A 52,631-nucleotide genomic window follows, 5' to 3' on the forward strand; every position below is an offset into this window, starting at 1 on the left:
CTACCGGCTGCGGGCGCGGGGCTTCGGAAGGACGCTGCGGGGCAGCATCTTCTACGGCCCGCACCTGGGTCCTAGGTTCTGAGTTGTCCATTTCGGCCTCGCTCTGCTCGACAGCATCCGCCAAGCCAAGATAGACCATTGCCTTACGTAGTCCGTCAGCCACGATATTTCTCCTCAGTTGTCCCGTGCATGCACGCGCAGGTGCATGATTCCGCTACTCTGACGCTACCGCACGGCAATCGACAGGCATCGCTCATTCGAATTTTTTTGCGCGGTGTGTCGCGCAAGCCTAGGTTTTCGGCCATATCAGGCCAGCCAATCGACCCGCTTGAGGAGTTCTTCGATAGGAGAAGAATCTCTCATCCTCCAAGGTGCAAATTCTGCTTTGCTGCACCTGAACGCCTAGTGCCGAGAGCTCTTGCTCGGCCGAAACCGGTAGATCGAGCGCGGGGGTCCCCCAGCTGGTGCTGGTTCGTATGCCCGGTCGCGCTAGCTCGGATTCGGCTGCCATGGCTTCCGGGACTTCATAGCAGCGCCCGCAGATCGCCGGACCGATGACGGCCTCAACCGATTCTGCGCCCAATCCATGCAGTTCATCGACGGTATGCGCCAGAATCCCGCCCAGTAGCCCCCGACGACCGGCGTGGGCCGCGGCGGTGAAAGTCCGAGCATTGTGCGTGTCTCGTGCCACAAAAAGGACCGGCAGGCAATCGGCCACCAGGACGGCGAGGGCTTCGCGCCCGGTAGGGTCGATGAGCGCATCGCAGGTCGGCGCCTCGGGTTCATTCCATGAGGTGCGCTGCACTGGGGCAATATGCACCGCCACTGTGGAATGGATTTGGTTCATGAAGTGCAATGAAAAACGACGAACCCCGATCGAGTCTTCCAGCTTGGCCCGATGCTCCCCCACTAAGTGGGGGTCATCATTTACATGCAAGGCCAGGTTTCCCTCGGCTTGCGTGGTAAATGCCAGTTGGATACTCGAATCGAGGTTCGACGCGAAATGTAGCACTGCTCAGCTTGTCGCTGTTTTTACTTTAGGAAGTCCGGAACGTCCAGGTCATCGTTCGAACCGTTAAGGTCCGAGTCGACAACGTCTGGAAGATCCTGGAAGGAGTTGTCCTGCTCCGCTGCCGCTGGCTTTGCTTCTGGAGCAGCGGCCGCCGGAGCTGGTGTTGCTTCAGGGGCCACCGCAGCTGGAACAGGCTGCTGCTCTTGTGCTTGACGGCTGGCCGCTGGCTTCGAAGCCAGCGGAGCCATCGGCTTGCTGGTTACATCTGGCTCGTCAAAGCCGGCAGCAATCACCGTAACTCGAGCTTCGTCACCCAAAGCGTCGTCGATGACGGCACCGAAAATGATATTGGCTTCTGGGTGCGCGACTTCCTGAACCAGACGAGCTGCCTCGTTGATCTCAAACAAACCGAGATCCGAGCCACCCTGAATGGAGAGCAGGACGCCATGCGCACCGTCAATGGATGCTTCCAGCAACGGCGAAGCGATTGCTAGCTCTGCGGCCTTGACCGCACGATCCTCGCCACGTGCTGAACCGATACCCATAAGTGCCGAGCCGGCACCCTGCATAACGGACTTCACGTCGGCGAAGTCGAGGTTGATCAGACCCGAGGTGGTGATCAAGTCGGTGATGCCCTGAACACCGGAAAGCAGTACCTGGTCTGCTTGGCGGAATGCGTCCAGAACGGAAACGTTGCGGTCCGAGATGGACAGCAGTCGGTCGTTCGGGATGACGATCAGAGTATCGACTTCGTCGCGTAGTGCTTCGATGCCATTTTCGGCCGAGTTCGCGCGGCGGCGACCTTCGAAGGTGAATGGGCGGGTGACGACACCGATGGTCAGAGCGCCCAATCCGCGGGCGATTCGTGCCACGACGGGCGCGCCACCGGTACCGGTGCCACCGCCTTCACCGGCGGTCACGAAGACCATGTCGGCGCCGCGTAGGACGTCTTCGATCTCTTCAACGTGGTCTTCGGCTGCCTGGCGTCCCACATCAGGGTTCGCGCCAGCGCCGAGGCCGCGAGTAAGTTCGCGTCCTACGTCGAGCTTAACGTCGGCATCACTCATGAGTAGAGCCTGCGCATCGGTATTGATGGCGATGAATTCAACGCCCTTGAGACCGACTTCGATCATTCGATTGACTGCGTTTACACCGCCACCGCCGATTCCGACGACTTTAATGACCGCGAGGTAATTCTGTGGAGCTGCCACGTCCCGCTTCCCTTGTTAGATGTGCTACATATTTCACGATTCATGCGCGAAACCTTGACCTTTTGCCTTAAGGTTAAGTTTCTGTCAAGCTATCGCTATTAAGAACGCTATGAGCCATGCTGGCTTTCTGCAACGACCGCCGTGGCGTGTCGCCTATTGAAACCTATCTTTCCAGAATTTACCTTGAGAATGTTCATCCCTCGCCCGTGGCGAACGACTTAATACGTCACCGGGTTTTCTGGATTGGTCACGTCGATGACCTTGGCCATCTTCGGATTTTCATTTAGTTCGTCGAGGAAAATCTTCGCAACTTCATTTTTAAGTGCGGCCTTCCCTCCGTCTCCCCAGATCAGAGTTCGCTTCTTCGGCAAGGCGAGTTCCATGAAACCGGCCTGGGTCAGCGTAGCGGTGGAGACCTGCTTGAGCACGTTGGGCTCCACCGTGCTCAGGATCCCGGTCAGCAGCTGAAACTGCTCCGGGTCTTTGGTTTGATCCGAGGCCTTCACCCGAGGAAGTTTGGTTTTGTCCTTCTCTCCGACTTTTTTCAGCTTCTCTCCGGTAGACGAGACGATATAGGAATTTTTCCCCTCCTCCAGGATCGCCACAGGCACGGCCTCGACCACTTCGACGACTAGCGTGTCGGGCATTTTTGCACGCACCACAATCTCGTCCACGGCTGGCTGATCGCCGATAAGCTCTACGACACGCGATTCGGAGATCCGCGGCAGCGGCACTCCTTCCAGCGGCGCCAACGCTTCGAGCAGCTTCTGCTCGCTGACCAGTTTGCTTCCGGTCACCTCAATTTTCTTCGCGGCAAGCAGCGGCGAAAAACTGAGAATCAATACCGCCGCGATGCTCAGCGCCACAATGCTTGCGGCGATGATAATGAGCAGCTTGCGTCGTTTCTTCTCCGGGCTGGCTGGCAGCTCGACAACCTTGGTGTTTTCCCCCATAGTGGCTCCCAGCTTTATTCGCAGGACAGTGCCGCGACGATTTGCGAACCAAGTTCGGTCACATCTCCGGCACCAATGGTCATCACGACATCTCCGGGTTCGGCATACTCGACCACGTGGGCCACCGCCGCCACCGGGCTGAGCACCTCGCTTGGCACTTCGATCCGCTCGGCGATCAGCGCGCTGGTGACTCCGGGGATCGGCTCTTCACGTGCCGGGTAGATCTCCAGAACGCGCACGCTGTCGGCCAACGACAAGGCTTGGGCGAACTGGCGGTAGAACTCTTGGGTTCGGCTGAAAAGATGCGGTTGGAACACCACATGCAGCTTGCCGTCCCCGGCCACCGCGCGTCCTGCCTTCAAGGCGGCATTTACTTCGGTGGGATGGTGGGCGTAGTCATCATAGACACGCACGCCTTCGGCTTCGCCTTTGAACTCGAAACGGCGCGCTGCACCTGCAAAACTGGCCAAAGCCTCAAGCGCATCGGCGATTTCAAGCCCGGCATCCATGCCTACCGCCAGGGCTGCGGCAGCGTTAAGCAGATTGTGCTGGCCAGGCACCGCAAGGTTCAGCGTATGGCTCTCACCGCTGCCCCATTCGATGGTGCACACGAAACGCCCGTCGTCCAGCGCGCGCGCATCGCTGAGCCGACGGTCAGCGTGATCGGCGAAACCGTAGGTCTGGATCCGCAGTTCGGGACGTTCATGGCGCATCTTGCGAGCCAGGCCGTTGGCGCCTTCATCATCTGCACAGCAGATGAGCAGACCATCCGCGGGCAGCAACCGAGCGAAATCTACAAAGGCCTGGTGCACGGCTTCCGCCGTACCATAGTGATCGAGGTGATCGGCTTCGACGTTGGTGACCACAATGACATTTGGCCGATAATTCAAGAACGATGAATCGGACTCATCCGCCTCGGCGACGAAGATCCCTCCCGCGCCGAGTTCTGCGTTGGTGCCCAGACTTGGAATGTTCGCGCCCACGGCAAAAGACGGGGCTGCCGCTGCGGTCTTCAGCATATGGGCGGTCAACGACGTAGTGGTGGTCTTGCCGTGGGTTCCGGCGATGGTCACCACCTGCTGATGGCCGCGCATGGTCGCTTCGAGCCCCTCGGAGCGGTGCAAGATGCGCAGTCCCCGGCGGAGCGCTTCATCGTATTCGGCGTTCCCGGGCTTGATGATCGAGGAGATCACCACGGTGTCCGCGTCACCTAAGTTCTGTGGGTCATAGCCGACATGAATACGCGCGCCGCGCTCACGCAAGCCGTCGAGAACCGGCAGGTTCTTGGCGTCGGAGCCGGACACCGATACCCCATAGTCCAATAGCAGTCGGGCTACGGCAGATACGCCAACACCGCCAACACCCATCAGATGTACCTTGCCAAGTTCGGCGATGTGCTCGCCTGGCTGCTGTGCCATGTTTAGCCTTTCTGGCCCGACGCTGAACGGCGGGTTGAAACTTCATCGATAATCAGGGCCGCCATCTGTTCGGCGGCGTCTCGCTGCCCCTGGGCCGCGGCGGCCTGCGACATCTGTTCAAGTTTATGCTGATCGGTGACCAGCTTCAGCACCGTGTCGGTGACAAAGTCGGGAGTGAATTCGCCGTCGGAGACCAGCACCGCGCCCCCGGCTGCGACGAGTTCACGCGCATTGAGCTTCTGCTCACCATTGCCGATAGGCAAGGGCACCAGTACCGAAGGGGTGCCCGCCACGGCCAGCTCGCAGACGGTCCCGGCACCCGAACGGCAGATCATCAGATCGGCCGCCGCATAGGCGTAGTCCATGCGTTCCACATATTCGCGCTGCGTATAGCCCTCCTGCGCCAAGAGATTTCCCTGGGCATCGGTGGCCTGCTTTTCCCGGCCGGTAATATGCACCACATGAATCCCGGCGGCCGTCAGCTCATCGAGCGCGGCAATAATCGTGGTGTTCAAGCTCTGCGCTCCGGAGGAACCTCCGGTGACCAGGAGAACCGGAGCTTCATCGGTGAGGCCGAAATACGCGCGTGCTTCCTCGCGCAACGCGTTGCGATCCATCAGCGCAATATTCGAGCGCATCGGCATGCCCACCTGGCGTTCCTTAGGCAACCCGGTATTGGCGAAGGTGGTTCCGACCGCTACCGCGTGTTTGGCACCCAATTTATTGGCCATGCCGGCTACCGAGTTCGCCTCATGGACAAAGGTCGGTATCCCCAGCTGCTTTGCCGCGAGATAGGCTGGTGTGCATACGTAACCTCCCACGCCGAGCAGTGCTTCGGCACCGGTTTCGCGCAGGGTCCGCTTCGCTTGGCTTAGCGCCTTCAGGAATCGGAAAGGGAACTTGAGCAGATCCAGCGAAATACTGCGAGGCATCGGCGCCTTGGGAATCAGCTCCAGCCGGTATCCGGCTTCCGGCACCAGCTTCGTTTCGAGTCCGCCCGGGGATCCCAGCGCGAGGATCTCTGCTTGAAGGTCCCGCTTGCGGACCGCATCAGCGATCGCCAGCATCGGCGAGATATGGCCGGCGGTTCCGCCTCCGGCAACTACCAGACGGATCGGATCACTCATGGCTTTTCTACTCCTTGGGTCCAAGACCGGCTATTAGGCAATAACGTAAGCGAATACTACTTTTTAGGCTTCTTGGCATCCTCGACAAGGGTAGCCAATGCGGCGACCTTTTGGGCGCGAGCAGAACACAGGACAAAACCCATGGCGAGCATTACCGCAAGCATGGCCGAGCCGCCGGAAGAAATGAACGGCAAGGGCACGCCGATGACCGGCAGCAATCCGCTGACGGTGCCGAGGTTGATGAACGTCTGGCCAATGATCCACGAAGATATGCAACCCATGAGCACCTTCGTGTACAGGTCATTTGCGCGCATCGAAATGCGGTACATGGCCAAGGCCAACAGCGCGAACATGCACAGCACGAAGAGCACTCCGACAAAGCCGAACTCTTCACCAAGGATTGAGAAGATAAAGTCGTTCTGAGCTTCCGGAACATACGACCACTTCAACCGTGATTGCCCGGCGCCTACACCGAACCAGCCACCCGATGCGAAGGCATGCAGTCCCATGCTCGACTGGTAGCAGATCCGGTCATCGGGACCGCAGTCGATGTTCAGCCATGCCAGCATGCGGGCACGTCGGTTGCTAGAGGCAAAAACCAAGACCGAGAGCACGATGAAACCCGCGGCGCCGGTCAGGGCCAGCCACTTGATCTTGAGCCCGCCGAGGAATAATGCGGTGGCGATGATCAGGATTAGGATCAGCGCGGTACCCACATCCTTGCCCCACAGCACCAGCAAGAGGATGGCGCCGCCGACGGGAGCGACTACTGGAATGAACAGGTGCTTGTAGTCGTGCAGCATGCCCTGTTTCTTTTCCAGCATGAACGCGGCAAAAACCGCCAACGCCAGCTTGGCGAATTCACTGGGCTGCAGCCCTACGGTAGCGGTGATGCGGATCCAGTTTCGGTTGCCCAAGACCTCATGGCCCAGCGGGGTGAAGGCCACCAGGAAGAGCAGCCCGAACGCGATGATTGCCGCGGGCCAGGCGAGCCGCTTCAAGGACTCTGGTTTGAAAAATTGCATGACGATCATGCACACGATCCCCAACGCGGCGAACATCGCCTGGGAGATCGCCACCTCAAAGCCGTCGTTTCCGCGCGCGATCGCCTCGACCGATGCCGAAGACTGCACCATCAGCACACCGAAAACGGCTAAGGCAATGGAGGTGACGAACACCAGCATGTAGTCAATGGAGGCGGTCCGGGCACTACCGGATTCGATATTGCCGATGAGCCGGGAAATCGGGGAGATTTTAGGCTTTCCGTTCCTGGCTTTTTTGCCACGTGGTGACGCCATATCTGCCTCCCGTCCCGTCCGCTGCTTACTTGGTTTCTTCGGTGCCCGCATCCATCAGATCACTGACCGCGCTGATAAATGCGTTGCCACGCTGGGCGTAGGAGCTGAATTGATCCATGGATGCCGCAGCCGGCGCCATTAGCACGGTGTCACCGGCTTGAGCTAGTTCCGCCGCCTTGCGCACCGCTTGGGTCATCACCTGAGTCCCGGTAGGGGCAACGCCGTCGGCGGCTAGCCCCTGAGCGGTGATGTCTATCAGCGGTACCTGCGGCGCCTGTTCGGCCAGCGCCGCACGCAGCGAATCGTTATCCGTGCCGATCAGCAGCACGGCGCTGAGCCGTTGGGCATGTTCCTTGATCAAGTCGGTGTAGTCCACGCCCTTGGACAAGCCGCCGGCGATCCACAGCACCGAGCTGAACGCCGCAAGGGAAGCATTTGCCGCATGCGGGTTGGTTGCCTTGGAGTCGTTGATCCACAAGATCTCATCGCGACGCGCCACCGCTTGGATGCGGTGCGCTCCGGAATCAAACCCGCTGAGCCCCTTGGCGACTGCTTCGGCTTCCACCCCGTAGGCGCGGGCCAAGGCGGCCGCCGCCGCGGCGTTGGCCGCGGTATGCCGCGGAACGATCTCGCCGATATCTGTCAGCGCCACCAGTTCAAGCGCGTTGCTTCGCCGCTCTTCGATGAATGCGCGGTCCACCAGCAGTCCTTCGACGATGCCTACGGTGGAAACCGCCGGGCTGTCCGTAGAGAAGCCAATGGCCCGGCAGCCCTCGACGACATCAGCGTTCTCCACCATTTTCAGCGTCGACGCATCGGCGGTATTGAAGATCGCGGCGACTTCGGTGCGTTCGTAGATCTTGGCCTTGTCGGCCTTGTAGCCTTCGAATCCGCCATGCCAATCGACATGGTCCTCCGCGATGTTCAGCACCACCGAGGCAAGCGGAGAAATGCTGTGCGTGTAGTGCAGCTGGAAGCTGGAGAGCTCAACAACGAACACGTCGTATTCCACCGGCTCGCGCACCGCATCGAGAATCGGGGTGCCGACATTGCCCACGGCGATCGCCCGCAGGCCAGCGGCCTGCAGGATCGCTTCGGTCATTCCTACCGTGGTGGTCTTGCCGTTGGTGCCGGTGATCGCCAGCCATTTCGGAGCGCTACGCCCGGCGCGGTTCTGGACCCGCCAGGCCAGTTCGATATCGCCCCAGATCTCGATGCCGGCTTCCGCGGCTTGAAGCAATACCGGGTGACGTGGATTCCAGCCTGGCGAAACGATTACCAGCTCTGGCGCAGCGCCATCGATCTGCGGCAGCGAAGCGACGTGCTGCTCGCCGAGCAGCACCTCGTGGGCTCCGACCAGCATGAGCGTTTCAGCACGCTGGGCGTTGATCTTATCGTCGCGGCCGTCGATGACGCTGACCATCGCGCCCAGCTCGATCAGGGTATCGGCGGCAGAGAATCCCGAAAGCCCTAGACCTGCAACGAGGACGCGCAAGCCTTTCCAATTAGCATCCCAGCTTCTCAGATCGGCCAGTTTTTCACTCACAGCGCGACAACCCATTCGGAGTAGAACAGACCCAGCCCGGCTGCCACGAACAGCCCGGCAAGAATCCAGAATCGAATAACAACATTTTCTTCGGACCAGCCCGAAAGCTCGAAGTGGTGCTGCAGCGGCGCCATCTTGAACACGCGCTTGCCGCCCGAGAGCTTGAAGTAGCCCACCTGGATGATCACCGACAGGGTGATGATCACGAACAGGCCGGCGATAACCACCAGCAGCAGCTGGGTGCGCGAGAGGATCGCGAAGGCAGCCACGGCACCGCCGATAGCAAGCGAACCGGTGTCCCCCATGAAGATCTTCGCCGGCTTGGCGTTGAACCAGAGGAAGGCGATCAGCGCGCCGGAGAGGGTGGCGCCAAGCAGGGCCAGGTCCTGAGGGTCACGCACCGAGTAGCAGACGTCCAGCGAATCCATGTTGCTGCAGGCCTGGTTCTGCTGCCAGATTCCCATCAGGGTGTAGGCGCCGAAGACCATGATCGAGGCACCGGTAGCCAGCCCGTCCAAGCCGTCGGTCAGGTTCACCCCGTTGGTAGCACCGGTAACGATGAAGTTCGCCCAGAGCACGAACAGGATCATGCCCAGCATTGGGCCAGCGAAGGCCAGATCAATGTTGGTGTCGCGCAGGAAGGAAATTGCGGTAGAGCCCGGTGTCAAGCCCTGGTCGTTGGGGAATTGCAAGGCGAGCACGGCGAAGCTGATGCCGAAGAAGGCCTGCAAGACAATCTTCTGCCAGGCGCGCAAGCCCAATGAACGCTTCTTGAAGATCTTGATGAAGTCATCGAGGAAGCCGACCAGGCCCATTCCGCCAAAGAGCAGCAGCACCAGCAAACCGCTGGCAGTGATTCCCGAGGAGGTGCGTCCCATTAAACCGAGGATCAGGTGCGTGGCAAAGTAAGCGACGAACACGGCCAAGACGAAGACCACACCGCCCATGGTCGGGGTGCCGGACTTGATGGCGTGCGAGTTCGGCCCGTCATCGCGCACGACCTGGCCATACTGTTTCTTGGTGAGCAGGCGGATGTACAGCGGCATGGCCACCATGGTCAGCACGAGGGCAATGCCGGCCCCCAAAATCAATGCGATCATGCGTTGTCGCCTTCCTTCGCGAATGCTGCAATGTCGTCGCCGAGGAAGCGTAGACCGGCCCCGTTAGAGGATTTAAACAGGACAATATCTCCGGGTAGTAGCTGCTCTTGAAGCAAGGTACGTGCTTCGTCTAGATCTTCCACGAAATAAGCTTCGTCTCCCCAGCTGCCTTCAAGCACCGCCGAGTTATAGGCAAGTTTCGCGCCCCACCCGATGACCAGCAATTTCTTGATGTTCATGCGAACCGCGATCCGTCCCAGCACGTCATGTTCGTGCCGGGAGTCGTCCCCGAGTTCGAGCATTTCACCCAATACCGCCCAGGTGCGCCGGGCGTGGCCCTGCTCATCGGGCAGGCCGAGCTCGGCCAGGGTGCGCAGTGCGGCGCGCATGGATTCCGGGTTTGCGTTGTAGGCGTCGTTGATGATGGTGACGCCGTCGGCCCGCTCGATGCGCTCCATCCGCCAGCGGCTTCCGGCGGCCAACCCATCGAGGGTCTCGGCGATCAGCGCTGCCGCGATGCCGAGTTCAAAGGCTGCGCTTGCGGCGGCGAGAATGTTGCTCACGTGGTGGCGGCCCAGCAGGCCGGAGGTGATCCGCTGGCTGTAGCCGTCGGCGAATTCGAGGGTGAGCTCGGGCTGGCCATGCGCATTGACCACCACATCATTGGCCCAGACGCTGGCTTCCTGTGGCTTGCCCGCGATGCTGCCGAAGTACCGGACCGCTCCCCCGGAGCGTTCCGCCATGCGCGCTACCCTGGCATCTTCGAAGTTCAGCAAGGCGGTCCCGGAGGCGTCCAAGGCCTCAACGAGTTCGCCCTTGGCCTTTTCGATGTTCTCGACTCCGCCGAATTCACCGGCATGAGCGGTCCCGACGCAGAGCACCACACCGAGCTTCGGGCGGACCATGTCGGTCAGGTAGGTCAGATGCCCCACTCCGGTGGCGCCCATTTCGATCACCAGGTATTTGGTGTCCTTGGTGGCGGTGAACACGGTCAGCGGTACGCCGACTTCGCCGTTGTAGGAGCCGATCGGGGAAACGGTCGGGGCGGCCTTGGCCAAGATCGTCGCCAGCAGGTCCTTGGTGGTGGTCTTGCCGGCCGAACCGGTAATCCCGATCACCACGGCGTCGTTCTCGGCCTTCAGGTATTCCACGAGGTGCGCGGCGATCCGGCCCATGGCTTCCACCGCGTCTTCCACGATGATTGCCGGATGCTCGACCCGCCGGTCATCTAAGGTGATGCGTTCGGCCAAGGCCAGCACGGCGCCGCCGGCGAGGGCCTTGTCGATAAAGGCGTGCCCGTCGGAGAACTCGCCGGGCTTGGCGACAAAGAGGGATCCGGGAAGCACGTCACGCGAATCGGTGGTGACCGATGAGATGACGGTGGATGGGTCGACAGAAGCTGTCGCGCGACCCCCGGTGATCGCGAGCAGGTCGGAGAAGGACAAATCAATCATGGCAATTAGGACTTTACACTTGAGCGGCCGTGGTCGAGGACTTCTGTGAGCTAGTAAATGGTCACAAACCCATGAAGTTTTAGGGCGTTGGCCAATTCGACGCGGTCATCGAGCGCAACGTCAATTCCCGCTACGTCTTGGCTGATTTCGTGTCCGCGACCGGCGATGAGGATCGCATCTTGGACCCCCGCCAAACTCACAGCGAACTCTACGGCTTTAGCGCGTGGCGCGATGTTGTACAGCTGCACCTGCGGACGCTCGGAATCGAGAACCTGCTGTGCTCCGGCGGCAACCTGTTCGCGGATCGGAGCTGGATCTTCGCCGTGCGGGTCGTCGTCGGTGACAATGACGATGTCGGCGTGGCGTGCAGCGACCGCACCCATATCCGGCCGCTTGGTCTTGTCGCGTTCGCCGGTGGCGCCGAAGACGATGATCCGCCGGCCTTGGGCTCCGGTGCGGACCGAGTCCAGCGCCTTAGCCAGTGCGTCGGAATTGTGCGCGAAGTCCACCACGGCAATCGGGGCTTCGCCGATGACCTGCATGCGTCCGGGAACCGACACCGAGAGCGGATCGTGCTCCTCCAGCACCTGCTGCAGCGTGTCGAGGGCCACTCCGCTGGAAAGCACCATGAGCGTGGCGAGCGCCGCATTGGCGACATTGAACAGGCCCGGCAGCCCGGTACGGGCACGCAGGGTTCGCCCGTCCCGGTGCACGATGACGAATTTATGTCCAAGCGCACTATGTGCAAGCTCGGTGACTCTCCAGTCGGGGCTTTGGTTGGCAGCATCGAGGCTCAGCGATTCGGTGGGGATCAAGGCCTGCTCTGCCAAGCGCTGGCCGTACGGATCGTCGACCATCACCACAGCGCGTTCACTGTGCCGCGCGGTGAACAGCTCCGCTTTGGTCTGGAAGTACTCTTCCATCGAACCATGCAGGTCCAAGTGGTCTTGGGTGAGGTTGGTATATCCGGAGACCGCAAAACGAAGTCCGTCCACCCGGCCATAGCTCAGTGAATGGCTGGAGACTTCCATGGCCACGGTGGCGACATCTTGTTCCTGCATCCGCGCCAAGACGCCGTGCAGCTGGGTGGCCTCCGGAGTGGTCAGCACGCTGGGGATGATCTGGCCGCGAGCAGACATTTCGATGGTGCCCACCAGACCGGAGTGCCGGCCCAGGGCTTCGGTGATCGCGCGGATCATGTAGCTGGTCGTGGTTTTGCCATTGGTACCGGTCACCGCGAGCAGCTGCGGGCAGTGAGTGTCCGTGCCGTAGACGCTGCTAGCGGCTCGGGCGGCGATCTGCCGAACGCTCGGCACTACCGCTACCGGAATGGAAAGGTCGGCAGGCAAGAATCCCAGACCGGCCTGATCGGTGATCAGGGCAACTGCACCGTGTTCGAGCGCTGCCGCAAGGAATTCGGCTCCGTGCCGCTTGGCGCCCGAAATGGCCAGGAACACGTCTCCCGGCTGGACGATCTGCGGGTTCAGGCTCACGCCGGTAATGCGCGGGTTGGCCGAGGCCCCTTGGTTCTTTGCAGCAGCGGCTAGCATCGCGCAGAGCCGGTCAAAGCTGATTCCCTTGACCGATTGGGGTCGTAAATAACGTTCCAGCTCGCGTGGCGTGCCTGATTCCTGAACTACCAAGGTTTCTTTTGTTCCTTACCAACGAAGACGTCGTACGACTCAGATTTAGTGGAGCTTGGCGGCACGTTGTAGGTGTTGAGCACGTGGCTCATCACCTCGGTGAACGTGTCGGCGACCGAAAAGTTCTTCCAGCTGCCCTGTGGACGGTACATGGTTGCCACCACAACGTATTGCGGGTCATCCAGCGGTGCTACGCCGGCAAACGAATAGCTGTATCCGTCGTAGCCTTTGTCGCTGGCGGCCTGGCCGGTACCGGTCTTTCCGCCTACCCGGTAGCCCGGTATCTTCATTTTAGTACCGGTGCCGGAGTCCACGACACCTTCCATGAGTTTGAGCATCTCTTTAGCTGTCGTCTTTTTCACAACCCGGGTCGTTTTCGGGGTTTCAGGTTTGGTGATGCTGCCGTCTTCGTTCTTGTACCCTTCGATGAGGCTTGGTGCAATCAGTTCGCCGCCGTTGGCCAAGGCCTGGAAGATCGATGCCGTGTGCAGCACGGTCTGCGAATAGCCCTGGCCGAACATGGTGGTGTACTGCTGGCGTCGGTCCCAATTCTCGGGTTTTGCCAGCTGACCGGCACTGGCACCATTCAGTCCAAGGTAGATGGGGCTGCCCAGCCCAAACTTTCGCATGTAGTCATAGCGTTCCTCGTTGCTGAGCTTGTTGCCCACCATCACCGTGCCGGTGTTGTAGGAGCGGGCGAAGATTCCGGCCACGGTCATGTCGTAGGTGGCGTGCGGCAGCGAGTCGTGGATCGTCTCCTTGGTGACCGTCACCTTGTTCGGGACGCGCATTTCGGTCTTCGCAGACACTGCGCCTTGGTCGATCGCTGCGGCGAAGATGGCGGCTTTGCCCGTAGAGCCTGGTTCGAAGGCGCGGGTGATGGCCACCGAACGCCGGAATTCAGGGTCGGTCGCTCCCGGATCGTTGGGATCCAGCTGCGCAGAGTCGCCGATGGCAAGAAGCTTGCCGGTTTTCACGTCCATCACGACGACCGAAACCCATTCAGCGTTGAATTCTTTCTGCTTCTTTTCGGCTTCACGCTGGGCCACATAGTTCACGTCGGAATCGATGGTGAGCATCACGTCCTGGCCGTTGACCGCAGGAGTTTCTTCGACTTCGGTGACCGGGATGCGCACGCCGTCGGCGCTCACCTCGATCTTGCGGCTGCCGTTGGTTCCCTTCAGATGCTCCTCCTGGCTCAGTTCGAGCCCTTCGGCACCGACCACCGTGGTCTGGTCTTCGGAATTTCGAACGAATCCAAGCAACGGTCCGGCAATGACACCTTGCGGATATTGCCTTTCGCTGCGCAGCAAGGGAGTCAGACGGGGGATGCCAACTTCCATGACCTCGTTTTTGACTTCTGGGGTGACTCCCTTGGCAAGAACCACGTAGCCCTTGGGCTTGGCCTCATCCTGCGGCTGAACCGACTTGGCAAGGTCCTCGGGGTTCTGCTCAAGAATTTCCGCAAGTTCCTGGACCGCCTGGTCCCAGCCGATGAACTCGCTGCCGTTAGTGCCATCACGCTTGGCGCGACGAATTTGATCTCGTTGATCACGCTGATCGATCACCAGGTCGTAGCGATCCACGCTGACCGACAATAGGGTTCCCTTGCGATCGACTATTGAACCGCGCGTCGGCGCGATGATTTCTTCGCGCTGGCGATCGGCTTGAGCGGCGTCGGCGACGGTGGATGCGTTGATGCCCTGCACCCAAAAGAGACGACCAGCAATCGCCAGGAGTGCTGCCAAAGATAAGATCAGCAAAAAGCGCATGCGCTTTTTTGCGGTTTCCAGTGCGGTCGAGTTCACGGTGATACTCAGTCCCCTCAACGTGGTTTCTTGACAGCGAGAATTACCGCCGTAGTCCTAGCTTAGAAAGCGAAAGTTAGTTCGTCGGGGATTTGATCATTGGTGCCGGGATCGTGCCGCCGTTGAGCTCGCTGTCGTTGAAGACCGGACGTCCGTCATCAGCAACCTTGCGAGTTGCCGCTTCTTCCTTCGCCTCAGACTTCGTGGGGTCCTTGGATTCCGACGCCTCATTAGAGGTTTTGGTTTCGTCCTTGGAATTCTGGCCCACGGTGGGAGCAGGAGCCTTCGACTCGCTCTTTTTCGCCTCAGCCTTCTCGCGGATGCTCTGTCCTGGCAATGGGAGCGTCGCATAATTTGCGGCGTTTCCTTCTGCCGTGACGGCCTTATCAGCTGATTTCTTGATGCTGTTGTCTGTCAGGTCGACGAGGCCCGGTGCTCCCGGAGCCACTAAGCCTATCGCTTTGGCTTCCTTGGCGAGCGCCTGTGGAGCGGACAACGACTGGGCTTCCTTCAACAACGCCTGGTTCTCCTGAGAGAGCGCGCGTTCCTGGTTTCGCAAGGAGACGATGTCGTACTGGCGCTGCGCGACCGAGGTATTCATGAGAACAAGCGTGACCACAACCGCGAAGGCCACCAGGACCAAAGCACTTACCATAACGAGCATTGAGCGTTTGTTCGTCTCGTTCATTCGCGGAACGAGCGAGAGCGTCACACGCTGCCGAGGGTCGTTGCCAGCCAGTTCGCTTGCTGCCACCGGCTCTGGACGAACATCGCGAGCGGCACTGCCTTCTATAACCGGCTGTGCGGTCATAGCGGCAGTCTTCAATACTCGACGTGGGGCTCGTTGGCTCATGGCTAGCTCCTTTTCAGAACTCTTTCGACCGCCCGTAAGCGGGCCGATGCAGCGCGTGGGTTTTCTGCAATTTCTGCTTCGTTCGGCTTTTCGGTGCCCTTGGTCAGAACCTTGAATTCAGCCTTGTGCTCTTCCAGCTCGACCGGGAATCCCGGTGGTGCGGAGGAAGTTGAGCCCTTCACGAAGTGACGTTTGGTGATCTTGTCTTCCAGCGAGTGATAGCTCATCACGACCACTCGACCACCAATATTCAATGAAGACATTGAGGCAGGAATAGCCCGCTCCAGTACATCGAGTTCTTCATTGACCGCAATACGTAACGCTTGGAAGGTCCGCTTGGCCGGGTGGCCGGAAGTACGAGCGGCAGCAGCTGGAACGACTGTTCGGATCACGTCCACCAATTGGGCGGTAGTCGTGATTCGTTCTTTATCCCTGGCTTCGACGATTGCGGTGGAAATTCGTCCCGCGAATTTCTCTTCACCCCACTGCCGAATGATGCGCAGCAGCTTCTCACGGTCCAAGTCGTTGACTAGATCTTCGGCAGTTGGTCCTACCGAGGTGTCCATTCGCATATCCAACGGTGCATCGTAGGAATAGGCGAATCCGCGTTCGCGTTCATCTAACTGAAGCGATGAGACACCCAGATCAAAGAGGACACCATCGATACCTGGGTAGCCGAGGTCTTCAACAACATCTGAGATTTCGTCGTACACCGCATGAACCAAATCTATGCGCGAGGCGTAGGGTTTGAGTCGTGCACCTGCAAGCTCGTGGGCTTGTTCATCGCGGTCGAGGCCGATCAAGTGGAGGTTGTCGAACCGCTGGAGAATGGCTTCGGAATGCCCGCCCATTCCTAAAGTGCAGTCCACGACGACTGCCTTGCGTCCGGCGGCGTTGGCGCTCTCGATGCCCGGTGCCAAGAGATTGACACATCGATCCAGTAATACCGGAACGTGTCGTTCCGATGCGGGTCGTTGAGAATCTTGATTCGGCACTGCGCCCCCTTTCGCTATCGTCGTGTTCGCTGGATTCAGATCCCCCTCCAACCTTCCAGCGGCGATCATCGATCTGGCTCCGGGGAAGTGGAGCCAGAGCAAGTCCCTCTGGAGGTGGCTGGAGATCTCAACCCAGCGCTCTTACCTGATGTGGATGTAAACCGGTTCCTGTTGGAGCCTTAGTCTTCATCCGTTTCGGAAAATACGTCTTCCTGCTCCTGCAAGTACTGCTGCCATGCAGTGGAGTCCCAGATTTCGATGCGTTTGCCCGCACCGATGACCGTCACTTCACGGTCTAGGCCTCCATAGTTTCGCAAAACTTGAGGAATCGTGACTCGTCCTTGCTTATCCGGCACTTCGTCGGAAGCGCCAGACAAGAAAACACGTGCATAGTCTCGCGCCTTACGCGAGGTAAGCGATGCCTGAGCTAATTGCTCATGCTGCTTCTCGAACTCCCGTTGGCTGAAAACATAAATGCAGCGCTCCTGCCCACGGGTCAACACGAGTCCGTAAGACAGATCGTCACGATATTTCGCGGGGAGAATCAGCCGGCCCTTTTCATCAAGTCGGGGCGTGTAAGTTCCAAGGAACATGCACACCGCCTTTCATATGAAGTGGCCGGAAACCCCAATTCCCTCTACTGCACTCCACTTTACTCCACAACCCTCCACTGTCAACGCAAACCAACCGTTTTCGCGAGGGGTTGGACATAAAAAATGCCTTGTTTTGGCGGGTTTTTCCCAGCTTGCGTTGTGGAGGGCTCCAGGAGCGAGAATGTGCGCATCTCGAAATTTGACCAAGAAAGTACCGAGATACCGCTATTTTCAGCCCTTTTGGGCGAGCGGGGAGGGCAGTGGAGGGAGACGGGGAGGAAAGTGGTGAGTCGTTAGGAAGCAGTGCAAATGTGTTTCCTAGGAATCTGCCGAGAATCGACGCAGCGCGTGTCGACCGTTAAAAGGACACCATTAAAAAGAAAATGTTTTGTATCGGGACATCGGTAACAGTTCTGCATCAACACATCGGTGACACTTCCACGTTTAAAGCGGTAACACTTCCACCCGAAAATTAACTCCTTGGGACAACAACAGCCCGCCAGCACAACCCTTACGGGTCAGCTGGCGGGCTGCTGAACTGGAAAGTGTGAAAAATAATGATCCAGTCGATTCGACGATACGCCTAGCCATCACCCAATGGCCAGATGACGCACCCAGAGGATCAGTGACCGCCTTCTGCACTGAGCACGGAATCAGCCGCAAAACGTTCTATCAAATCCTCAAACGAACCCGCACCGAAGGCCAAGCCGCGGCGTTGGAACCGCGTTCACGCCGTCCAAGGCGCTCTCCGAATAGCACCAACGAGGCGCTCAAAGACCAAGCCATCGCGGTCCGCAAAGCACTGGAAGAGGCCGGGTGGGACCACGGGCCCATCAGCGTGCACGACAAAATGCTCAGCCTCGGCATGAAGGCCCCATCCATCGCGGCGCTGGCTAGGATCTTCAGGGAACGCGGGGTCATCACCCCGTCACCACGCAAACGGCCCAGATCTTCTTACCGGTCCTTCCGCTACCCCATGCCCAACGCCTGCTGGCAGTTGGACGCCACCGAATACCTGCTCGAAGGCGGACGTAAATGCGTGATCTTCCAGCTGCTCGATGACCATTCCCGACTGGCAGTTGCCTCGCTGGTCGCAAGAACAGAGAACAGCAAAGCAGCGGTGGAAGTCTTCCGCCGAGGCGTTGCTGCACGTGGAGTTCCGCAACGGCTCTTGAGCGATAACGGGGACGCTTTGAACCCTATCCGCCGCGGCATGGTCAGCGAATTAGTCGCTTACGCCAATAGTCTGGGGGTCGCGACGATCACGGGCAAACCGTATAAGCCAACAACCCAGGGAAAGAATGAGCGGTTGCATTCGACGCTGTTCAAGTGGTTGAAGAAGCAGCCCTACGTCAAAGATTTGCCGGCGTTGCAACGGCAGGTCGATGTCTTTGACCATGCCTACAACAATGAACGGGGCCATCAGTCCTTGGAAGACCGGATGACACCTCAGCAGGCATGGGAGGCGACCCCGGTGGCTGCTTCTCCAGAGCCTGGATACGCGCTGAAATACAGCACCAAGGCACCAGGCAAAGCGATTTCTGAACCGGTTGCTGACTTTGCCGGACCTGTCGCTGAGCAGGTCGGTGCTCCTGCCAAGCTCATGGCAACGTTACGGTCCGAAGATATGGGCAGCATCGGTGAGCAGCTGATGCGTGCGAACAAGAACCGGTGCATCCGAATCGCTGGGGTGGAGATTTATCTGGGCAAGCTTCTACGCAGCACACCCCTGAAGGCTCACTGGGATCAGCAGGAATTGATGCTGGTGACGATGCACGGCGAACTCATTGCCAGATACGATTTCCCGTTTCCGGAAGGAACGAAATATCGGAGCCTGAAGCATGCGACAGCCCTGTTCCAAAATCCTCGGGAAGATCAGTGAGTGTTACCGATGTCTTGATGCAGCAAGTGTTACTGATGTCTTGATGCAGTTTTGTCACCGATCTCCTGATACATGACACCATTAAAAAGAAAAAGAGGTGCAACCCCAATAAAGGGTTACACCTCGTTAATAAGGGTTCTAGCCGTCGGATTGGTCCCGCTTGCGCTGGTTCCATTTTTCTTCCAGACCGCTCATGAACTGCGAGTTTCCCGGGCCTGACGGTTTTGAACCTGCTGGCGTCTTTGCACCACCAACCTTGCCTGCTGCGGACTTGGCTAGGCCCAGCAGTACCCCACCGAACATGACAGCGAAACCAACAACACCCACGATGATGAGTTGCTGCGAAATGCCATAAATGAGACCAGCAAGCCCAACTATGACCAGAAGCGCGCCGAGTGCAATGTTGCGAGTTGAAAGGCGACCACTGCTAGCTGGAGCTTTCATACTGGAGGCGAAGCGGCGGTCTTCGTGCAGCTGCTTTTCCAACTGCTCCAACAGACGTTGCTCGTGCTCTGATAGCGGCATCGTCTTCTCCTTCCAATCACTGCTGTAGCGGTCATCCACCGCCTACAGGTATAACGCACAACCACTTGGAAACGTTCCAATCGGTATTTGCTACCTACTTATTAGGATAGTCTCTTTTACCGCTACCCTGCTAGTTGATCTTCAGCTCTTTCAGGCAACTTCATAGCTACACCGATTAATGCTATTTTTCTTTGGGTCGAAGGAAGCGGGCCGGAGCTAATCCGGAGTCAGGGAATCGATGGCTTATTTCGTCCGCAACCCTCTCAGCTTCGCGGGTTTTGCCCTCCGCTGGATCCAAACTGAGCTGAATGCCCAAATCAGGGTCGCTTAGCCTTTCCACCTTCACTCCCACAAGCCGTACCGACTGAGGCAACGGGGTCATCCGACGCAATAGTTCGATGGCATTTTGACTTATTGCGGAAGATGAGTCGGTTGGCGCGGCAAAAGTACGAGATCTTGTTACGCCAGTAAAATCTTGGTACTTCAGTTTAAGACCTACTGCGGATGCGGCTTTATTTGAGGCACGAAGCCGCTGACCTATCCGGTGTCCGAGTCTGAGCAATTCTTCTTCCAGCGATTCGAGGTCAGCAATGTCGCCGGCAAAGGTATGTTCGGCAGAAATGCTCTTTTCTTCCCTGGTGGTCTGAACTGCTCGGTTATCGATGCCATGGGCCAGCAGGTGCAAGGAACGGCCGTGTTCACCGAATCGTTGGATCATACGTGTTTGAGGCTCGTTGGCTAATTGCTCGATAGTTTCGATCGCCAACGCGTGAAGTTGTTCGCCAGTTTTCTTCCCGACGCCCCACATCGCCGACACTGGCAACTGATGCAGAAACTCCGTGGTTCGTTCTGGTGCGACGACGATTAGCCCATTGGGCTTGGCATGCGTCGAGGCTAGTTTCGCGACAAACTTGTTTCGAGCAATGCCGATGCTGGAGGGAAGATTCAATTCCTCGGCCAGGTGGGCACGAATCTGGTGGGCGATAGCGATCGGGCCACCGAGCAACCTCATACTTCCGGTGACGTCAAGGAACGCTTCGTCGATACTTACTTGTTCAACTAAAGGTGTAATAGTTTCGAAGTAGTTCATGATCTGGGCAGAAACCGCAGAGTACACCCCATGCTGCGGCTCGATAATCGTTGCCTGCGGCATCAAGGCGATTGCTTGGCTCATCGGCATAGCCGACCGCACCCCACGTGCCCGGCAATCATAGGATGCGGAGAGGACTACGCTTCGGCCGTTTGGAAATCCGACGATCACCGGTTCATGCCTTAACTCGGGACGCTCGCGCAGCTCTACAGACACGAAAAAAGCGTCCATATCCACATGCAAGATCGCGCGGTTTTCCAAGGCTGACATATCTACAGTCTAGTGAGCTTCACCGACGGATGACTGGCAAGGGTTAGCAATCCAATATGGGGTCGCTCTGCGCTCTGCTAGCAACCTATAAAGATAGCGGTAGAGTTGAAGCTATCCACTAGCAGTTCACGCTTAGAAAATGGTTTTGCATGTCGCCGTCTGAATCTCTGTCAGCCCTCGTGTCAGAAGCCGGGGAGGTGAGCCGCACGTACACCGATGCGGTCGCTAATCGTCTGGAAGACTTCTTGTCATCAAAAAGCGAAGAAGTTGCTCAGATTACTGCAAGCGCCACGGAAATCGTCAACAGCATTCAAGATCTTACTCGTGGCGGAAAGCGGCTTCGTCCGCTGTTCGCCTATTGGGGTTTTCTTGGTGCTGGCGGTCGACCCGACGACGAGAATATTGTTCGCCTGGGCATAGCGCTAGAACTCTTCCAGGGTGCAGCGCTCATCCACGATGACATTATTGACAACTCAGATACGCGTCGAGGCAAACCGAGCGTACACAAGCGCTTTGAGGCCCAGCATTCTTCGCTCGGATTAACTGGTAACGCAGCACAGTACGGCATTGCGAGCGCAATCCTCACCGGGGACTTGTGCCTATCTCTGAGTGAAGAAGTGTTTGCTGGGATTGACAATCTAACGCCCGGCACCCGGGCGATCTTCAACAAGATGCGTCTGCAAGTCATGGCTGGACAATATCTGGACGTTCTTGAGGAGTCTGCTGGCTCTGTCTACGACCCTGCCGAAGCAGTTAAACGCGCTCGCACCATCGTTCGCTACAAGTCCGCAAAGTATTCAACGGAGAATCCCTTCTTGCTTGGTGGCGCATTGGCTAATGCGAGCGACGAACTTTTGGAAAGCTACAGTGCTTTCGCTTTGCCATTGGGGGAAGCATTCCAATTACGGGATGACGTTCTCGGCGTTTTTGGCGATCCATCGGTCACCGGAAAGCCTGCTGGCGATGACCTTCGCGAAGGTAAGCGCACCGAATTGATTGCGCATGCCTTGGCGCTAACCGTCCCGGAGGAACGCGAGTTTATCCAAACTCGGCTTGGTGCCCAAAGCTTAAGCGATGCGGAAGTTGCCAAGCTGAGCAAAATTTTGCAGGAGTCTGGCGCGCTGCGGGAAACCGAGTCCAGTATCAGCGAGCTGACTACGCAGTCACTGGCAGCTCTAGAACGCATCGATGTCGCTCCGCTTCCTTTAGCCGGAATGCATTTTCTCAGCGATGCAGTCACGAAGCGAAGCAAATGAGCTCTTTGCTCCCCCAAGAATCCGTTAGTTCAAAGATTGCTAGCTGAGCAATGCGCTGCCGAGCCCTCCTGGAGCACAAGTCGCTTTTGAACTAGGTACTAATCGTTGAGTCAGTGGAATGTGTGATCTAGGTAGGGTCTCAGTAAAGTAACAAAGGTCTCGGCCACGTCCAATGAGTTGACGTGGCCGAGACCTTTCTTTTATAAAATCTTTATATTCTTGTCGAATGGCTTACCAAGCGAGGGCTTGCGCACGACGACGGATCTCGGTTTTTCGTCCGGTGCGCAAGGCATTCATTGGGGTTCCTGGCAACGACTCATCTTCGGTAAATAGCCACTTAATGGCATCTTCATCCGAATAGGCGGCGTCTTGAAGCACCGATAGAGTTCCCTTGAGGCTCTCCACGACAGCGCCGTCAAGAACGAAGTCGGCTGGGATCGACCGCACATGACGCTCACCGATCCGTACGGAAATGATGGCGCGCTCATCGAGCATGCGGTGGACACGTCGAATATCGACGTCAAGAATTTCGGCTAGGTCCGGCAGGGTTAGCCACTGGCCAACGGTTTTTTGAAGTTCATTCACCTCTAAAGGTTCCCACAAATTAGTGAACGGTGCAGAAACTTTATTCCCGACGCGCCACAATGGTTTCCATGCGCCACACTAGTAGTGTAAATTTTCATGTATCACTTTGATAACAATTGCCACATGAACAACACTGGTGCCGTTACCTAGCATCGTTCGAGTGAGAGTTGTTACCTACACCCCTGATTTGAGGATTGACCCCATGCCCCACGAATCGAGCTATGCAGCTAAGCATGCGTTAGGCGTCGTAGCAGGCGCGGCTATACCTGCCGCAGTGATCGGCAGTCTGGCCCTCGCCCCCGCAGTTCAGGCGGCTCCTGTTCCATTGCCTCTGAGCCCAAACTCCTTATCGCCGAAAAGCGTCTCACCAGAGACCGTCAAGATCGCTGAAGACCAAATCAAAGCGCATCTGCTTGCTTCTCGTGTTTCGACGATGGGGCTTCCTGCTAAACGCAGCGTCAAGGAAATCAAAGTCGAGCCAGGCTCTTCGTTGTGGAGTATTGCCAAGGAATATGACACTTCCGTCTCCGAGTTGAAGAAGCTCAACAATCTCAAGAACGACGTTATTGTTGCCGGAAAGACTCTTAAGGTTCCGGGCAGCGCTTCCTCTTCACAGGAGAAGTCAAAGTCTCAGAGCACTCATAGCTCGTCATACACGGTCAAAAATGGCGATACGCTTGGGGCAATCGCCGCGAAGCACAACATGAGTTTGTCTTCGTTGCTGAGCAAGAATGACATCTCAGCTAGTTCGCTGATATTCCCAGGCGACAAGCTCACCGTTTCGGGCAGCTCCAAATCCTCTGAGCCAAAGAACGAAAGCAAGAACCAGAATTCAAGTTCAAGCTCTTCTGCTTACACGGTCAAGAGCGGCGACACCCTCGGCGGCATCGCCGCCAAACACAACATGAGCCTCTCGGCCCTGTTGAGCAAGAACAATGTTTCCGCGTCGAAGCCGATCTTCCCAGGTGACAAGCTCACCGTTTCGGGCAGCTCCAAATCCTCTGAGCCGGAGAACGAAAGCAAGAACCAGAATTCAGGTTCAAGCTCTTCTGCTTACACGGTCAAGAGCGGCGACACCCTCGGCGGCATCGCAGCCAAGCACAACATGAGCCTCTCGGCCCTGTTGAGCAAAAACAACATCAGCGCCGGCAAGCACATCTTCCCCGGCGATAAGCTAGTTGTTTCTGGTGGATCTTCGAGTTCCAATAATTCTGAGAAGAAGAGCGAACCGAAGAAGTCCGGCAACGCAACCTACACAGTCAAGAGCGGTGACACGCTTGGCGGTATCGCTGGCCAGCACAATATGAAGCTGTCGGCGCTGCTTAACTTGAACCCTCAGGTGAGCACCCAAGCTCCGCTGAAGATTGGTGAAAAGCTCAAGGTCTCAGGCTCCTCTGTACAGCCAAACGGCAATATCGAGAAGAAGGAAGACCGCAAGATCGGCAATACTTTTGAAGGTCGCACCTATCCGGATGCCACCGTCAATGATGCCAATCAGAACAAGAACTACTTAGATTCCGTCTCGGTCCCAAGCCGTGACGAAATGAAAGCCATGATCCGTTCGACCGCTAACAGCATGGGGGTTGACCCTGCACTTGCCATGGCACACGCCATGCAAGAATCCGGCTTCAACATGCGTGCAGTCTCCCCCGCCAACGCCCTGGGCGCCATGCAGGTTATTCCGAGCACCGGCGAATGGATGTCTTCCCGGCTCGGACGCGATCTGAACTTGCTGAAGCCACAGGACAATGTCACTGCTGGAGTGGCCACGATCCGTTTCAATCTAGATAACACCGATAGTTTGGACGATGCAATTGCTTCGTACTACCAAGGGCTCGGAGGAGTTCGAAAGTACGGGATGTTCGAAGACACCAAGCGCTACGTCGCGAGCGTCAAATCATTGATGAAGCAATACAGCTAAAACCAAAGAGTAGGGGGCAAGTTCTTTAGGAACTTGCCCCCTACTCTTTAACGCGTTACTTCTTGGTCTATGCTGAGTACTGCTCGCGCCGGTTGCGGTGTAGCGGCATTTCTATGACAACCTTTGTTCCTTGCGGTTCAGATTGCACCCACTGGATTTCGCCAGATAGTTCGCTTGTGACCAAGGTGCGCACGATCTGCAATCCCAAACCTTCACGCCGCGGACCGTCTGGCAGGCCATGCCCGTCGTCTTGAATCACCACACGCAACCAGTCTTTGCCGTCATGTCCGCGGTACCGGTTCGCGAGGAGTCCCACTTCGCCATCCCTGTTGGCCAATCCATGTTCCACAGCGTTCGTCACCAGTTCATTGATAACCAACGACAGTGGTGTGGCCAAATCGGCATCGAGCATTCCGAATTCGCCTTCGCGCCGCGTAGCAACGCGCTGACCCGGAGACGCAATTTCGACAATAAGCCGGAACTGGCGATCCATCAGGTCATCAAATTTGACGGTTTCGTTCAGGCCCTTGGACAAGAAATCGTGCACCGATGCGATAGTTGAAACGCGCCGCATCGCCTGTTCGAGTCCTTGTTGGCCCTCGACTGAGTTCATCCGCCGCGATTGCATGCGCAATAGAGCCGCCACGGTCTGCAGATTGTTTTTTACCCTGTGGTGAATTTCCCGAATCGTCGCGTCTTTGGTGACAAGTTCCTTCTCGCGACGTCTGAGCTCAGTGACATCACGGCAAAGCACTAGGGCACCCCAACGTTTCGCTTCATCTCGAAGCGGGATTGCACGAAGGGACAGGGTGACCCCGGAAAATTCGACTTCGGTACGCCATGGCATTTTGCCTTGCAGCACCAGTGGTAGCGTTTCATCGACAACGCGACGGTCACTGACCAGGGCCATGGTCAGATCCGCGAGCGGTTGACCTTGGAGAACTTCGGCCGCCCCTAGCCGGCGGAAAGCCGACACTGCGTTCGGGCTGGCGTATTCGACCACCCCGTTGACGTTGAGCCTGATGAATCCATCACCGACACGGGGCGCGCCGCGGCGTGAGCCGGTAGGGCTTGCGAAGTCCGGCCACAGCCCCCGGGTTCCCATGGTCAGAAGGTCCTCGGCGCTCTGCCGGTACACGAGTTCCAAGTTCGAGGGCGTACGTGCCTGATTTGGATCGAAGTGTGAGGTGATCACGGCAACCGGACGGTGCTGGCGGACCAAGGGAATTGCTTGGACCGAAGTTAATCCGGAAATCAGATCGGCGCTTGGTTGCTCTGCAGATTTTTGCACGCGTTGGCTACCCCAAGCCTGATCAACCATGAGTCGCAAATCTCTACGGATCCGCTCTCCCACAAAGTCTGTGTGGAATACGGTGTGTGAGGTAGAAGGCCGTACGTGCGCGAGCGCGACATAGGACCCGTCGCCGGTGGGGAACCAAAGAACGAGATCGGCGAACGCCAGATCTGAGATCAGTTGCCAGTCCCCCACCAGCAGGTGGAGCCAGTCCTCATCACCGGGCCCGAGGTTTGCTTGTTGACGGAGTTGCTCGGTGATGAGGGCCATAAGGGGGTGTTACCTCCGGACGATGGAACGCAGAAGGCGAAGGGCTACAGACAGCGACGCCATATCGTCGCGTCCGAGGCTGTTTACTTCAGCAAACATTGTCTTCGCACGATCAAGGTTAGCCGTGTTTGCTTCTTCCCAAGCCGCAACACGCTCTGCCGGCCCGCCAATCTCCGCACCGTTGTCCAATACGTTCAAGGTCAGATCAATGAGTGTTGTATACAGATCGTCACGCATTGCGGCACGGGCCAACGCCTGCCAACGATCCGAACGCGGCAGCTTGGTGATCCGATTGAGCAAATCGTCGGCGCCAAACTGGTTGTACAACACGAAGTAGGTCTCGGCGACCTGCTGTGCCGAATACTCGGTACGCCCAACCAACTCGGCGATATCCAACAAGGTATAGGACTCAAACTGCGAGGCCCACATGCTTGCTCGATGCTCGTCGATCCCATTGCTGATGGCATCAAGCTGCCATGCGTTGTATCGCTCGAGATCCGACCCGCGCAGCAGCGCCGGCAGGCTCTGGCGCAACTCGCTGACGATCGGTTCATAGTTGCCCACGATTTCTTCGACCGGCTGCTGCTGATCAACGCGGTTGATGAACCAACGCGTCGTGCGATCCAACAAGCGGCGCATGTCGTGATGTTGCCTTCCCCAGTACGCCACCTCCGTACCAGCGGGTTGGAGGTTGATCGCAGCGAATTGGCGGTCGAAACCATAGATTTCACGCAATGCAGTGAACATCTTGGCGATCTGGACTTCGCTTGCACCGGTTTCTTCCATGGCACGGAAGACATAAGTGACCCCACCGATGTTGATGATGTCATTGGCGACAACGGTCGCAATGATCTCCCGGCGCAACGGGTGAGTTTCTAGCTGATCACCGAAACGATCGACGAGCTGCTGCGGGAAATAGCGGCGCAATGTCGCTACATAGTACGGATCATCTGCCAGATCGGACTCGGCCAGCGCATGCGCGAGCTGAATTTTGGCGTAGGCGGCCAGCACCGAAATCTCCGGGGCGGTCATCATCTCGCCAGCGCTCTTGCGCTGTTCTAGCTCGTCGCTATTCGGCAGGAACTCCAGCTCGCGATTCAGGTCAGCGTTTTTTTCCAACCACTGCATCAGTCGCTCGTAGGCAGGAGCCCAGACCTTGGCTGCATGCTTTTCGTTCAGCAGTAGCACGTTCTGGTCAAAGTTGGCCTGCAGCACTAGGTCGCCCACATTGTCCGTCATCGACAACAAGAAATCGGTGCGTTCTTCGGCGGTGAGCTTTCCCGCCTTGATCTGTCGGTCTACGAAGATCTTGATGTTTACTTCGCGGTCCGAAGTATCTACCCCGGCGGAGTTATCGATGGCGTCGGTATTGAGGATAACGCCATTGCGGGCTGCCTCGATGCGGCCAAGCTGCGTCATGCCCAGGTTTCCGCCCTCGCCGATGACCTTGACGCGAATTGCACCGCCATCAACACGGATCGCGTCGTTAGCGCGATCGCCCACCTGGGCGTGTGTTTCGGCGCTGGATTTCACATAGGTCCCAATGCCGCCGTTGTAGAGCAGGTCAACTGGTGCCGACAGAATTGCTTTGAGCAATTCATTTGGGCTCAGCTTGGTGACCGAGGAGTCCAGGCCCAGGACTTCGCGTACCTGCACGCTAATCGGAACCGACTTCAAGCTGCGGGAGTAGACTCCGCCGCCTTCGGAAATCAGTTCCTTGTTGTAGTCTGCCCAGCTCGAGCGCGGAAGATCGTATAGGCGCTGGCGCTCGACAAAGGAGGCTTCCGGCGCCGGGTTTGGATCTAGGAAAATATCGCGGTGGTCGAATGCAGCGACCAGATTCACGGTACGGGTGCGCAGAAGTCCATTGCCAAAGACATCGCCGGACATGTCGCCAACGCCTACAGCGGTGAATTCTTCACGCTGAGTATCCAGACCAAGTTCGAAGAAATGACGCTTGACCGATTCCCATGCACCGCGGGCGGTAATGCCCATGCCCTTATGGTCATAGCCTACAGAGCCTCCCGAGGCGAAGGCGTCGCCCAGCCAGTGGCCCTTCTCCTGAGAAATCGAGTTAGCGATATCTGAGAAGCTTGCTGTGCCCTTGTCCGCGGCCACTACCAGATAGGTGTCGTCCCCGTCGTGGCGGACCACATTAGCTGGTGACTCGACGTGCTCGCCATTTTCATCGGTGACCAGATTATCGGTCAAATCCAGCAAGGTCCGGATAAAGATCCGGTAGGAGGCTTTGCCTTCTTCCATCCAAGCTGCCCGATCTACGGCCGGGTTGGGTAGTTGCTTGGCGTAGAAACCGCCCTTTGCGCCGGTTGGCACAATCACCGAGTTCTTGACCATCTGAGCCTTGACCAGACCCAACACTTCGGTGCGGAAGTCCTCTCGACGATCGGACCAGCGCAGGCCACCACGGGCAACTGCGCCAAACCGGAAATGCACACCCTCAACACGTGGTGAGTAGACCCACATTTCATGCCTCGGCCGTGGGAATGGCGCGAAGTCAATCTCTTCGGGTGCGAGCTTGAAGGCCAGCGCGAGACGTTCGGTGTAGTAGTTCGTCCGTTTAGTTGCCTCTATGACCTTTACGAAACGGCGAAGCAGCGTGTCAGCGTCTAAGGTGGGCACATTTTCAAGTGCTTCGTCGATCTGTGCCAGGGCCTGATCCCGTGCCGAAGTTGAAGCCTCAGCAGAGAACGAAGGATCGAAGGTGGCATGGAACAAATCGACGATACCGTGTGTCACCGCCGCGTTGTTGACCAGGGTCGATGCGATAAATCCGGTGGAATTCGAAATGCCAAGCTGCAAAAGGTAGTGCGCGTAGGCGCGAAGCATGGCGACTTCCTGCCAGCTTAACCCTTCATGCAGCACCAGGGCATTGAGCTTGTCCGATTCGGCGGCGTTGCGAACCACGGCCGAGTAGGCGTCGGCAAGTTTGGTTTCGATTGTGTCGAAGTCGATTTCTGGATCAACCTTCAGACCCATGTCATAGATGTATCGCTCGCCGATGCCTTCGGGGCTCAGCTCATAGGGGCGCTCATCAACCACATCAAGACCCAAATCCTGCAGCACGGGCAGGATCCCTGAAAGCAGCAGTGGCCGGTCTACAAAGATTTTCATTCGCTTGGTGACGGCGGAATCTTCGTCATTGGCAGCATCGTAGAAGGAAACGACTGGTCCTTGCTGATCCGGAGCATCAAGCTCTTCCAGCAGGTCGATGTCGGCCAGTGCATCTTCAATCTCGAATTGCACCTTGTACGCTGCGGGGAATGCGCCAGCCCACGAATTGGCCAGGTGATTCGCTTCGCCCGGTTCGAGGCTACTCCGTGCGGTGTCGGTAATCGCGTCGTTCCAGGAGCGAACTGCCTTGGCGATTCGATTCTCCAATGCCTTGCGATCCACCACCGGGGTCAGCCCATGGTGCTGAAGGCGAAGTCGATAGAACAGCCGGACCAATGCACCGGCTCCGAGCTGCGCTTCATATTCGGTGGACACCGGATTGAAGCTGGAATCCAGCTCTTTTTCGATACGCTGTCGCACATCGGTGGAGAACCTGTCGCGTGGCAGATACACCATTGCGGTCACAAAGCGCCCGTAGGAGTCAGTGCGCAGGAAGACCGAGGTGCGGCGACGCTCTTGCAGACGCAGAATGCCCAATGCAATTTCGGTAAGGTCGTCTACCGAGATCTGGAACATTTCATCGCGCGGGTAGGACTCTAGGATCGTGACGATGTCCTTGCCGGAGTGCGAGTCTCGGGCGAATCCGGTATTTTTCAGGACCGCTTCGATTTTTTCGCGCACCACCGGTACGGTTTTCACACTAGAGGTGTACACCTTGGTCGCAAACAACCCAATGAAGCGACGCTCACCGTTGACGTCGCCGTTGGCATCGAAGCTCTTGACCCCAACATAGTCCAGGTAGACTCCGCGGTGCACGGTGGAACGCGAGTTCGCTTTGGTGATGATCAATGCGCGCTTGTCGCGGGCCGTTGCGCGGCCACGCTTGGTCAGGTGCTGTGGGCCCTGGTCCTCCAAGGATCGCATGAGCCCTAGACCGCTTCCTTCGCGGGCAACGAGTACGTCTTCTCCGTGCTCCGTCGTCAGATAGTAGTCGCGGTAGCCCAAGAACGTGAAACGACCGTCCGACATCCAGTTCAGCAGTTCTACCGCCTGATCGAGATCGGCAATCTCGCCTGCATTTGCGGTCTGCGGCAGCGTCTGGGCAATGCTCTTTGCACGATCCAGCATTGCGGGCCAGTCCTGCACGGCAACACGCACGTCGGCAAGGACCTTCAGCAAATTTTCAACGATCGTCACGGCTTCAGCGTCGGAGAGGTCGCGGGCGACTTCTACCGAAATCCAGGATTCAACCTTGGTGTGCGTGTCAATCGAGGTCAGCGTGCTTAGATCCGACAAGGCAGCCGTATCGCCACTGGCAACGTGCTGCAACCCCGTGTGCGACAGCTTTTTGATCAATCCAGTGTCTCGATCGCGTGATACCACGAAAGTCGGATGCACGACGAGCTGAATTGGGGCTGAAAGCCGGACCAGTTCCGCAGTGACCGAATCAACCAAGAACGGCATATCGTCGGTGACGATATGTACCACCGAAACACCATTGTTGCGGGTAATAGATACGTTGGCCGTATCAACGTCGCGGCCATATCCGATTTCCAAGTGTGCGGCTACTCGCGCCTCGAGCTCGTCGGGCGTAAACGCCGCGACATCTTCTCTAGCGATTTGGCCATAGTATTCGCTCACCAACTGCGAGGTGAGTGTCGCATCCATAAATGATTCTGACATGCTGGATTCCGACGAGTTCAAGTGAACGCCTCCAAGAACGAAGTTCTAATTAATCCGCGTCTTTGCGGATCTCCGATAGAAACCACACTACCGTGTTTTCGTGTACCAAAGTTCAAGGATTCAGCCGATTCGACGACTCAGTCGCTTCCGTCTCGTTTCCGTGGATTTAATGCCCAGCAAACCTCGTATTTCAGTACGCAATGTACTTCTAGGGGCGATTTCAGCCAAGGGCGATCCGGCCAGTAGCGCCGCATTGCAGCTCACCACGTCTTGGGGCAGGTATCCAGCGATGCAATGATTGGGCCCGAACCGATCCCAGGTTTCCAAGAGACGCCGTTTGGGGCTATGCCCGGTATTCGCAGCACCGATTTTATTGAATACAATCTGCAGAGTCACCCCCGGGATTTGATCTTCCAATTCATCGATCGCTCGAAGGGCACGCGGGATCCCTACGCTATCTGCGGCGACAACCATAAATACTTCATCCGAACAGCGAAGCATCTCCACGGTGACTGCGTTGCGCTGAGGCGCTTGCGTGTCAAAGCTCAGTTGTTCGTCCAATTCCACCTGGGACGCGACATCAAGCACCACCAAATCATTGTGTTCACGCAAGACACTCGTCGCACGACGTAGCGCAGAGGCCCTCACCTCCGGCCACCTGCTGGACCGGGGCAGCCCGGTGGCGACTTTGAGTATCGCAGTACCAACTTCGACGCTCAAGCAGGTTGCATCCAACCTTGCAGGGTCGAGTGACCCCGAGTCAATCACACGACAAAGCTGCGCGATGGATGCGGATTCATCGAGCAGACCCAACTGTATGGAAATGGACGCGGCAAAAGTATCGGCGTCCAGTATCACCACGGTTTTTCCTGAGAGAGCGGCTTCCACAGCGTAGTTCAGCGCCACCGTGCTTCGGCCTGGTGCGCCCGCTGCGCCCCAGAAGCACACAATTTTTCCGGTCGACAATTTCGCTTGCTCTGAGGCCTCGCTGACTTGCGCTTCATCCAACTCATCGGGATGCGTCAACTCACGAAGCGCCTGCACCACGAGTAGTTCGAGTTCCAGCATTGGAACGCTCTCATTTACTTCGATCATCCCTTGGGTGGTGCCACCGTTTCGAGGTTTTTCGTCCAGCAGCACCAGCACCATTTGTTGTGAAGTCACCGCGTCGATCTGCTCCAGTGGCGGCAGCAGCTCCCGACCGGACACCAACAGCACATCTGCTACGCCCACCGCACAGGCCGCAATGGCCTCGGCAATATCTTCACAAACGCGAGTGACCATCAATTCGCCGCGATACCCTTCGATTTGGCGGACAACGTGTTCACCATTTCCCAGCACCACCACCGAGATACTCATTGCTGGGTACCGGCTGGATTGTAGATCACTATAATTCTCGATTCGTTGGCCAAGGCTTGAAGCAGTGGCTCGAGATGGTCGGGTTCGACGAGCAGCTCTAGATTGGTACCGTTTTGATTCACGAGTCCCCCTGCGCGGGCTACCCGTGCAGAGACTTCCACCATACTTGCCAGCTGTTCTGGAACTCCGTACGCCGAACCGCCCTTTTCACGTTGGGCAATCCATACGTCGACGAAACTACCCGGGGTAATCGCCGGTGTAAGATCCGCGGGCAGATCAATATTGATTGGCCTGCGGGAGCCCAAATCGTTGTGCGTAATGGAGTTGTTCGGGATGAACTCACCGGCTCCGATGAAGGTATTGGCACGGGCGTTGGTAATGAGTTCCGGGTTCGCTTCGAGGTACTGAACACCGGATTCTCCGAGTTGCACATTTTCAGTTCGAAGATTTTGCATTGAGAGTTCTTCACCCAGAGTGATGTTTGCTCCGGCTACATAAACCTCTGTGGTGTGGTTCAATTCGCGCACGAGATAGACCGTGCCAATCACTGACGCCACTACCAGGACCGCGCCCAGGGCCAATCTCGGGTCCTTCCACGTCGGTCGTTTTACTCGCGGTGCGCTGGCAGAACGAGTTGTGCCGGTGTTCTGTTCGCCGCTCATGCTCTGTCCTTTGCCCGCGCTAGCTACTTGTTTCGAGAGCCTACGACAAGTTTCGGTTGGTGTGAAGACCTATTCCGAGGCCTGTGGATTATTAGATATCAACGACTTGGACCCAGCCGACCGTTTCCAGAGGCAAGAGCTGATAGCCGGTGATACTTCGATCTCGCGCGTAATCGTCTCTGGGATGAATCGCCATGATGAGAAAGTCTTTACCTACCTGCGACAAGGTTCCTTCGGCTACTGGCTTGCCGTTGATGTCATAGGCCAAGGTTCGTTGGCGATCACGTAGCACGCCGCGAACCACCGTGGAGAATTTAACTGGCGACAAGCGCCCTTCGAGGTTAGACCCGATCTGCGACATTTCCAGTGACCGCAGCGCGAAGTTCTTCACCAGCCAACGCTTACCTCCATTTTCAAGGCAGAAATAGTCTTTACCGATGGGGCCAAGCCTTGCGTTAATTTCGTATTCGCCGGCCAGCTTCACGGCAACTGCCGATCCTTGAATCCGAAGCAAGCGCTCATGCATTTGCTCTGTAGCGCGTTCGATACGAATACCTTCCGCTACCTCTTCGCGGAACTGTGCCGCCAACTGGGCCTCGGCCTGCGCCTCAAGATCTTCGAAAAGGGAATCCCATCGCATGCGCCCACTGTACGAGAGAAGAGTTTTTCAGGGAACCCTCTTCCATAAAATCAAATAAAGTGTCATCATCTATATCTAACAACATCAAATTGCATCAAATCACATAAAAAAGAGGCGAGAACGATGCTCCACTTAAGGAAGACTTTCATGGTTGGACTGCTGGTTGGTGCAACGTTGGTCATCCTGTTGACCTTGACCGAATGGGCTGTACGTTCGCGGCCTCACTTCGACCCAGCCGGCGACCCGTCGCAGAACTTACTGGTGTTATTTCTGCTTGGCACCGGAGTCCTCTTTGGTGCGTATCTAATTTTTTATGCTCTCCTGCGCGCAGCAATTTACGCGGCACGCCACGGGCATAGCGGCTTCTTGGAATTGTTGACCCGTTTGGCCCCTAGCTTGACTCGCCGTGCCGTGGGATCGATCTTAGGAACAACGTTGGCACTGTCCGGAACCAGCATTGCCTACGGCGCGACGACTCCTCCCACGGATATTTCGCACCACCAAACCGGGCAGCTGGCGTCGTTGGAGCACGGGCCCGAACCGTCCTCAGCACAGCCAGCTACCGAAGTCCCTACACCGGGCTGGTTTCCTGGCTCACTGAGCATTCCCATGAACCGACTTCTGGGATCCGGGAATAACCGAAAAAGTGCCTCTGCTCCATCGGATCATGTAGTCGTCGCATCCGGGCAAACCCTATGGAGCATCGCCAACGACTTGCTCAACAAACACGGATCCGCTGCGGAAATTGCCGAGCTTTGGCCGCAAATATATGAGCTGAATCGCGAGGTGATTGGGGAGGATCCGAATCTGCTGCGGCTTGGTATCGAACTGCAGCTGCCCAAAACCGACTAAGGAGGAAATCACAGTGAGCATCGAGTCAGAAATACTTGTCAGCCGGACAAGAAATACTAGGGCAGGCATCTGCCCAAACACACCGCTACGCTTCACCGCAGATCATCGCCAGCTCAGTGCCAACAGATCACCACAGCAAATTTCGTTGGCAATGGATCGTATATTTCATCGACCGGCGATTGCACCATCCGAACGCAAGACCGTCATCGAACTCTCTCATGCGGTGTCCAGAGCGGTCTTCGAGATCATCGCTGGATATCGTTCGGTAAGTCAATTGACTTTTGTGATGGACCCCGAATGTGTAAAAAAACTTCGTTCGCAGGCAATTCTGCAAACCGGCGGCTACACAGTCCAGCCGATGCCGGGCACCAGCCACGGCGAGGTACGTTCGCTGCACCTGTGGCCTACGATATCCGGAGCCTACGAATGCTCTGTCATCGTGGCCTTTAAACACCGCGTCCGCGCCGTAGCTCTCAGAATTGAGCCTTGGCACGGACGATGGCAAATCACCAGTGTTGAAATGCTTTAGCGGCGCTTAGTCTTCTTGTTCTTTTTGGCCGCTTTGGCCGGATTCGAAGCTTGCTTGGCCTGGGTACTGGCTTCGCCGTCCTCGTCAGGCCCGGTGAACTGCAAGTTCTTCGGAGCTGCCGGTTCGCCCACTGCACCGGAGGATTCCTGAGTCGTTTCCGAGCCGGACGGCACATCGAGGTTGAACAGGGTTCCGATGCTTTCCTCGCGGATGGACTCCATCATGGTCTGGAACATGGTGTATCCCTCGCGCTGGTATTCAACCAGCGGATCGCGTTGCGCCATGGCGCGCAGACCGATGCCTTCCTTGAGATAGTCCATCTCGTACAGGTGCTCTTGCCACTTTCGGCCGATCGTGGACAGCACGACGCGACGTTCGAGATCTCTTAGGACTTCGGCGCCAATGGCCTTTTCGCGCAGTTCATACTGGTACTTTGCGTCAGAGAGAATCTCGGTTTCCAAGAACTGCGGAGTTAGATGCCCAACGCCGTGCACTTCCTCGACTACTTCATCGATCGTTAGACCGATCGGGTAAAGCTGCTTGAGGTTTGTCCATAGCTGCTTCAGGTCCCAATCATCTGGGTTACCAACCAGAGTGACCTCATTGACCATGGATTTCACGACGTCTTCGAGGAAGTGGTTGACCTTCTCGTCGATATTTTCGCCTTCTAGGATCGCGCGGCGATCGGCGTAGATTGCTTCACGCTGGCGGTTCATCACGTCATCGTATTTCAGCACGTTCTTGCGCTGTTCGGCATTTACGCCCTCGACCTGTGCCTGAGCGGATTCGATGGCTTTGGAGACCATTTTGGATTCCAGGGCCACATCGTCTGGCATCGACGGATTATTCATGATGCGCTCAGCCATACCGGAGTTGAACCGTCGCATCAGGTCATCGGTCATTGAGAGGTAGAACCGGGACTCACCCGGGTCACCCTGACGGCCCGCACGACCACGCAACTGGTTGTCGATTCGCCGCGATTCGTGGCGTTCGGTGCCAAGCACGTACAGCCCACCGAGCGCGGTGACCTCGTCGGCTTCGCTTGCTACGGTGGCCTTGGCTTTCGCAAAGACCTCATCCCAAACCTTGTTGTATTCCTCCGGATGGTTCTCCGGATCCAATCCCCGGCGTTCCATCTCGGCGACGGCCAGGAACTCGGCGTTGCCACCGAGCATAATATCGGTACCACGGCCGGCCATGTTGGTGGAGACGGTGACGCCATTTTTACGACCCGCCATGGCAACGACGGCAGCTTCGCGTGCGTGCTGTTTAGCGTTCAGAACCTCGTGGCGAATACCGCCCTTGGAGAGCAGCCTAGACAAGTACTCGCTTTTTTCAACGCTGGTGGTACCCACCAGGATGGGCTGTCCGCTTCCGTGGCGTTCGGCGATGTCTTCGACGACCGCATTGAATTTGGAAACTTCATTCTTGTAGATCAGGTCGGCCTGATCGTTTCGTATGGCCGGGCGGTTTGTTGGAATTTCGACGACACCGAGTTTGTAGGTGCCCATAAATTCGGCGGCTTCAGTCTGCGCGGTACCGGTCATGCCGGAGATCTTGTCGTACATGCGGAAGTAGTTCTGCAAGGTGATGGTCGCCAAGGTCTGATTCTCAGCCTTGATGCTGACACCTTCCTTGGCTTCGATGGCCTGGTGCATGCCTTCGGAATAGCGGCGGCCTTCAAGGGCACGTCCGGTATGTTCATCGACAATCATGACTTCGTCCTTGACAACGACGTAGTCCTTGTCTTTTTTGAACAGTTCCTTGGCCTTGATTGCGTTGTTCAGGAAGCCGATCAGCGGGGTGTTATTCGATTCGTACAGGTTGTCGATGCCAAGATAGTCTTCAACCTTCTCGATACCATCTTCGAGCACACCGATAGTGCGCTTCTTTTCGTCGACTTCATAGTCGTCCTCACGGTCGAGGCGTTTGACGATCTTGGCGAACTCGGTGTACCAGCGGTTCACATCCCCTGATGCTTGGCCCGAAATGATCAACGGCGTACGCGCCTCGTCGATCAGAATCGAGTCGACCTCATCAACGATCACAAAGTTGTGTCCGCGCTGAACAAGTTCGGTCTTGTTCCATGCCATGTTGTCGCGCAGATAATCGAATCCGAATTCGTTGTTCGTTCCGTATGTAATGTCGTTCTCGTACTGTTTGCGCCGTGCGGCTGGATCCATATTGGACAAGATGCAACCACAGCTCAGGCCGAGGAATCGGAAAACACGTCCCATAAGATCCGACTGGTACTGCGCGAGGAAGTCGTTGGTGGTCACCACGTGCACGCCCTTGCCGGACAGGGCATTTAGATAAGCTGGCGCAGTCGCAACCAAGGTCTTGCCTTCACCGGTACGCATTTCTGCGATATTACCCAGGTGCAGTGCGGCGCCACCCATGAGCTGGACGTCGAAGTGGCGCATGCCCAGAACTCGGTCTGAGGCCTCGCGAACGGCCGCGAAAGCTTCCGGAAGCAATGCTTCAAGACTTTCGCCTTCTGCTAAACGAGCACGGAACTTATCGGTCTCGGCTTTAAGCTCCTCGTCCGACATGTCGCGAAATTCGTCTTCCAACGTATTGATCGTGTCGGCGTAAGCTCGAAGAGTCTTTAGAATCTTCTTGTCGCCGGTACGCAAAATACGTTCTAGCAATGATGCCACGTGGTAGCTCCCAATATCTCAAGCACAGTAAATTCTGGCGTCTTTAGTCTACGTGAGGAAATCAGCACAACTTGCTATTTCCCGGGGTGGTTTGGTGTTCTGCCTGTAAATAGGAACTGCGCTAACAGGCCGTTCACAGCCTGTATTTCACGCTGTCCAAGGCGAGCCAGCGCGCCATTCGTCCGAGTTCAATTTCCAAGGCAGCAGCAACTTCGTTCGGTGCGTGCGCCTCATAATGCACCGAATTTACCTGCAATTCGCCCTTCGCGCGGTCGGCTTTCAAATCGACCCTACCAACGAAGCGCTCCCCGTAAAGCATTGGAAAAACATAATAACCATAGCGACGTTTCTCTTTGGGAACATAGATTTCGACTCGGTATTCGAAATCAAAGAAGCGTTCTAGCCGCTTGCGGTTGAATACCATCGAATCAAATGGCGCCAATAAGCGCAGGTCCGGTGCGATCTTCCGAGGGATCTTCGTACCGGGAATCATGAAACACGTCTCTGCCAAGCGTTCAACTTGCACGCGTTCCACCAGTCCCTCCTCAGCCAGGGATTCCAACGCTGCTTTGACCTCACGAATTGGCAATCTGAAGTATTCGGCAACGCAATGCTTTGTACCAATGCCCTGAGCAGTCAGCGACTCTACAACTAGCCGACGTAGCGCCTGATATTTATGCTCTTGGTCGACCTCCGGCAGCTCCGGCAAGACATCGTGGCTCAGTGCAAATAATCGCTCGAACTGCGCGTTGCGACCCAATGCAAGAATCCGCCCCTGCGCAAATAGTGCTTCGGTGACAATCTTGGTGTCATTCCAGTTCCATCCCCAGTGGTTTCGTTCCTTCATGGGGTTGACTCCCAGCGAGGCACTCAGCTGGCGTGCGCTAGTACCCGGGTGCAACGAGAGGTGTTCCATCACCCGGCTGCTCAGGTCCTTCAATTCGCCATCGAATTGCTCCGAACGATCAACCCAGCGACGGCGTTGCCAGGGCACGAGATCCGCCACGAGCTCGCTACGCACATAGCTTGCCTCATGTGCCCAGTATTCGGTTGCCGGTCCATGCCGTTGCGACACCAAGGCATCCAGCAGTTGGGTGTCGTAGTGTCCAAGTCGAGCGAACAATGGGACATAGTGCGCCCTGCTGACGACGTTGATGGAGTCAATCTGCAATTGCCCGATTGCGTCAAGAACCCCTACAAGGTGGCGCTGGGATACCTTGGTCTGCTTGCGTGGTCGAGACAGACCTTGGGCGGCCAACGCAATTCTTCGGGCTTGAGATAAGCCCAGAGTGCGTTGACCGCCCAGGTCGTGCGAGATGTTAATGATTAGCCCTCGTTAGCCAGAGCCTTATCGCGGTAGCCGCGAACTTCGGTTGGCAATTCGTCGTTTTCACCCAACGAAGGGTCGAGGGTGATGACGCCGTACTGATACTGGGTACGTCCGTAGACGACCGAATGAGCACCGGTAGCTTCATCGATGAACAAATAGAAGGGGTGACCAACGAGTTCCATGCGATCAACTGCGTCATCAACGCTCATGACTTCAGCGGGGAAGACCTTACGGCGAATGACGACCGGCGAATATTCCGCTTCCTTCGCATTTGCCTCGGCTTCTGCATTTGCCTGGGCTTCGAGCGTCTCCTGCACCAAAGATTTGTCGCTTGGCGCTACGGGTAGCGAGCTAGTCGCCTCGTGGACAGCCATTGGCGCATGGTTTCCACGATGAACCTTCCGCTTGTCCCGTGCTTTGCGCAATCGTTCGAGGAGCTTTGCGAATGCGATGTCGAACGCCGCAAATTTATCTGCTCCGCGAGCTTCCGCCCGAATTGCGGGGCCCCGGGAAACGACCGTCAGTTCGACGCTGAGCGCGGTGCTCTGGTTGCGGGCGTGTGCTTCCTTGACGACTTTCACATCGATGCGCTGAATCTTGCTGGCCAGCTGGTCGACCTTGGTGATTTTCTCGTCAACGTACTCACGGAATCGATCCGAGACGGTGATATTACGTCCGCTGTAATTCAGCTCCATGGTGTCCTCCAATAGGGAGTCGGGTGACACAACAGCCCGGGGTTTTCCTCCCCCAGAGGCTGAAGATGGGCCTTCGCTGCATCTGTGATGCAACCCATACTTCACCCTATGCCACATCCGGCAGGATTCAAGTACCAAACGGCCAGATTTCATATCGCGTTCAGCGAAATTGGCTAGTCCCCGTTATCGCTAGGAGGTTTTGTGAAGGCCAGGACCACAGCGCCGATCACCTCGTAACCCGCTTCAATACAAGCAAGTGCCGCCCTGCGTAGCGTAGACCCGGTAGTCGTCACATCGTCGACGAGGATTATCGGCTGTCTCGAATATTTCGGAATTTCCGCAATCAGCCGTGAGTCACCGCTACGTCGGGCGGGCCCAGCTTTACTCTTTTGCTGCCCGCCAAGAAGCTGGCTGAAACGATAATGAAGCACCGCTGAGGTCCGGGTGTGCTCACCTAGCAGCCCCCGGCGCTGTGCCATTTTCAGCATGACCTCTACAGGACGGTATCCGCGAGTGCTCAGGGCACGTACGGAGCTGGGCATGGGCACCACCAGCGTGGGCCGGCCTAATAATCTTGGAGGGCAGGCGGTGTTAATCGCGGCTGCCAGGAAAGGTGCGAACTCTTGGCCTAAGAAATGTCTTTGTTGATTCTTATAGGCCAAGATGGCTCGTGCCAGTTCGTTGCTGTAGATACCGCTGGCGCTGACCGGCATCTGCCACTGCGTACTGGGTAGCTCAATATAGAACTGCAGCTGATCCCCCAATGGAGGCAAAAACAGCTGCTGATGAATCTTGTGTCGGCATTCGGGGCAAAGCCTAAAATCCGCACGCTCGCAAATTGCGCATGTCGTAGGTAAAAGTAGGTTCAGTGTCTCGCGCACCGAATGAATGATCCATCCAGTGCTCCGCGCATGAACGAGCGCATCAAGTAAGCCAGCAAAATGGAGTTGGGGTGACATGCTTCAAGGATGTCGCTGCAACTCCTTGCGCTCGAATACTAGTCGCCAACTGTGAATTCAGCCTGGGTATGAAACGTCTTTGGCATAGTCGTCAAGGGCATGCCATGAATTGCCCACTCGCGTGTAAAGTTCCTCGCTCGTTTCCGCATACACCGGTCGGCGATCTCCGACACCAGAGGTTATGCCGCTCATGCCAAGCAGCAAACCCAACCGTTCAGATCCATGCTCGAAAGTGATTTGTTCCGCTGCAACCTGTTCGGTAGCGCTCAGCTCGGCCACGATGATTGAACGATCAGAGTCCCACACGGCCGCGGAGACTGGCACATTTGCGAAGATTTCCATTGGCTCATCGGTCAGTCCGCGTGGCACACCATCGGCGTCGCGCACGATGCCGGCGACGTACACCTTAGCTTCGTTATTTTCTTCGGCCACGATCAACGCACGTGCGCCATCACGCGAGATAGCCAAGGAACTGACTTTGGTGTCTTCGAGCCAGGAGACGCTGATCGGACGCACTTCGCCCTGTCCGGCCACATCTTCGGGCACCACCAGCAGTGGATGTTCCGCAGCGTTGTCCGCCGTCCAGGTCCAGCCCGCGATGTCCATCGAGGGTCGGATTAAGGCGCCGCCTTGGGCCGCCACGCTGACGCTTCCACTCTCGCTGATCGTCATCAATTGCGTGCTCTTGCCATTGAGGAAGGCATACCGATTGCCCACCGCGGACATGGCTGGATGGCGAGGGTGGAACGCTGAAATATCCGGGACTCCGCCAACGGGGATAATCGATCGCCCTTTGACGTAAACCAGCGATTCATTGGAAATCGCGATCAGCGTGTCCGGGGTACTCGGGTTGATCAGCGCAGGCACAAAGTTTGCCGACGGCGCTCCCAAGGTCACTTCGGTTTCATCTTGAAGCATGCGCACGATACTCACAGAGGACAATGGAGATAGCGTTTTTTCAAGTTGTTGCTGCATGAGCTGTTTCGAGTGATCAGAGGCTTCGCTGATGCTCTCGGCGCTGAGAGCAACCGTCGCCGTTCCATCGCGCACCGGCACAGCCGAACGCACGAGCGTACTTGCCGGAGAAAAGGCTGAAACGACGGCGTTCTGCAGATATGGCGCCGGACCAGCCAGCAAGGCTTCCACCATAGACGTTGTCGTACCCGCGCCCGAGGTAAACCAACGGACATCAGGCACCAAATATTGGTAGCTGGCGTCGTAGAAATAAATAGTTTGCGGTGCGAAGATCTTGCTGAAGGAACTCGATTCCAGCATGATCCCGTCCGGCGCCTTGGAAATCCGCCATTGGTTGTCCACCTGGGTCAGTTCCACGTCAACGGCGCGCGTTGAATGCTCTGGTTCTTGGGTGTAAACACCCATCGCGTCAACCTCGCCGGATATTTCCAGTTGCACCGTGTATCGGTTACTTTCCGCACCGGTCAGAACGTTCATCGCCTCATAGATCAGCGTGCGGGTATTTCCGCGCCAGTCGGCTCCCAGCTCAGGGGTCATGAATTCCCGCGATAGCGCATAATCTTCGAGGACCGATCGGCCAGCTTCGACGAAGCCTTCGACGATGCGGCGTGCATCTGCCCCTTCCGTTGGCCCTTGGGCGTCAAAGCGAAAAGGCTGCGATTCCCCCTGGTCGGATTCGGCTTCAATCTTCTGCACGGTCGAATTACGCGGGATGGCGGCGCAGCTTGAAAGTATGAGCAGCCCGGTAAATACGATTGTCAGAACTCTCAGCAACCGTAAGCGCATTATTTGCCCTCCCCCGGATTCGCGGATGGATCCACCGGCTTGGGGAAGATTTCGTCCTCGATAAGTATATCTTCGTCGTCCAAGACCAGCGGCGTGTAGCCGATTTTCGGCACCTCACCGGTCAACGGGAAGGAATCACCGAGCAGACCGAGAATTTCTTCTGTCACCGGAGGTTCCAGCGGAAGTGGGGATGAGGTAATCGCGTCGTGGGCGGTCCGCGGCAAGGTCAAGCGGAATGCCGAGCCCACGCCCTTCTTTCCCCAGGCTTCCAGGCGTCCGTCATGCAGCCGGGTATCTTCCATTGAAATGGACAGGCCCAACCCCGAACCGCCGGTAGTCCGGGCGCGCGCAGGATCCGCACGCCAGAAGCGATCGAAGACATGTTTGCAGGCCTCAGGACTCATCCCGATGCCGTAATCTCGTACGGTCACCGCGACCGAACTTTCGTTCTGGCCGATGGCGATATCGATGGGGTTCTGTTCGCCATGTTCTACGGCGTTTAACACGAGGTTTCGCACCACACGCTCAACTCGGCGCGGGTCGAATTCCGCCACGCATCCCTCGGCCGGGGCGTTGAACCGGATAATCGATCCGTATTCATCGGCCACGGGTGTCGCGGTGTCGATCACCTTTCGTACGATGACGTTCAGGTCGGTGGACTCTCGATCAAGGACCGCTACACCGGCGTCGAATCTGGAAACTTCCAAAAGGTCATTGAGAAGGTTCTGGAAACGTTCAATCTGCTCATACATGAGCTCTGCTGAACGGGCGGTGAGCGGATCAAAGTTCTCGCGAGCATCATGAATTAATTCAGCGGCCATACGCACCGTGGTCAGCGGGGTGCGCAATTCGTGGGAAACGTCAGAAACGAAGCGTTGCTGCATGGCCGAGAGGTGATTGAGCTGGGTGATCTGTTCTTGCAGCGAGTGCGCCATATGATTGAAGGCAGTACCAAGTCTGGCAACTTCATCCTTGCCAGCGACCTTCATCCTCCGGTCAAGATCGCCCGAGGCAATACGTTCAGATACATATGCCGCGTCCGCAACAGGACGCACTACGGTGCGGGATACAGACCAGGAAATAAAGCCAACGACTAGCAGTAAGACCAGACCGGTAAAGGCCATGGCACGGTTGATGAATTCCAGAGTGTCCTGCACGCTGGATAAGTCATAGACCAGGTACAGCCCATATTCACGGCCGGGAGGGATCAGCACCTTGGTGCCAATGATAATGCCTGGCTGAATCTCCGAACCAACCCCAAGTTCGATTGAGCGCCAAAAAATCCCTGAATCGCTCTGCACGCTTTCGGCCAGGTCATCTGGGACTACTCGGGTAGTCAACGAGCCAGAAGCGGTGGGTCCTACATACAGGTTTTCATCACCGGCGACCGGAATTGGCTTGAGCACAAAGTCACGGATCACCGTGGCTCCGTCGCCTTCTAGTGTCGCCAAGGTCGAGTTCACCAAGGACTGGGTAGAAACACGGTCGGTGGTGGAGGCGGATTCGAGAATTGAGCGCGCCTGTGCCAGGCCACGTTCAGATTCTTTTGAAATCTGATTAAACCGTTCGCTGAATAGCGCGGAGGAAATCTGGTTGGACAAAAAAGCACCGGCTGCCAACAGCGCCAAGGAGGTAAAGAGCAGGGTCGAAATCACCGTGCGATACATCAGGTGGCGCTGCCAGCGCTGCCGAATCCATTCAATAGGTCGTTTGACCCAAAGTCTTACCCTCAATAATGCAGGAGCTACCGGAGGAATTTGAGCACGCACTTCGACCGGTGCAATCTCGCTTCCGGTCGTGGCGTGTTCACTCAACTTGCCGTACCAGCCTTGTAACCCACACCGCGAATGGTCTGAATGACCTGTGGTTTCTCAGGGTCTAATTCAATCTTGGATCGCAACCGCTGCACGTGAACGTTCACCAGACGCGTATCGGCTGCGTGGCGGTAACCCCATACAGCTTCCAAGAGCTGCTCGCGGCTGAAGACCTGCCAAGGCTTACGTGCCATGGTGACCAACAGATCGAATTCAAGTGGGGTGAGGGATACCTGATTACCTGCACGAGTCACGCGGTGCCCGGCGACATCGATTGTCACGTCCCCCACGGTCAGAGTTTCTGCCACATGCGTTTCATTCGGGCGCAACCGGGCTCGAACACGCGCTACTAGCTCTGCTGGCTTAAATGGCTTGGGCACATAATCGTCAGCCCCGGATTCCAAACCACGAACAACATCTGCGGTATCAGATTTTGCGGTCAGCATGACCACCGGAACGTCCGACTCCGCACGAATCTGCTTGCAGACCTCGATGCCGTCAATTCCAGGCAACATCAGGTCTAGTAGAACCAGGTCGGGATTAGCTTCGCGGAATGCCTCGATTGCGCCGGATCCGTCGTAGCAAAATGATGCGTCGAAGCCATCATTTTGCAAGACGATGCCGATCATCTCCGACAACGCCTCGTCATCATCGACGACTAAAATCCGAAACTTCATACAACATCCCCCTGAAACCGAAAACGGTGGCGTCACCCACGTCGCCTATACGGGTACTTTTACTTTCCCCACTCTTCCTAAGATACATGACACACCCCCATTTTCATGCTGTGCCCGCACAAATCAAGTATTCCGCTACGCGTCAACCCGCGTTTGCTCCAAGGCTTGGGCATAACCGGTTAAATGTTGCAGGCATTCAACCACCTGATTTGCACTCGCGTTGGCAAACGTGCCTGCAGGCATCAGAGTTAGCTGGCCTAACTGCGTCAACGGCAAGCCAAGCTGCCGCCAGGGCCGTAGCACTTTGTTCACTCCGTCGACAACTCCCGGGGCACGCTTGCCCGGTTCAAGTAGCTGAAGGTAAATCTGCGCCCCAGTTTCTACCAAAGCTGCGACGCGCTCCCATGAGCGGTGATCCATTCGCGCCGGATCGATCACATACCCATGCACACCGGCCTGATGCAGGATGTCCACGCGTTTGATCCACAACTCATCAGAGCTAGGCAGATTAACGACTATTTGCGTGCCGTCGACCTCGGCAAGCGTCTGCACAAACCGGGCGTAAACCTCGCGCACCTCCTGTCGCGGAATGGAGCGCAAGGTGCGATATCCACTGGCGGTGGGCAAGGCGCCGTCGAGCACAGCGGGCAGCTGCGGCTCATCGAGCTGCACCGTAAATCTTCGAATCGTGGTGCTCCCGCGCATCCGCAGGAGCTGCTGCTTCACCCCGTCGGCATAAGCCTCCAAGACATCACGGCGTGCCCCGTGATCAATCAGGACCCGTTCGCCGTGTTGCAGGTAGAGCCCGGCTGCCAATGACCACGGGCCAAGGGTCGAAATCTTCAATCGCGTCGCCGGTGTCTTCTCTGCGCCAATGACATCAGCCAAGAGGTTTTCGTCGCTGCGCAACAAGCTCCGCGCCCGACGGGCATCAATCCCATCGGTGACCCCGATGCGCCAACCATGCGGTTGCAGGTCAAAGCCGAGGTCGCTGACCATGCTGGCGCTTCGACCCAGAGAATCGGAACCCATACCGCGGTCCACTAATTGCGGGAAAACCGCCAGATTCGGCTCGCCTAGTTCCCCGCGGATAACCTTGTGAATCTCCAACGGATCTTGACCGGGGAATTGGCAGAACGAGGTGACGAAGACATCCGAACGGGCGAAATCGTCACTTGCTTCAGTCATTTTTATGCGCGTCCGAAATGTTCTGGTGGTGGCGAATGACCTCGGAGATGATGAAGTTCAAAAACTTCTCGGCAAACTCCGGATCAAGGTGTGCCTCGTGGGCCAATGTGCGCAAGCGCTGAATCTGCGCCTTTTCACGATTGAGGTCGCTGGGCGGCAGGTCATGACGTGCTTTGAGCAGACCCACGCGTTGCGTGGCCTTAAAACGTTCGGCAAGCAGATAGACCAGCTGGGCATCGAAGTTATCGATGCTTCCACGGATGGCGTACAGCTCGTCGAGGACTTCTTGCTCAACTTCCCCTGGCAGAGAACTTGCATGCGGGTCGAATTCCTCGATGGGGGCAGTAGTGTTCGGCTCGCTCATGATGTTTAGTTTACGTGGTCATCTCGTGTATTTCCCATTAAGTGACGTTGCCCCGACAACCTGAAAAAGGATGTCGGGGCAAAATCCGGAATCCAGGCTAGGCGCCGTTCAATTCTTCAATGATCTTTCGTCGCACGGCTTGTTCGCGAGGATCCGGAACCGGCAGCGAGGCGATCAAACGCTGGGTGTAGGCATTTTGCGGCGCGGAAAGCACCTTGGAGCCTAGCCCCTCCTCGATCAACGACCCCCGGAACAAGACGCCCACCCAAGAAGCCAACAGGTCAACCACTGCGAGGTCGTGGGAGACGAACAAGGCGGCGAATCCGAGTTCCGCCTGCAATTCACGGAATAGTTCCAGTACCTTCGCCTGCACCGACACGTCCAGCGCGCTGGTGGGCTCATCGGCGATCAGCAGCTTGGGTTCCAGCGCCAAGGCCCGCGCCAAGGAAGCTCGCTGACGTTGGCCGCCAGAGAGCTCATGCGGGTAGCGATCGGCAAAGCCGCCGGGCAGCTGCACGGATTCCAAGAGCGCAGCGACCTTTGACCTTGTCTGTGAGGGGTTCAGCTCTCGGTGCACGTTCAGCGGTTCGGCCACGCACTCCCCCACGGTCAGATGCGGGTTGAAGCTCGCCGCGGGATCCTGGAACACAAAACCGATCTGCTTGCGCAGCGGCTTGAAGCTGCGTTCCTTGAACTGCGCCATTTCATAGCCGAGCACCTGCAGCGAACCATCGGTGATCCTATTGAGCCCGGCGATGCTGCGCCCGATGGTTGTTTTTCCAGAACCCGACTCGCCCACCAGCCCATAAACCTCACCGGCGTGAATCTTCAGATCCACTCCGTCCACCGCGGTGAATCCAGGAGCTCCGAGACGTCCGGGGAAATGCACCCGCAGCCCCTTGGCCTCCACGAGCACTTCAGCTTGGGCGTGGGGCCGTTCTTCCAGGCCGGCAGAGGCCGAATTGCGTCCCAGATGCGGTACGGCCGCCAGCAGCGTTCTGGTGTACTGGTCCTGCGGGTTCTCGAACAGCTCACGCGAAGTCGCTTGTTCGACAATCTGTCCTTGGTTCATCACTATGACCCGGTCCGCGATGTCCGCCACCACGCCCATATTGTGGGTGATGATCACAATTGCGGTCCCCAGCTCATCGCGCAGGTTCCGCAGCAGAGCCAGGATTTCGGCCTGCACCGTGACATCCAGCGCGGTGGTCGGCTCATCGGCCACGATCAACTCGGGTTCCAGCGCCAGCGCCGCGGCGATCACCACTCGCTGCTTCTGCCCGCCGGAGAACTGGTGCGGATAGTAATCCACGCGTTGTTCCGGATCCGGAATGCCTACCTGGCGCATCGCCTCGACGGTGCGCGCCTTGGCTTCCTTTTTCGACAACTTGGTATGCGCGCGGATGCCCTCCATGATTTGCCAGCCAACGGTGTACACCGGATTCAGTGCGGTGGATGGCTCCTGAAAGATCATCGAAACGTCTCGTCCGCGAGCCGCCCGCAAGGCGGCCCCCTGGAGGGTCAGCATATTCTGGCCCTTCAGGTAGACAGCACCATGCGAGGCACCATTTTCTGCCAGGATCCCCAAGGCGGTACGTGCGGTCACCGACTTGCCCGATCCGGATTCGCCGACGATGGCCAGGATCTCCCCTGGCTTGACCGACAAATCCACGCCGCGGACCGCAGGGACGGCCCCGGCATCCGTGACAAAGTCGACGTTCAGGTTCTCGATGCGCAACACATCGTCTGGGGCGTTCATGTCAGTTTCCAGATTATTACTCACCGTGCGACTCCTGCCTGCGTGATGCGTTGTGCCTTCTTGCGGCTGAAGCGACGCAGCCGTGGATCGTTGAGGTCATTCATCGATTCGCCAACCAGAGTCAAGCCCATGACCGTGAGCACGATGGCAAGACCGGGGAACAGCCCGGTCCACCAGATGCCACTGGTCGCGTCGGACATCGCTCGGTTCAGGTCGAAGCCCCATTCGGACGCGGCGGTCGGTTCGATGCCAAATCCGAGGAAGCCCAGGCCGGCAAGAGTCAACAGCGCCTCGGTGGCGTTCAGGGTGAAGATCAACGGCAAGGTGCGCGTCGAGTTGCGCAATAGGTGCGTGGTCATCACGCGCCACGGACTGGCGCCGATCACCTGCGCCGATTCTACGAAAGGTTCGGCTTTCAGGCGCATCACCTCGGCGCGCACCACGCGGAAGTATTGCGGGATGAAGACCACGGTAATCGATATCGCCGCCGCCATGATCCCGCCCCAGAGGCTCGATTGACCCTGTGAGATGACGATGGACATCACGATGGCCAGCAGCAACGACGGGAATGCGTAGATCGCGTCGGCGAGCACCACCATGATGCGGTCAAACCAGCCACCGAGGTAACCGGAGATCAGGCCCAACAGCACGCCGACGAACAGCGACATCAGCACCGCAGCGATAATCACCCAAATCGCAGTTCGCGCACCGTACATGGTGCGGGAGAAGACATCGTAGCCGGTGACGGTGGTCCCCCAAATGAACTTGTCATCGGGAGCCGCCTGGCGCGGGAAGTCGCCGGACGTATCTGCTGATTGGGCGAAATCAAAGGGAGCAATCAACGGCGCGAAGAGGGCCGAGATAATGAACAGCGCCGAAAGTGCAAGGCCGGCGATCAGCATGCCGCGCTGGAGGCCAGAGGACATGCGCAGGTGTGAAACGACCGGAAGCCGGGCGAACCAGGACTTCCGGGCCGAGGCAATCGAAGGGATGCTCATGATTAGTACCTGACTCTCGGGTCGATCAGGGCCGCAAGGACGTCAACAATGAAGTTGGTGACCGCCACGATAATGGCCAGCACCACCACAATGCCCTGTACCGCGACGAAGTCTCGGGCGGTGAGGTACTCGGCCAGCTTGAAGCCGAGCCCGGCCCACTCGAAGGTGGTTTCGGTGAGCACCGCGCCACCGAGCAGCATGGCGATCTGCAATCCCATCACGGTGATGATGGGAATCAATGCCGGGCGGTAGGCGTGCTTGGTAACCAGGCGGAATTCGCTGACGCCGCGTGAACGTCCGGCTTCAACATATTCTCGTCCCAGTGTGCCAATCGCGTTGGTGCGCACCAGACGCAAGAACACCCCACCGGTCAGCAGGCCCAAGGCCAAGGCCGGGAGCACCGCGTGGGCGGCTACGTCGCCGAAGGCGTTCAGGTTGCCGCTGCGCAGGGCATCCAGCCAATAAATGCCCGAAGGGTTTTGCAGCCCGGTCAGCGCAAGTTCGGTCTGCCAATCGGCACGGCCACTGATCGGGAGCCAATCCAGCCATACCCCGAAGATCAGCTTGAGCAGCAGGCCGGCGAAGAAGACCGGGGTTGCATAGGAGAGGATTGCCAGGATGCGCAGGACCGCATCCGGGTAACGGTCACGGAATTTCGCTGCGACCAGGCCCAAGGGGATGCCCACAAGCAACGCGACGAGTACCGCGTTAACCGCAAGTTCTAGGGTAGCTGCACCATAGGTCACCAAGACCTCGGTGACCGCACGGTTATCGCTCATGGTGCGTCCGAGATTTCCGGTGAACACCTGGCCTAGGTATTCGATGTACTGGATGAGGACCGGGCGGTCATAGCCGGCCTCATGAATTCGTATGGCCAATTGGTCTGGAGTTAGACGTCCACCCATGGCAGCGGTAATCGGGTCACCGGTTACGCGCATGAGGAAGAAGACCACCGTGATGAGGATGAAAACGGTGGGAATGATCAGCAGGAAGCGGGTAATCAGATAGCGGAGGAATCCTCCGCCCTGCTGCTTCGCTGGCTTGCGCGCAGGTGCCGGGCTGTGAGTTTCGCCCGTTTGCGACGTGATTGTCATCTTTTGTCCTTAGTATCAGGATCAGAATTTTGGCGCATGGTCCGAAATGGACATGCCAAGGGGATCTACCTGTGGTGCACGAAGTTCTGCACTTGAGGTAGATCCCCTGGTCTTCGGTGTACTTACGGTGCCGCCGAGATTACTTGCTCAGCACACCTAGGCGGAACTTGAATGATGCGTCCAGGGTCTTTTCGACACCCTGAACGTCCTTACCGGCCACGGCAACCTGCGAGCCTTGCAAGAGCGGCAAGGTGGACAGGTCTTCGGCGACCATTCGCTGTAGCTCCTCGATCGAGGCGGTACGCTCTGCAACATCGGACTGGCCGCGCTGCTCGGAAATCAGCGAATCGACCTCCGCGTTCTCGTAGCCGTTCGACAGGAAGTTCTCGGTGGCGAAGAACGGAGACAGGTAGTTGTCGGCGTCCGAGTAGTCCGGGAACCAGCCCAGCTGGTAGGCGGGATAGTCGGTGACGCGCTGCTTCTGGTAGGTAACCCACTCGGTCGACTTCAAGTCAACGTCGAACAGGCCATCGGCTTCGAGCTGCTTTTCCACCAGTGCGTACTCGTCACCCGAGTTCGGTCCGTAGTGATCCGGGTTGTACTGCAACGCGAGCTTCACCGGGGTCTCCACACCAGCGTCTTCCAAGGCCTTCTTGGCCTTGGCAGCATCTGGCTTGCCATCGGTGCCGTACATATCCTTCAGCGGTTCGATAGCTCCGGTGAATCCCTGTGGAACATACGAATATGCAGGAGTGAAGGTGTCCTTGTAGACGTTTGTGGCGATCGCCTGGCGGTCTACCAGATGCGCGGCTGCCTGGCGTACCGCCAGGGACTTGGCCTCATCGGCGTCGTCGGTCTTTGCTCCGTACGGCATCGAGTCGAAGTTGAAGACGACGTAGCGAAGTTCGCCACCCGGGCCCTTGTGGACGCTGAGGCTCTCTTCGTTGCCCAGGTCTTCGATGTCCGTTGGGGTCAGCGAGCGCCAGGCAACGTCAATCTTGTTCTGCTGCACCTCGAGCTTGAGGTTGTTGGCATCCGCGTAGTACTTGATCGCTGCCTTCGAGTTGGCCGGCGCACCGAGCACACCCTGGTAGGCTTCATTTTCCGTGAAGGAGATCAGGTTGTTCTTGTTGTAGGAATCGATGATGTACTGGCCGCCAAAGGCTTTGGCATCCACGATCTCCTGGTCATCGAGAACCTTGTCGGCCGGGAAGACCTCGTCGTCGACGATGGGGCCAACTGGCGAGGTGAGCACCTGCGGGAAGGTCTGGTCCTCGGCAACCTTGAGCTTGAAGACCACGGTGGTGGCGTCCGGAGCTTCAACCGATTCCATGTTGCCCAACAGTGATGATGGGCCGTTGGGGTCCGCGATCTCCAGTTGGCGGTCGAAGGAGAACTTTACATCTTTCGAATCGAGATCATTTCCGTTGGCCCACTTTAATCCCGGCTTCAACTTAACGGTGAATTCGGTAGGGCTGGTGTACTCGGCCGACTCGGCCAAGTCATTGGATGGGTCTGGGCTGCCCGGTTCCGAGTTCAGCACAAACGGGTAGATCTGGTTCATGACCATAAACGAGCCATTGTCGTAAGAGGCCGCTGGGTCAAGCGACGTTACTTTATCGGTTGTGCCCAAGGTGATGGGGGCACTGCTGGCTTCACCGGATCCGTCGCCGCCCGAGTCATTTGATGACGGACCGGTACAACCGGTCAGCGCGATGGCGGAAATACCGATAACGGCAGCTGCGAGTCGCATACCGTTCTTTTTGCTGGCCATGAGCAATCCTTCTCTGTCGTAGAACATGCGGAGTGATAGTTAGCACATGCTTCATACAGCCTAAGTGATGGAGCTCACGAAAGGCGAATGAAATCTCCGGTTTCGGCGCAGAAAGTGAGACCCATGCCGCATTCCCCAGTGATCTGGACTTCGCCATTGGAAGCTTTCTAATGCCGCGAGAGCAATGACATATACCTAAGAATGCCCCCCGTACTCTAGGCTTGGAGACGATGATGACACGTAGAGACGCAGCTATTGCGTTGGATATTCCCATGGAAATGGCCAAGCGCCATGGCGTCCCTTCGCGAATGAGCGAAAAAGAATTTGCCGAGCTCAATGCAAACCCGCCGGCCTGGCTGGTCCAGTCGCGGGCTAATCGCAAAGCCGGCAGCCGCCCGGTTTGGGTCCACCTGACCTGCATCGTATGCGGGCAAGACGAATACGAACGTCCAAAGAAGTGGTGGCCGAACTTCGACTTCGTGCACTGCGCCATTCACTCTCCCGCCCAGCTTCCGAAACTGGAGACTGGAAAGACCCGCGTGGAGTACCAAGACATTTCCGCACGCATGTTCGGCATTGTCGACGAGGGCAACGAAT

42 protein-coding genes (1 of these 42 only partly in view) are annotated in these 52,631 nt (G+C 57.3%); 6 read left to right on the top strand and 36 right to left on the bottom strand.

The window, feature by feature from the left end:
- The 15 genes from ACT3UA_RS01355 to mraZ all read right to left on the bottom strand — a co-directional run.
- Positions 1-163: the beginning of a cell division protein SepF gene (locus ACT3UA_RS01355; protein WP_096286483.1), read on the bottom strand. It extends 389 nt beyond the left edge of the window; the window shows 163 of its 552 coding nt (coding positions 1-163); its start codon is at positions 161-163; the stop codon falls past the left edge of the window.
- A 126-nt stretch (positions 164-289) separates the two neighbouring features.
- Positions 290-1,012, bottom strand: a complete 723-nt coding sequence (locus ACT3UA_RS01360) for a polyphenol oxidase family protein (protein ID WP_096286485.1) — start codon at positions 1,010-1,012, stop codon at positions 290-292.
- 20 nt (positions 1,013-1,032) lie between these two features.
- Entirely contained in the window at positions 1,033-2,223 is a 1,191-nt protein-coding gene (gene ftsZ, locus ACT3UA_RS01365; protein ID WP_096286487.1) for a cell division protein FtsZ, read from the bottom strand.
- A gap of 218 nt (positions 2,224-2,441) precedes the next feature.
- Complete coding sequence (locus ACT3UA_RS01370; protein WP_096286489.1) at positions 2,442-3,176, bottom strand: cell division protein FtsQ/DivIB; 735 nt, start codon at positions 3,174-3,176, stop codon at positions 2,442-2,444.
- A 14-nt stretch (positions 3,177-3,190) separates the two neighbouring features.
- Positions 3,191-4,594, bottom strand: a complete 1,404-nt coding sequence (gene murC, locus ACT3UA_RS01375) for a UDP-N-acetylmuramate--L-alanine ligase (RefSeq protein WP_096286491.1) — start codon at positions 4,592-4,594, stop codon at positions 3,191-3,193.
- Between the two features lie 2 nt (positions 4,595-4,596).
- Positions 4,597-5,721, bottom strand: coding sequence for an undecaprenyldiphospho-muramoylpentapeptide beta-N-acetylglucosaminyltransferase (gene murG / locus ACT3UA_RS01380; RefSeq protein WP_096286493.1), 1,125 nt, complete (start codon positions 5,719-5,721; stop codon positions 4,597-4,599).
- 56 nt (positions 5,722-5,777) lie between these two features.
- Complete coding sequence (locus ACT3UA_RS01385; protein WP_096286495.1) at positions 5,778-7,019, bottom strand: FtsW/RodA/SpoVE family cell cycle protein; 1,242 nt, start codon at positions 7,017-7,019, stop codon at positions 5,778-5,780.
- Between the two features lie 25 nt (positions 7,020-7,044).
- A complete protein-coding gene (murD, locus tag ACT3UA_RS01390; protein WP_096286497.1) occupies positions 7,045-8,580 on the bottom strand; it encodes a UDP-N-acetylmuramoyl-L-alanine--D-glutamate ligase in 1,536 nt (511 codons plus the stop codon).
- Positions 8,562-9,665, bottom strand: coding sequence for a phospho-N-acetylmuramoyl-pentapeptide-transferase (mraY, locus tag ACT3UA_RS01395; RefSeq protein WP_096286499.1), 1,104 nt, complete (start codon positions 9,663-9,665; stop codon positions 8,562-8,564). Before mraY ends, murD begins: the two co-directional genes overlap by 19 nt.
- Positions 9,662-11,119 (bottom strand): UDP-N-acetylmuramoyl-tripeptide--D-alanyl-D-alanine ligase, encoded by a 1,458-nt coding sequence (locus ACT3UA_RS01400; protein WP_096286501.1) that lies wholly within the window; start codon positions 11,117-11,119, stop codon positions 9,662-9,664. Before ACT3UA_RS01400 ends, mraY begins: the two co-directional genes overlap by 4 nt.
- A gap of 50 nt (positions 11,120-11,169) precedes the next feature.
- The gene (locus tag ACT3UA_RS01405; protein ID WP_255248440.1) at positions 11,170-12,762 is read right to left on the bottom strand and encodes a UDP-N-acetylmuramoyl-L-alanyl-D-glutamate--2,6-diaminopimelate ligase; all 1,593 of its coding nucleotides are present in this window, start codon (positions 12,760-12,762) and stop codon (positions 11,170-11,172) included.
- The gene (locus ACT3UA_RS01410) at positions 12,756-14,570 is read right to left on the bottom strand and encodes a peptidoglycan D,D-transpeptidase FtsI family protein (RefSeq protein ID WP_255248441.1); all 1,815 of its coding nucleotides are present in this window, start codon (positions 14,568-14,570) and stop codon (positions 12,756-12,758) included. Before ACT3UA_RS01410 ends, ACT3UA_RS01405 begins: the two co-directional genes overlap by 7 nt.
- 76 nt (positions 14,571-14,646) lie before the next feature.
- Positions 14,647-15,381 carry a hypothetical protein gene (locus tag ACT3UA_RS01415; protein ID WP_096286503.1) on the bottom strand — a complete coding sequence of 245 codons (735 nt, stop codon included), beginning with the start codon at positions 15,379-15,381 and terminating at the stop codon, positions 14,647-14,649.
- Between the two features lie 44 nt (positions 15,382-15,425).
- Positions 15,426-16,418 (bottom strand): 16S rRNA (cytosine(1402)-N(4))-methyltransferase RsmH, encoded by a 993-nt coding sequence (gene rsmH / locus ACT3UA_RS01420; RefSeq protein ID WP_096286505.1) that lies wholly within the window; start codon positions 16,416-16,418, stop codon positions 15,426-15,428.
- Positions 16,419-16,597: 179 nt separating this feature from the next.
- Positions 16,598-17,011: a division/cell wall cluster transcriptional repressor MraZ gene (gene mraZ, locus ACT3UA_RS01425; protein WP_096286507.1), complete on the bottom strand. Its 414-nt coding sequence runs from the start codon at positions 17,009-17,011 to the stop codon at positions 16,598-16,600.
- Positions 17,012-17,558: 547 nt separating this feature from the next.
- On the opposite strand from mraZ, the gene ACT3UA_RS01430 reads away from it, so the two are divergent.
- Entirely contained in the window at positions 17,559-18,893 is a 1,335-nt protein-coding gene (locus ACT3UA_RS01430) for a DDE-type integrase/transposase/recombinase (RefSeq protein ID WP_444615337.1), read from the top strand.
- Between the two features lie 138 nt (positions 18,894-19,031).
- Here ACT3UA_RS01430 and ACT3UA_RS01435 read toward each other — a convergent pair whose 3' ends face one another.
- Together ACT3UA_RS01435 and dinB are read right to left on the bottom strand one after the other, a co-directional pair.
- The gene (locus ACT3UA_RS01435) at positions 19,032-19,418 is read right to left on the bottom strand and encodes a DUF3040 domain-containing protein (RefSeq protein WP_096286567.1); all 387 of its coding nucleotides are present in this window, start codon (positions 19,416-19,418) and stop codon (positions 19,032-19,034) included.
- 181 nt (positions 19,419-19,599) lie between these two features.
- Positions 19,600-20,778, bottom strand: coding sequence for a DNA polymerase IV (gene dinB / locus ACT3UA_RS01440; protein WP_176484185.1), 1,179 nt, complete (start codon positions 20,776-20,778; stop codon positions 19,600-19,602).
- Between the two features lie 149 nt (positions 20,779-20,927).
- On the opposite strand from dinB, the gene ACT3UA_RS01445 reads away from it, so the two are divergent.
- Entirely contained in the window at positions 20,928-22,034 is a 1,107-nt protein-coding gene (locus ACT3UA_RS01445; protein ID WP_096286569.1) for a polyprenyl synthetase family protein, read from the top strand.
- A gap of 231 nt (positions 22,035-22,265) precedes the next feature.
- Here the strand turns inward: ACT3UA_RS01445 and ACT3UA_RS01450 are convergent, their stop codons facing one another.
- A complete protein-coding gene (locus ACT3UA_RS01450; RefSeq protein WP_096286571.1) occupies positions 22,266-22,619 on the bottom strand; it encodes an Rv2175c family DNA-binding protein in 354 nt (117 codons plus the stop codon).
- Between the two features lie 202 nt (positions 22,620-22,821).
- Between ACT3UA_RS01450 and ACT3UA_RS01455 the strand changes: the two genes are divergently transcribed.
- A complete protein-coding gene (locus ACT3UA_RS01455) occupies positions 22,822-24,540 on the top strand; it encodes a lytic transglycosylase domain-containing protein (protein ID WP_096286573.1) in 1,719 nt (572 codons plus the stop codon).
- A 67-nt stretch (positions 24,541-24,607) separates the two neighbouring features.
- Here ACT3UA_RS01455 and ACT3UA_RS01460 read toward each other — a convergent pair whose 3' ends face one another.
- The 5 genes from ACT3UA_RS01460 to ACT3UA_RS01480 all read right to left on the bottom strand — a co-directional run bounded on the left by ACT3UA_RS01460 (position 24,608) and on the right by ACT3UA_RS01480 (position 33,580).
- Complete coding sequence (locus tag ACT3UA_RS01460; RefSeq protein ID WP_096286575.1) at positions 24,608-26,104, bottom strand: sensor histidine kinase; 1,497 nt, start codon at positions 26,102-26,104, stop codon at positions 24,608-24,610.
- A gap of 9 nt (positions 26,105-26,113) precedes the next feature.
- The gene (locus ACT3UA_RS01465; protein ID WP_255248445.1) at positions 26,114-30,919 is read right to left on the bottom strand and encodes an NAD-glutamate dehydrogenase; all 4,806 of its coding nucleotides are present in this window, start codon (positions 30,917-30,919) and stop codon (positions 26,114-26,116) included.
- 120 nt (positions 30,920-31,039) lie between these two features.
- Positions 31,040-32,278 (bottom strand): AAA family ATPase, encoded by a 1,239-nt coding sequence (locus ACT3UA_RS01470; protein WP_096286579.1) that lies wholly within the window; start codon positions 32,276-32,278, stop codon positions 31,040-31,042.
- Positions 32,275-32,940 (bottom strand): hypothetical protein, encoded by a 666-nt coding sequence (locus tag ACT3UA_RS01475; protein ID WP_141393540.1) that lies wholly within the window; start codon positions 32,938-32,940, stop codon positions 32,275-32,277. The genes ACT3UA_RS01470 and ACT3UA_RS01475 overlap by 4 nt, the downstream gene beginning before the upstream one ends.
- A 91-nt stretch (positions 32,941-33,031) precedes the next feature.
- Positions 33,032-33,580, bottom strand: a complete 549-nt coding sequence (locus ACT3UA_RS01480) for a hypothetical protein (protein WP_096286583.1) — start codon at positions 33,578-33,580, stop codon at positions 33,032-33,034.
- Between the two features lie 147 nt (positions 33,581-33,727).
- Here ACT3UA_RS01480 and ACT3UA_RS01485 point away from each other — a divergent pair, with 147 nt between their 5' ends.
- Together ACT3UA_RS01485 and ACT3UA_RS01490 are read left to right on the top strand one after the other, a co-directional pair.
- Positions 33,728-34,432: a LysM peptidoglycan-binding domain-containing protein gene (locus ACT3UA_RS01485; RefSeq protein WP_096286585.1), complete on the top strand. Its 705-nt coding sequence runs from the start codon at positions 33,728-33,730 to the stop codon at positions 34,430-34,432.
- Between the two features lie 13 nt (positions 34,433-34,445).
- Positions 34,446-34,961, top strand: coding sequence for an Rv3235 family protein (locus ACT3UA_RS01490; RefSeq protein ID WP_141393541.1), 516 nt, complete (start codon positions 34,446-34,448; stop codon positions 34,959-34,961).
- On the opposite strand, the gene secA is transcribed toward ACT3UA_RS01490, so the two are convergent.
- The 13 genes from secA to ACT3UA_RS01555 all read right to left on the bottom strand — a co-directional run bounded on the left by secA (position 34,958) and on the right by ACT3UA_RS01555 (position 52,034).
- Positions 34,958-37,621, bottom strand: a complete 2,664-nt coding sequence (gene secA / locus ACT3UA_RS01495) for a preprotein translocase subunit SecA (RefSeq protein WP_096286587.1) — start codon at positions 37,619-37,621, stop codon at positions 34,958-34,960. The genes ACT3UA_RS01490 and secA overlap by 4 nt on opposite strands.
- A 133-nt stretch (positions 37,622-37,754) precedes the next feature.
- The gene (locus ACT3UA_RS01500) at positions 37,755-38,879 is read right to left on the bottom strand and encodes a winged helix-turn-helix domain-containing protein (RefSeq protein WP_176484186.1); all 1,125 of its coding nucleotides are present in this window, start codon (positions 38,877-38,879) and stop codon (positions 37,755-37,757) included.
- Between the two features lie 68 nt (positions 38,880-38,947).
- A complete protein-coding gene (gene hpf, locus ACT3UA_RS01505) occupies positions 38,948-39,646 on the bottom strand; it encodes a ribosome hibernation-promoting factor, HPF/YfiA family (protein ID WP_096286591.1) in 699 nt (232 codons plus the stop codon).
- A gap of 173 nt (positions 39,647-39,819) precedes the next feature.
- Entirely contained in the window at positions 39,820-40,605 is a 786-nt protein-coding gene (locus ACT3UA_RS01510; RefSeq protein ID WP_096286594.1) for a ComF family protein, read from the bottom strand.
- 57 nt (positions 40,606-40,662) lie between these two features.
- Positions 40,663-42,276 (bottom strand): LpqB family beta-propeller domain-containing protein, encoded by a 1,614-nt coding sequence (locus tag ACT3UA_RS01515; protein WP_176484187.1) that lies wholly within the window; start codon positions 42,274-42,276, stop codon positions 40,663-40,665.
- Positions 42,277-42,365: 89 nt separating this feature from the next.
- Complete coding sequence (mtrB, locus tag ACT3UA_RS01520; protein ID WP_255248446.1) at positions 42,366-44,135, bottom strand: MtrAB system histidine kinase MtrB; 1,770 nt, start codon at positions 44,133-44,135, stop codon at positions 42,366-42,368.
- A 41-nt stretch (positions 44,136-44,176) separates the two neighbouring features.
- Positions 44,177-44,857 carry an MtrAB system response regulator MtrA gene (gene mtrA / locus ACT3UA_RS01525; protein WP_096286600.1) on the bottom strand — a complete coding sequence of 227 codons (681 nt, stop codon included), beginning with the start codon at positions 44,855-44,857 and terminating at the stop codon, positions 44,177-44,179.
- Between the two features lie 135 nt (positions 44,858-44,992).
- Positions 44,993-46,045 (bottom strand): hypothetical protein, encoded by a 1,053-nt coding sequence (locus tag ACT3UA_RS01530; RefSeq protein ID WP_096286602.1) that lies wholly within the window; start codon positions 46,043-46,045, stop codon positions 44,993-44,995.
- The gene (locus ACT3UA_RS01535) at positions 46,038-46,409 is read right to left on the bottom strand and encodes a chorismate mutase (protein ID WP_096286604.1); all 372 of its coding nucleotides are present in this window, start codon (positions 46,407-46,409) and stop codon (positions 46,038-46,040) included. Before ACT3UA_RS01535 ends, ACT3UA_RS01530 begins: the two co-directional genes overlap by 8 nt.
- Positions 46,410-46,506: 97 nt before the next feature.
- Positions 46,507-48,168, bottom strand: coding sequence for an ABC transporter ATP-binding protein (locus ACT3UA_RS01540; protein WP_096286606.1), 1,662 nt, complete (start codon positions 48,166-48,168; stop codon positions 46,507-46,509).
- Positions 48,169-48,188: 20 nt separating this feature from the next.
- A complete protein-coding gene (locus tag ACT3UA_RS01545) occupies positions 48,189-49,166 on the bottom strand; it encodes an ABC transporter permease (RefSeq protein WP_096286608.1) in 978 nt (325 codons plus the stop codon).
- 2 nt (positions 49,167-49,168) lie between these two features.
- Positions 49,169-50,260, bottom strand: a complete 1,092-nt coding sequence (locus ACT3UA_RS01550; RefSeq protein ID WP_096286611.1) for an ABC transporter permease — start codon at positions 50,258-50,260, stop codon at positions 49,169-49,171.
- A gap of 139 nt (positions 50,261-50,399) precedes the next feature.
- Positions 50,400-52,034: an ABC transporter substrate-binding protein gene (locus tag ACT3UA_RS01555; RefSeq protein WP_096286618.1), complete on the bottom strand. Its 1,635-nt coding sequence runs from the start codon at positions 52,032-52,034 to the stop codon at positions 50,400-50,402.
- Positions 52,035-52,264: 230 nt separating this feature from the next.
- Here ACT3UA_RS01555 and ACT3UA_RS01560 point away from each other — a divergent pair.
- Positions 52,265-52,631 (top strand): hypothetical protein (locus ACT3UA_RS01560; RefSeq protein ID WP_096286613.1); only part of this gene is annotated, 367 nt, incomplete at its 3' end.

It is taken from the genome of Glutamicibacter sp. 363 (assembly GCF_052379505.1).
In the GTDB taxonomy this organism is placed as follows: domain Bacteria; phylum Actinomycetota; class Actinomycetes; order Actinomycetales; family Micrococcaceae; genus Glutamicibacter.

Coding starts and splice junctions, on each gene's coding strand:
- ACT3UA_RS01555 (WP_096286618.1), bottom strand. CDS start 52,034: ATGGCCAGCAAAAAGAACGGTATGCGACTCGCAGCTGCCGTTATCGGT.
- ACT3UA_RS01370 (WP_096286489.1), bottom strand. CDS start 3,176: ATGGGGGAAAACACCAAGGTTGTCGAGCTGCCAGCCAGCCCGGAGAAG.
- ACT3UA_RS01485 (WP_096286585.1), top strand. CDS start 33,728: ATGGTTGGACTGCTGGTTGGTGCAACGTTGGTCATCCTGTTGACCTTG.
- ACT3UA_RS01510 (WP_096286594.1), bottom strand. CDS start 40,605: ATGTCACCCCAACTCCATTTTGCTGGCTTACTTGATGCGCTCGTTCAT.
- murG (WP_096286493.1), bottom strand. CDS start 5,721: ATGAGTGATCCGATCCGTCTGGTAGTTGCCGGAGGCGGAACCGCCGGC.
- ACT3UA_RS01550 (WP_096286611.1), bottom strand. CDS start 50,260: ATGACAATCACGTCGCAAACGGGCGAAACTCACAGCCCGGCACCTGCG.
- ACT3UA_RS01530 (WP_096286602.1), bottom strand. CDS start 46,045: ATGACTGAAGCAAGTGACGATTTCGCCCGTTCGGATGTCTTCGTCACC.
- ACT3UA_RS01470 (WP_096286579.1), bottom strand. CDS start 32,278: ATGAGTATCTCGGTGGTGGTGCTGGGAAATGGTGAACACGTTGTCCGC.
- ACT3UA_RS01460 (WP_096286575.1), bottom strand. CDS start 26,104: ATGGCCCTCATCACCGAGCAACTCCGTCAACAAGCAAACCTCGGGCCC.
- ACT3UA_RS01415 (WP_096286503.1), bottom strand. CDS start 15,381: ATGACCGCACAGCCGGTTATAGAAGGCAGTGCCGCTCGCGATGTTCGT.
- ACT3UA_RS01475 (WP_141393540.1), bottom strand. CDS start 32,940: ATGAGCGGCGAACAGAACACCGGCACAACTCGTTCTGCCAGCGCACCG.
- ACT3UA_RS01385 (WP_096286495.1), bottom strand. CDS start 7,019: ATGGCGTCACCACGTGGCAAAAAAGCCAGGAACGGAAAGCCTAAAATC.
- mraY (WP_096286499.1), bottom strand. CDS start 9,665: ATGATCGCATTGATTTTGGGGGCCGGCATTGCCCTCGTGCTGACCATG.
- ACT3UA_RS01400 (WP_096286501.1), bottom strand. CDS start 11,119: ATGATTGATTTGTCCTTCTCCGACCTGCTCGCGATCACCGGGGGTCGC.
- ACT3UA_RS01455 (WP_096286573.1), top strand. CDS start 22,822: ATGCCCCACGAATCGAGCTATGCAGCTAAGCATGCGTTAGGCGTCGTA.
- mraZ (WP_096286507.1), bottom strand. CDS start 17,011: ATGTTCCTTGGAACTTACACGCCCCGACTTGATGAAAAGGGCCGGCTG.
- ACT3UA_RS01545 (WP_096286608.1), bottom strand. CDS start 49,166: ATGAGCATCCCTTCGATTGCCTCGGCCCGGAAGTCCTGGTTCGCCCGG.
- mtrA (WP_096286600.1), bottom strand. CDS start 44,857: ATGAAGTTTCGGATTTTAGTCGTCGATGATGACGAGGCGTTGTCGGAG.
- murC (WP_096286491.1), bottom strand. CDS start 4,594: ATGGCACAGCAGCCAGGCGAGCACATCGCCGAACTTGGCAAGGTACAT.
- ACT3UA_RS01535 (WP_096286604.1), bottom strand. CDS start 46,409: ATGAGCGAGCCGAACACTACTGCCCCCATCGAGGAATTCGACCCGCAT.
- ACT3UA_RS01465 (WP_255248445.1), bottom strand. CDS start 30,919: ATGTCAGAATCATTTATGGATGCGACACTCACCTCGCAGTTGGTGAGC.
- dinB (WP_176484185.1), bottom strand. CDS start 20,778: ATGTCAGCCTTGGAAAACCGCGCGATCTTGCATGTGGATATGGACGCT.
- murD (WP_096286497.1), bottom strand. CDS start 8,580: ATGGGTTGTCGCGCTGTGAGTGAAAAACTGGCCGATCTGAGAAGCTGG.
- ACT3UA_RS01480 (WP_096286583.1), bottom strand. CDS start 33,580: ATGCGATGGGATTCCCTTTTCGAAGATCTTGAGGCGCAGGCCGAGGCC.
- hpf (WP_096286591.1), bottom strand. CDS start 39,646: ATGGAGCTGAATTACAGCGGACGTAATATCACCGTCTCGGATCGATTC.
- ACT3UA_RS01540 (WP_096286606.1), bottom strand. CDS start 48,168: ATGAACGCCCCAGACGATGTGTTGCGCATCGAGAACCTGAACGTCGAC.
- ACT3UA_RS01435 (WP_096286567.1), bottom strand. CDS start 19,418: ATGCCGCTATCAGAGCACGAGCAACGTCTGTTGGAGCAGTTGGAAAAG.
- ACT3UA_RS01445 (WP_096286569.1), top strand. CDS start 20,928: ATGTCGCCGTCTGAATCTCTGTCAGCCCTCGTGTCAGAAGCCGGGGAG.